Source organism: Cereibacter azotoformans, assembly GCF_021391315.1.
GTDB classification, from domain to species: Bacteria; Pseudomonadota; Alphaproteobacteria; order Rhodobacterales; family Rhodobacteraceae; genus Cereibacter_A; species Cereibacter_A azotoformans.
The window spans coordinates 995,451-1,049,663 of record NZ_CP090021.1 but is presented as its reverse complement, the minus strand read 5'-3'; the positions used below and the strand labels follow the sequence as shown (position 1 = coordinate 1,049,663).

Below are 54,213 nucleotides of genomic sequence, written 5' to 3'. Positions count from 1 at the left end.
GCTCGGCCATCGAGACGTTGTAGTTCGCCGGATAGACCACCTTCAGCAGGTCGCCCACCACCGGGTCCGAGTTGATCACCGCGCCCACGTCGTTGATGAGGTGGATGATCTCCTTGGCCACCGCATAGCCCGGCGCCGACTTGCCGCCGAAGATCTTCACCCGCGGCACCCAGCCGGCGTTCGGATTGGCCCGGATCGCCTGCCAGCGCGCCACGGTTTCGAGGATGTTCAGCAACTGGCGCTTGTATTCGTGGATGCGCTTGACCTGCACGTCAAAGAGCGCGTCCGGGCTGACCTTCACCCCGCACTCGGCCGCCATCCAGTTCGAGAGCGCCACCTTGTTCTGCCGCTTGGCCGCATCGAAGGCCCCGAGGAAGCCCCGATCCTTCACATGCGGCTCGAGCCCCTTCAGCCCGTCGAGATCGTCCTCCCAGCCCTCGCCGATCGTGGCGCCGATCAGCCGGGCGAGCGGCGCATTGGCCATCTTCAGCCAGCGGCGCGGCGTGACCCCGTTCGTCTGGTTCACGATCTTCTCGGGGTGGAGGCGGTTCAACTCCGGGAAGAGGTTGGTCTTGACGAGGTCCGAGTGCAGCGCCGAGACGCCGTTGACCTTGTGCGCCATGATGAAGGCCAGCTCGCCCATCCGCACCTCGTGGTGCTTGACGATACCCACATAATGCGGACGCGCCGGATAGGTGCGCCGGTGCCAGCCGTCGATGCGTTCCACGATCTGCATGTGGCGCGGCAGCACGTTGCCGAAGGTGAAGGTGGCCCAGCGCTCCAGCGCCTCGGGCAGCAGCGTGTGGTTGGTGTAGCCGAGGCAGGCCTGCGCGATCGGCAGCGCCTCGTCAAAGGGGATGCCGTTCTCGTCCACCAGCTGCCGGATCAGCTCGGGCCCGGCGATGGCCGGATGGGTGTCGTTCATCTGGATCGCCACATGCTTCGACAGCGCCCGCAGGTCGCCATGCGCGGTCTTGAACCGGCGGAGGATGTCCTGCAACGCGGCCGAGGTCAGGAAGAACTCCTGCTTCAGCCGCAGTTCCTTGCCCTGGTAGGTCGTGTCGTCGGGATAGAGCACGCGGCTCAGCGTGCGGGCCAGCGTCTCGGGCTCGGCCGCGGCCGTGTAGTCGCCGCGGTTGAAGCGTTCCAGATCGAACAGCGTCGTGGGCGTGGCGCCCCAGAGGCGCAGCGTGTTGGCCCAGCGGCCCTTCCAGCCCACCACCGGCGTGTCATGCGCCGAGGCCTTCACCGTCTCGCCCGGCACCCAGACCTCGCGGCCCTCGCGGGTCTCGACATGGCCCTTGAAGCCCACGATGTAGGTGGCCTCGGGCCGGTCGAACTCCCACGGGTTGCGCTGGGTCAGCCAGTCCTCGGGCGTCTCGACCTGCTGGCCGCCCTCGAACCGCTGGCGGAAGAGCCCGTGCTCGTAGCGGATGCCGTAGCCATAGGCAGGGCAGCCCAGCGTGGCCATCGACTCCATGAAGCAGGCCGCCAGCCGCCCGAGGCCGCCGTTGCCGAGCGCCGCGTCGGGCTCGTCGCCCACGATCGCCTTGAAGTCCTGCCCGAGGTCGGCCATCGCCCGCTCGGCCATGTCGTGCAGGCCGAGGTTGATCGTGGCATCCTCGAGGATGCGGCCGATCAGGAACTCCATCGACAGGTAATAGACGCGCTTGCGATCCTCTTCCCAGGTCCGGCGGGTCGAGGCGAACCAGGGTTCCATGATCCGGTCGCGGATCGCGTAGGAAAGCGCCATGCGCCAGTCGTAAAGGCTGGCATGCGGGGCGTCCTTGCCCAGCGTGAAAGTGAGGTGGCGCAGCACATCGGTCTTCAGGACGTTCGGGGTCAGGCTCTGATCGTTCACGGGCATGGTCCGTAGCAAAGGGTCCGGAATGTCGGACGGCGGCGGTCCGGCGTGGTTTGCCGTGGCCTCCGGCTCGGGTCAAGCGCGGTGGCCCGGCGTCGGAGGATGGGCTCTGGGCCCGGCTCCAACTTGGTACGAAGGTCCGACGGGCCCGGACAGGCAGACCCGCGCAAAATGACCTCCGTTTTACTCAGCACGAGCAACGGTTTCGCTAGGGTTGCACTTGTTCGCGCGACGGGCAAGTGCTCACGTCGTCTGATACACATCGAAATCCTTCGTGACTCGACGCCGCTCACGCCCGACAGGTTCCCATCCGTTTGCGCGGCGTTCTGCCGCCAAATCAGGCAGAAGACGGCTCACGGCCCTCGAAACGGGCAGCGGCCGGAGCGGCTGCGACAAATTGCTTGCGCTGGATATGACATTTCCTCTCCCCTCCGGGGCCAAGGATCGGGATCATGCTGGCGCCGGACAGCCCCGGAGAACGGGGATTCGCCGCAGTCAACCTCGAAAGGCAGCGTCAATGCGATTGACCACACGCACCAATCTGGCCATGCGAACGCTGATGTTCTGCGCGATCAACGAGGGTCGCGTCGTGCGCAAGGCCGAAGTCGCGGCCGCCTGCAATGCCTCCGAGAACCATCTGGCGCAGGTGATCCACGGTCTTGCCCAGAAGGGATTCCTGCGCACGGTGCGCGGCCGCTGCGGGGGCCTCGCCCTTGGGCGGCCGGCCGAGAACATCGTGGTGGGCGACGTCTTCCGCACGTTCGAATCGAATCTCCCCTTCACCGAGTGCTTCTCGAAGAAGGAGAACAAGTGCCCGCTCACGCCCTCGTGCCGGTTGAAATGCGCGCTGAACGACGCCCTGTCGGCCTTCTACGGCTCGCTCGACAAGCTGTCGCTGCGCGACATGGTGCAGGAGAACACCGAGCTCGAGGAACTGCTCAAGGTCGCCTGACCCCGGCCCCGCCGCAGCAGCCGGGACCGGCCGAGAGCCCCTCGAGGATGGGACAGTCCGGCCGGTCATCGCCCGCGCAGGCCGAGACGAGATGCGACAGCGTCGCCTGCATCGCCTGAAGCTCGGCGATCTTGGCCGCGATCTGCTCGAGGTGGCGTTCGGCCAGCCGCTTCACGTCGGCGCTGGCGCGGGCCCGATCCTCCCACAGCGCGAGAAGCGTGCGGCATTCCTCGATCGAGAAGCCGAGCGAGCGGGCCCGGCCGAGGAACCCCAGCTTGTGCAGGTCGCTCTCGCGAAACCGGCGGTAGCCGTTCATGTCGCGCAAGGGCCGGACGAGGCCGATCTCCTCGTAATAGCGGATGGTCTTTGCCGGCAGGCCCGACCGGGCCGCCGCTTCCTTGATGTTCATGCGCGGCTCTCCGTTCCGTCCGTGATGCCTCTCCTCATGGCCGCGCCCCCACCGCCGGCGCCCGGCGCAGGCGCAGGGCGTTGGTCAGCACGAAGACCGACGAGAAGGCCATCGCCCCGGCCGCCAGCATCGGCGAGAGCTGCGGGCCTCCGAAGGGCACCAGCACGCCCGCCGCCACCGGAATGAGCGCCACGTTGTAGCCAAAGGCCCAGACGAGGTTCTGGCGGATGTTGCGCATCGTCCGGCGGCTGAGGGCGACGGCGTTCGCCACGCCCAGCGGATCGCCCGACATCAGCACCACATCCGCCGCCTCGATCGCCACATCCGTCCCGGTGCCGATGGCGATGCCGACATCGGCCGCCGCAAGGGCGGGCGCGTCGTTGATCCCGTCGCCCACGAAAGCCGCGCGGCCCATCTTCGAGACTTCCGCAACCTTGCCGCCCGGCAGGATGCCGGCATGGATGTCGTCGATCCCGATCTCCTGCCCGATGGCGCGCGCGACACCGGGCGCGTCGCCCGTGACCATGGCCGAAGGCAGGCCCATGCGCGCGAGTTCGGCCACCGCGGCGCGCGATGTGGGCTTCACCCGGTCGGCCACACCGATCACGCCCGCGATGCGCCCCTCGACCGCAACCCAGACCGGCGTCCGCCCCTCGGCTTCAAGCCGCGAGGCCGCGCCCGCAAGCGGCCCGGGATCAAGCCCCTCCATCATGCGGGCGCTGCCCACCCGCACGCACTGCCCGCCCACCATCGCCTCGGCCCCATGTCCCGGCGTGGCGGCAAAACCCTGGGCCTCGGGCCGATCGAGCGCCTCGGCGGCGCGCAGGATCGCCCCCGCCAGCGGATGCTCGGAGCGCGCCTCGACGGCGGCGGCAAGGCGCAGCAACTCCTGCGTCTCACGGCCCTCGGCGGGCAGGACATCCGTCACCTGCGGCCGTCCTTCGGTCAGCGTGCCGGTCTTGTCGAAGCCCACGCGCTCGATCTCGGACAGCCGCTGCAGCGCCTCGCCCTTGCGGAAGAGCACGCCCAGCTCGGCCGCGCGCCCCGTGCCCACCATGATCGAGACCGGCGTGGCAAGACCCATCGCGCAGGGGCAGGCGATGATCAGAACCGACACGCCCGCCACCAGCGCCTCGCCCAACCCCGGCCCCAGCACCAGCCAGACCAGCACGGTCAGGGCCGCCACCGCCATGACCACCGGCACGAAGCGCAGGGTGATCCGGTCCACCAGCGCCTGAACCGGCAGCTTGGCGCCCTGCGCCTCCTCGACCATGGCCACGATCCGCGCCAGCACCGTGTCCGCGCCGACGCGCGTCGCCTGCATGGCCATCGCGCCGGTACCATTGACGGTCCCGCCCGTCACCTCGTCCCCTTCGGCCTTGGCCACCGGCAGGGCCTCGCCGGTCAGCATCGCCTCATCCACCGCGCTCTGGCCCGAGACCACCACCCCGTCGAGCGGGATGCGCTCGCCCGGCCGGATTTGGAGGATGGCGCCGGGCGTGATGGTCTCGATCGGCACCTCGGTCTCGATCCCGTCGCGACTCAGGCGGGCGGTGCGGGGCTGCAGCCGGATCAGGCCGGCGATGGCCGCCCCCGCCTGCCCGCGCGCCCGCGCCTCCATCAGGCGCCCGATCAGGATCAGGACCACGATCACCGAGGCCGCCTCGAAATAGACCGCGCGCGAGCCCTCGGGCAGAAGGCCCGGCGCGAAGGTCGCCACGGTCGAGAAGGCCCAGGCCGCAAAGGTGCCCACCGACACGAGGCTGTTCATGTCGGGCGCGCCGCGAACCAGAGCCGGCACGCCCTTGACGAAGAACCGCCGCCCCGGCCCCGCCAGGATGAGGCTCGTGAGCAGGAACTGCGCGATCCACGAGGTCTGCGTGCCGATCGTGTGGGCGACCCAGTGGTGCAGCGCCGGGATCAGGTGCCCGCCCATCTCGACCAGGAACACCGGCAAGGCGAGCAGGCCCGCGATCCACGCGTCGCGGCGCAGGCCCCGCAGATCCTCGGCCCGCCGGTCCGGCGCCTCGGCCCGCATCGGCGCCGCGGCAAAGCCCGCCCGCGTCACCGCCTGCGCCAGCGCCGCGGCCGTCGAGGCGCCCTCCCAGAGCGTGACCTGCGCCCGCCGGTTCGCGAGGTTGGCGCTGGCCTCGATCACGCCCGGCTGGGCCTTCAGCACCCGCTCGACCCGACCGGTGCAGGAGGCGCAGGTCATCCCCTCGACCGACAGCACCAGCTTTTCCCGCCGCGCCGGATAGCCTGCCCGCCCGAGTGCCTCGGCCAGAGCCTCGGCCGTCGCGGGCCCGCCATAGCGGATGTCCGCGCTTTCGTCGGCCAGGCTCACGCGGGCCTCGGCGACGCCGGGCACGGCGGCCAGAACCCGCTCGGCCCGCGCCACGCACGAGGCGCAGCTCATCCCCTCGAGGTGCAGGCGCAGGCTTTTCAGGCCGGTGGCGTGCGGCTGGTGGACGGTCATGGCAATCTCCTTCGGGCCGAAGATGGGCCTTCCCACAGCTGGAAGGTCAAGAGGCCGGGCAAAGTTTCTGCCGCCCGCCATCCGGCGCTTGACCTTCCGGTTCGGGAAGCCCCTTCATCGGCCGCGAAAGGAGACTTCCATGACCCGGCTATCCATCCCCGACATGTCCTGCGGCCATTGCCGCGCCTCGATCGAAGGCGCACTGGCACCGCTTCCCGGCTTCCGGTCGATCCGGTTCGATCAGGAGAACCGCACCGCCGAGGTCGAGGGGCAGGTGCCCGAGGTGACGCTGCTTTCGGCGCTCGACTCGATCGGTTTCCCGGCGCAGATCCTGCGCTGACAGCCGTGCCCCACAACGGGGTCACGACAGGTCCTCGACCCTGATCAGGCGCAATCCGCGCGCCTGATCGCCTCACGATTTCGGCACCGCACCGCGAGCGGGCGTGAGTTCCGCGACGGCCTCGGCCCGGCAAAGTGCACACTGCTGCTGCGCCGCGTCGCGCGTCCCGTCAGCCGGTGCACCTCCGTCATTTTCCCTTTTCTGACTGCACCGTGGCAATGCGTGGCAGAAGTGACGCATCTTTCCGCATTTCCGGTATTCGGTCGCATACAATGCGCTTGTCCGACTCACTCCGCAGGCATAGATGGAGGTGAATGTGTCATGTTGACGCCATCGGCCCCGAGCGCGCGATGAACCGTCGGCCGGGGCACGGCGTTGTAACCTGGTAACCGAAACAGATCGGAGCAGAACGATGAACCAGCAAGCCTCGACCCCTCAGCCGCAGCAGGGAGCCACACCCGCTTCGCCGCAGATGGGCGGCGGCGAGACCGTGCGGCGGCCCGAACCGTCGCGTCCGGTGTTCAATGACTGGGCCTCGATCTGAGGCACTGATCGACCAAGGCGGAAAAGGCCGGCGGATGCGCCGGCCTTTTCCGTTTCGGATACCGAAACCCTGAATGGCACGGGCCGCCCCGCCCCGAACGGTTCCGCGGGGCGGAAACGGGGCCCGGAACCGGATCAGCCGACCAGTTCGAGACCCGAGAAGAAGAAGGCGATCTCTTCCGCCGCGGTTTCCGGCGCGTCCGACCCGTGGACCGAGTTCTCGCCGACCGACAGGGCGAATTCCTTGCGGATCGTGCCCTCATCGGCGTTGGCCGGGTTGGTGGCGCCCATCACTTCGCGGTTCTTCGCGATCGCGCCTTCGCCTTCCAGCACCTGAACCACCACCGGCTCCGAGGCCATGAACTCGGTCAGTTCGCCGAAGAAGGGGCGGTCCTTGTGGACGCCGTAGAACTTCTGCGCCTGCGCCAGCGACAGGTGGATGCGCTTCTGCGCGACGATGCGCAGGCCCGCGTCCTCGAACTTGGCGTTGATCTTGCCGGTCAGGTTGCGGCGGGTGGCGTCGGGCTTGATGATCGACAGGGTGCGTTCGATGGCCATGAAGGCTGCTCCTCGAAAGGGGTGAAACTCTGGGCGCGGGCCTTAGCATGGGCTCCCCCGCGACAAAAGGGGTCACGAGCCCGGCCGCCGCCGTTGACAGCCGCAAGCGCGCGGTCCATCACCCGGCCATGCTGCGCATCTCGGACATCTCCTATTCGGTCGAAGGCCGGCCGCTCTTTCAGGGCGCGTCCGCCACCATTCCCACCGGCCACAAGGTCGGCCTCGTCGGCCGCAACGGCGCCGGCAAGACCACGCTCTTCCGGCTGATCCGGGGCGAACTGGCGCTGGAGGGCGGAGAGATCGCGCTCCCCGCCCGCTCGCGCATCGGGGGCGTCGCTCAGGAGGTGCCGTCGTCCGCGACCTCGCTGCTGGACACGGTTCTCGCCGCCGACACCGAGCGCGCCGAACTGATGGCCGAGGCCGAGCACGCCACCGACCCCCACCGCATCGCCGAGATCCAGCACCGCCTGGCCGACATCGACGCCTGGTCGGCCGAGGGCCGCGCCTCGGCGATCCTCAAGGGTCTGGGCTTCGACGCCGAGGCGCAGCTGCGCCCCTGCTCGGACTTCTCGGGCGGCTGGCGGATGCGGGTGGCGCTGGCGGGCGTGCTCTTTGCCCAGCCCGACCTGCTGCTGCTGGACGAGCCGACGAACTACCTCGACCTCGAGGGTGCGCTCTGGCTCGAAAGCTACCTGCAGAAATATCCGCACACCGTGCTGATCATCTCGCACGACCGGGGGCTTCTGAACCGCGCCGTGCAGGGCATCCTGCATCTCGACCAGAAGAAGCTGACCTACTGGACCGGCCCCTACGACCAGTTCGCCCGCCAGATGGCGGAAAAGCGCGCAGTGCAGGCGTCCGAGGCCAAGAAGCAGGAGGCCCGCCGCGCCCACCTGCAGAGCTTCGTGGACCGGTTCAAGGCCAAGGCGTCCAAGGCCGTGCAGGCGCAGAGCCGGGTCAAGATGCTCGAGAAGATGACGCCGATCACGCCCCCCGAAGAGGCGAAACGGCAGGTCTTCACCTTCCCCAAGCCCGAGGAGCTTTCGCCGCCCATCATCACGATGGAGGGCGTCTCGGTCGGCTACGGCGGCCCGCCGGTGCTTCGCCGCCTGAGCCTCCGCATCGACCAGGACGACCGGATCGCGCTTCTGGGGCGCAACGGCGAGGGGAAATCGACCCTCTCGAAGCTCTTGGCCGGCAAGCTTCAGCCGCAGGAAGGGCGGATGGTCAGCTCGTCGAAGCTGCGCATCGGCTATTTCGCCCAGCATCAGGTCGATGAGCTGCACATCGACGAAACGCCGCTGCAACACGTCATGCGCCTGCGCCCGGACGAGGGCCAGCCGCGGCTGCGCGCCCGCCTCGCCGGCTTCGGGCTGATGGCGGATCAGGCGGAAACCGCGGTCGGCCGGCTTTCGGGCGGGCAGAAGGCGCGGCTGTCGCTGCTGCTGGCGACCATCGACGCGCCGCATCTCCTGATCCTCGATGAGCCCACGAACCACCTCGACATGGAAAGCCGAGAGGCGCTGGTCGAGGCCCTGACGGAATACTCCGGCGCTGTCGTTCTCGTCAGCCACGACATGCACCTTCTGGGTCTGGTGGCCGACCGGCTCTGGCTGGTCAAGGGCGGCGCCGTCGCCCCCTATACCGAGGATCTCGAGGCCTACCGCCGCCAGCTTCTGGCCGGCGACGATCCCCCGCCCGAGAAGAAGGCCGAGAGACCCGCGCCGAAGGCCGCGAGCCGCGAGGAAAAGCTCGCTCTCCGCGCCGAGGTGCGCAAATGCGAGGACCGGCTCGAGAAGCTGAACGAGATGCGCGACCGTCTGGCCACCAAGCTCGCCGACCCCGCGCTCTACGAACCCGAGCGGCTGAGCGAGATGGAGGTCTGGCAGAAGAAATACGCCGAGGTGATGGAAGGACTCGACCGGGCCGAGGCGCTGTGGCTGACGGCGCAGGAGCGGCTCGAGGCGGCGGGCTGATCCATGATCGAGATGGGCTTCCTCGCCACGGCCTTCGCCACGCTCTTCGTGGTGGTGGACCCGCTGGGACTGGTGCCGCTCTTCATCGCGCTGACACCGGGCATGACGCGCGAACAGCGCCGCGCGATCGGATTGCGCGCCTGTTTCGTGGCGGTGGGCATCCTCACCACCTTCGGCCTTCTGGGCGAGGCGGTGCTGGGCTTCATCGGCATCTCGATGCCCGCCTTCCGCATCGCGGGCGGGATCCTTCTGTTCCTGACCGCGCTCGACATGCTCTTCGAGCGCCGGACCCAGCGCCGCGAGGGCCAGACCGCGGCCGAGCCGCACGACCACGACCCGTCCGTCTTCCCGCTCGCGATCCCGCTCATCGCCGGCCCCGGCGCCATCGCCTCGATGATCCTGCTCGTGGGGGCGGCCGACGGCTGGCAGGGCGTTCTGGCCGTCCATCTCGTCATGCTGGTGACCGTGGTCTCGGCCTTTCTGCTGTTCCTCGTGGCGGGCCCGCTGGAACGGCTGCTCGGGCGCACGGGAACGCTCGTGATCACGCGGCTTCTGGGGATGCTGCTGGCCGCGCTCTCCGTCCAGTTCGTGATCGACGGCATCCGCGGCTCGGGCCTGCTGGGATAGGCCGCCCGGCTGCGCCGGAAGGTTTTCCCGCCCCCGGACTGGAGGATCCGCCCACGCCGCCCCATATCCCGAACAGGCGCTGAGGGAGAGGCATGGACGGCGATCTGACGGCACGACTGGTCTATCTGGGCCTTCTTCTCCTTGCGCTTGGCACCTGGGTGCTCGTGGAATATCGCGGCCGGATCGGTGCCGCGATCCGGGCGGGCCTCGCCTGGGCCCTGATCTTCGTGGCGGTTCTGGCCGGCTACGGCCTCTGGCGTGACGTGCGGCACGAGCTGACCCCCACCCAGGCGGTGATGGAGAACAGCCGGATCGAGGTTCCGCGCTCGCGCGACGGACACTATTACGTCACCCTCGACATCGCCGGCACGCCGGTGCGCTTCATGGCCGACACGGGCGCCAGCTCCATCGTGCTCTCGCAGGCCGATGCACGCCGCCTCGGGATCGAGCCGGACAGGCTCGACTATCTGGGCGAGGCCATCACCGCCAACGGCTCGGTCCGCACGGCGCGCGTCCGTGTCGGTCCGGTGGCGCTGGGCCCCTACCGCGAGGAGCGGATCCCGGCCTGGGTCAACGAGGGGCCGATGGACATGTCCCTCCTCGGGATGGACTACCTCCGCCGCTTCCGGATCGAGATCGCCGACGACCGGATGATCCTGTCCCGCTAGCCGCCGTCGCTTCGGCCGAAAGGGCGTCTATCCGGCCTCGGCCTTCATCTCCCAGCGCCCGCTCTCCTCCGACCAGTATTGCGCCTTGAGACCCGCCCCGGTCAGCGCCTTCCACTGGCCGCGCGCATGGACCAGCTGCCCCTCGTCGAGCCCGTCGAAAAGGATCCAGACCCGCTCGAGCGGCCCCGCCTCGGCGGCGTCGGTCTCGGCCCCGTCCAGCAGCATCAGCGCCTGCGCCCCGTTGCCGATCGCGCCCGTCCCGAGCAGCACCGGCTGGGCCGCGTCCTGCGGCCCGCCCTCCATCCCGTGCGGCAGGAATCCGTCCTCCGGCACGCGCCAGAGCGCAAGGTCCAGCGCCTCGAGCCGCCCCCGGTCCGTGCCGCGCAGCATCACGCGCCACCCCTGCGCCAGCGCGCGCGGCAACAGCAGCCGCAGCGTATCCTCGGCCGAGGAGCGCGTCAGGTGGTAGAACATCACGACCCCCACGACCCCGCCTCTCCTTCACTCTGTCCAAATATCCCGGGGTCCGGGGCAGAGCCCCGGCGCGCGGCCACTTGGCCGCCGCCTGCCCTTCGGCGCACCGGGCGGCCGACCCGCCCGGCGCAGGCTCCGTCACTTCTCCAGCATGTCCCGGATCAGCCGGTCGAGCGAGAGCACCCCCCAGCCGGTCGCGCCCTTGGGCGCCAGCGCCGTGTCCCCCTTGAGCAGCGCCGTACCCGCGATGTCGAGATGGATCCACGGCGTCTCGGGCTTCACGAAGCGGCGCAGGAAATGCGCGGCCGTGATCGAGCCCGCCTCGCGCCCGGTCGAGTTGCGCATGTCGGCGATCCGCGACTTCAGCATCTCGTCATAGCGCTCGCCCATCGGCATCCGCCAGGCGCCCTCGCCCTCGCTCTGCGCCGCCTTCAGGAAGGCCGCGCAGAAGGCGTCGTCGTTCGAGAAGACCCCGGTGTTCTCATGGCCCAGCGCCACGATGATCGCGCCCGTCAGCGTGGCCAGATCGATCACGCCCCGCGGGTTGAACCGCTCCTGCGCATACCAGAGCACGTCCGCCAGCACGAGCCGGCCCTCGGCGTCGGTGTTGATGACCTCGATCGTGTCGCCCTTCATCGAGCGCACCACGTCCCCCGGCCGCTGGGCGTTGCCGTCGGGCATGTTCTCGACGATGCCCACCAGCCCCACGACATTGGCGCGGGCCTTGCGCATGGCCAGCGTGCGCATCACGCCCGCCACCACCGCGGCCCCGCCCATGTCCATCGTCATGTCCTCCATGCCGGCGGCGGGCTTGATCGAGATGCCGCCGGTGTCGAACACCACCCCCTTGCCCACGAGGGCGAGCGGCACCTGATCCTCGGGCCCGCCCTTCCACTGCATGACCACGAGCTTCGAGGGGTGCTCGGAGCCCTGCCCCACGCCCAGAAGCGCGCGCATGCCGAGCTTTTCCATGTCCTCTTCCTCGAGGATCTCGACCTCGAGGCCCAGCTCGTGCATCGCCGCAAGGCGCGCGGCGAAGTCGAAGGTCGAGAGCACGTTGGCGGGCTCGTTCACCAGATCGCGGGTGAAGAAGATGCCCTCGGCCAGTGCGGCCATCGGGCCCGCCTCGGCGGCGACCGTCTCGGGATTGGCGACCATCATCGTCACCGGGCCGGGCACGGTCTTCTCGCCGGTCTTGTGCGGCGTGAAGTCATAGGCCCGAAGCGCGATGCCGAACGAGACCTCGGCCGCGCGCTGGATCGTGTCGGCCAGCACCAGCGTCCCCGCCTTCGAGAGCGACCGGCCGATGGCGCCGCCCGCCTTGCGCGCGGTGGCCACATCGCAGCGCCGGTCCAGCTTCACCAGCTGGACCGCATCCGCGGCCATGCCCGCGGGAAAGCCCAGCTCCATCGCCTCGCCCTGCTTGAGCTTGCCGAACGCCTCGGACGCCGCCGCCCGCTCGAGCGCGCCGCGCATCAGCCGGTTCACGCGCTTTGCGGCCGCGCCCATCGCGCCCCCTTCGCCGGCAAAGACGACGATGCGCCCCGCGCTCGAGGCGATGGCCTCGAGATCGGGGCTCTGGAACTGGATGGGAACGGGATGGGTCATGACGAAACTCCGCTGCAACGACTTGGCGCCGGGGCGCCCCTTGTGGCGGGCACCGGAGCACGGGCGGCCGAAGCCGCCCGCGCCCCCGGGCCTCTCTGGCGCGAGGCTAGCCCCTGCCCCGTCCGAGCGCCAGATACCAGTTTTCCCCGGCGGTGTTTTCCGGTAGCGTCCGCCAAACCCCGGGGACAACGGACAGGAAGTGCGAGGCGTGTCTAGATTCGACAGATATCTCCTGTCGCAACTGGTGGCGCTGTTCGGCTTCTTCTCGCTCGTGCTGGTGCTGGTCTACTGGATCAACCGCGCGGTGGGCCTGTTCGACGACCTGATCTCCGACGGCCAGTCGGCGCTTGTCTTTCTCGAATTCTCGCTGCTTGCCCTGCCGAACGTGATCCGGCTCGTTCTGCCGCTCTCGGCCTTTGCCGCCACGATCTACATCGTGAACCGCCTCAGTCAGGAATCCGAGCTGGTGGTGATGCAGGCCACGGGATTTTCCGCCTTCCGCCTCGCGCGTCCGGTGATCTGGTTCGGCCTGATCGTGGCGATGATGATGATCGTCCTGATGAACCTGCTCGTTCCGGCAAGCCGGGCCACCCTCTCCGCCCGCTCGGCCGAGATTTCCGAGAATGCGACCGCCCGTTTCCTGCGCGACGGCGAATTCCTGCACCCCGTCCGGGGCGTGACGCTCTATATCCGCGAGATTTCCGAGACGGGCGAGCTGAACGACCTCCTGCTCGTGGACGACCGCGACCGCGCGCGTTCGACGATCTACACGGCGCGCCGGGCGCTTCTGGTGCGGACCGAGACGACGCCGCGGCTGCTGATGATCGACGGAAGCGCCCAGACGCTCACCCGCGAGGGGCGCCGGCTCGAGCTGACCCGATTTGCCGATGTCACCTATGACCTCGGCGCCTTCATGAAGAGCGACGGCCCCAAGCGGCGCGTGCTCGAGGAGCTTTCGACGCCCGACCTGCTCGCGCCGACCGAGGCGCTTCTGGCCGAGACGCGGTCCACCCGCGCCTCGGCCCTCTACGAGGGGCACAGCCGGATCGCGCAGCCCTTCCTCGGGCTCGCCTCGTCGCTGATCGGCTTTGCGGCGCTGCTTCTGGGCAGCTTCAGCCGATTTGGCCTGTGGTGGCAGATCCTCTTTGCGGTCGTGCTGCTGATCGTGGTCCAGACGATCAATGTGGCGGCCTCGGGCGCCGGCGTGACGGACGAGGCCCTCTGGCCGCTCGCCTATGCGGCCCCGGTGGTCGGGCTGCTGATCGGGATCCTGCTCCTTTGGATCGCCCAGCGGCCGCGCCGGCTGCGGCGTGCCCTCATGGGGGCCTTCGCCTCATGATCCTGTCGCGCTACATCGCCCGGCGCTTCCTGCGCATGGTGTTCATCGTCTTTCTGGTGTTCTTCGGCCTGATGATGCTGATCGACGTGCTCGACCAGATGCGCAGGTTCTCGGACGAGGGGATCACGCTGGTGCAGGCGGGGCTCCTGTCGCTTCTGCGGGTCCCGGCGACGATCTACACCATCCTGCCGCTCATCGTGATCCTTGCGGCGGTGGCGCTTTTCCTCGGGCTTGCCCGGACGAGCGAGCTGGTCGTGGTGCGGGCGGCGGGCCGGTCGGGGCTGCGCTTCCTCGTAGCGCCGATGATCGTGGCGCTGGCGATCGGGGCGGCTGCCGTGACCGTCCTCAATCCGATCGTGGCCGGCACCTCGCGCCAGTATGACGCAGCGGCAAGCCGGCTCGCCCGCGGCGAGGCGAGCATCCTGTCGATCTCGGAAGAGGGCCTCTGGCTCCGGCAGGGCGGCGCGGAGGGACAGACGGTGATCCATGCCGCGCGCTCGAACACCGACGGGACGCGGCTTTATGCGGTGACCTTCCTCACCTTCGACGGCAACGGCCTGCCGCGAAGCCGGGTGGCCGCCGAACAGGCCGCGCTCGAAACCGGCTACTGGCAGCTTTCGGGCGCCAAGAGCTGGGACCTGACACTGGCCAATCCCGAGGCGTCGGCCAACCTCGAGGGCAACATCCGCGTGCCCTCCGACCTCACGCGCGAGGGCATCCAGGACAGCTTCGGCGACCCTTCGGCCATCCCCATCTGGGAGCTTCCGGCCTATGTGGCGGGGCTGGAGCGGGCGGGCTTCTCGGCCCGCAAGCACCGGGTCTGGATGCAGATGGAGCTTGCCCTTCCCTTCATGCTCGCCGCCATGGTGCTCGTGGCCGCGGGCTTCACCATGCGCCACAGCCGCTTCGGCGGCACGGGCCGCATGGTCCTTCTCGCCCTGTTGAGCGGCTTCGGCCTGTTCTTCCTGCGCAACTTCGCGCAAGTGCTGGGAGAGAACGGGCAGATCCCCATCCTGCTGGCCGCCTGGAGCCCGCCGCTGATCGGCGTGATGGGCTCGCTCGGCCTGCTGCTGCATCTCGAGGACGGCTGATGCGCCTTCTGCGGAGTTTCCTTCTCTGTGCCACCATCCTCGCGCCGCTGCCCGCGGCCGCGCAGGAAAAGGCCACGCTCGTGGCCGACAGCCTGTCGATCGTGAACGAGACGACCCTGGTGGCCGAGGGCCATGTCGAGGTGCTGTTCCGGGGCACGCGGCTCAAGGCTTCGCGCGTCCTCTACGACCAGGCGCAGGACAGTCTGACGATCGACGGCCCCATCGTGCTCGACAGCGGCGAGGGCCAGCTCGTCCTTGCCGAACAGGCCGCGCTGTCGGGCGATCTGACGAATGGCGTGCTCACGAGCGCGCGGCTCGTGCTGGACCAGCAGCTCCAGCTTGCCGCCTCCGAGATCGCGCGGGTGGGCGACCGCTACACCGCGCTCGGGCGGACGGTCGCGTCCTCGTGCCGGATCTGCGCGGAAAACCCGGTGCCGCTGTGGGAGGTGCGCGCCCGGCGCGTCGTCCATGACGAGGCCGAGCAGATGATCCACTTCGATCATGCCACGCTCAGGATCGCGGGGGTTCCGGTGGCCTACGTGCCCCGCCTGCGCATTCCCGACCCGACGCGCGACCGCGCCACGGGCTTCCTGCGCCCCGAGCTGCTCACCACGAGCCAGCTCGGCACGGGCCTGCGGGTGCCCTACTTCATCGCTCTGGGCGACAGCCGCGACGTCACGCTCCTGCCGCAGGTCACGACCAAGGGCGGCCGCACGCTGGGCCTGCGCTACCGCGAGGCGCTGTCCTTCGGCTCGATCGAGATCGAGGGCGCCACGTCGCGCGACGAGATCCTGCCCGACGATCGCCGCGGCTACCTGTTCGCGCGCGGGACGTTCGGCCTGCCGCGCGACTTCACCCTCAACTTCCAGTTCGAGGAGGTCAGCGACCGCGCCTATTACCTCGACTATGGCCTCGGCGAGAAGGACAGGCTGGCGTCAGGCTTCGAGATCAGCCGCGCGCGCCGCAACGAGTTCATCTCGGGCCGGTTGCTGAAGTTCCGCACGCTTCGCGAGGATGAGAGCAACGCGACGATCCCGTCGCTGGTCGCCGACGCCACCTTCCATCGGCGCTTCGGCTTCGGCCCCCTGGGGGGCGAGGGCGGGCTCCGGCTCACGACCCACAGCCACCGGCGCGAATCCCGCAACCCGAACGACCTCGACGACGACGGGATTGCCGAAGGGCGCGACATGTCACGCCTGTCGGTTCTGGTGGACTGGCGCCGCAACCTGATGCTCGGCGGCGGCATCCTCGGCTCGGCGCTGGCCGAGTTCGGGGCCGACGCCTACGACATCAGCCAGGACGCCGAGTGGCAGGGCTCGGACACGCGCCTTCACGGCGCGGCCGGGATCGAGCTGCGCTGGCCCTGGGTGCGCAGCATGGCCAGCGGGACCAGCGACGTGATCCAGCCGGTGCTGCAGGTGGTCTGGGCCGACAGGTCCGACGCCCGCGTGCCGAACGAGGATTCGGTTCTGGTCGAGTTCGACGAGGGCAGCCTCTTCGCGCTGGACCGCTTCCCCGGCTGGGACGCGACAGAGGACGGAACCCGCGCCGCGCTCGGGATCAACTGGACGCGCTACACGGCCTCGGGCTGGTCCCTCGGCGCCACGGTGGGTCAGGTGATCTGGCAGGACGCGGATCCGAACTTCTCGGCCGCCTCGGGCTTCGACGGCAGCCAGTCCGACTGGCTGGCCGCGCTGCAACTGAACCTGCAGAACGGCCTGACGCTCACCCAGCGCACCATCATCGACGAGACCTTCGGCGTGACCAAGGCCGAGTGGCAGATCGACCTGTCGCGCGACCGCTACGGGATCTCGTCGCGCTATGTCCGCATCCGCGAGAGCGAGCAGGAGGCGCGCCCCGACCCGATCGAGGAGCTGGCGCTGACCACCCGCTACCGGCTGACCGATGCCTGGTCGGCCAGCGCGGCGGGCCGCTACGACTTCGAGGCCGACCGGACCGCGCGGGCGGGCTTCGGGCTCGAGTTCCGGAACGAGTGCCTGAAGCTGGATCTTTCCCTCTCGCGTCGGTTCACATCCTCGACTAGTGTGACGCCGAGCACGGATTTCGGCCTGTCGGTCGATCTGATCGGCTTCGGCAGCGGAGTGACACCCGGCCCGTCGCGGGTCTGCCGCAGGTGAGGCAGAAGTCGGGACATGTCGCGCATGCGGCCAACGAGGCCGGACCATCGGGGCCAGGAGCCCCGGACCACGGGACCAAGAGCAGAAGACGGCTGACGGACAGATGAAGACCTTCGTTTCCCATTGCCTCGCCTTCGTCATGGCGTCAGGCCTGACCTTCGCCAGCGCCGTTGATGCGCCGGCGCAGAACCTCTTCGCGCCGCGCCTTGTCGTGAACGACCGGGTCATCACCAACTACGAGTTCGAGCAGCGCGTCCGCTTCCTGACCATCCTCGGGGCCACCGGCGACCTCGAGAAGCAGGCGATGGACGCGCTCATCGACGACAAGATCCGCCTCGACGCGGCCGAGCGCGCGGGCCTGAAGGCGACCGAGAGCCAGGTCACCGAGGGGATGGAAGAGTTCGCAGGACGCGCGAACCTCTCGGCCGAGCAGTTCATCGAAGAATTGGGCAAGGCGGGCGTCGCGCCGGAGACCTTCCGCGACTTCGTCCATGCGGGCCTCGTCTGGCGGGAACTGATGCGCGCCCGGTTCGGCGCCGAGGCCCGCCCCTCCGAGACGGCGATCGACCGGGCGATCACCCGGCAGACGCGGCGCACGACGATCCGGCTGCTGCTCTCCGAGATCATCATCCCCACCCCGCCGGGCCAGGAAGCCGACGCGCTGGCGCTCGCCGAGGAGATCCGCCGGACCGCGCAGGGCGAAACCGCCTTTGCGCAGGCGGCGCGCTCCTACTCGGCCTCGTCCTCGGCTGAGCGGGGCGGACGCATCGACTGGGTGCCGCTGCAGAACCTGCCCCCGAGCCTGGGCCCGCTGCTTCTGACCCTGTCGCCCGGACAGGTGAGCGACCCGCTGAAGATCCCCAATGCGGTGGCCCTGTTCCAGGTCCGCGCGATCGACGAGACGAGCGAGCCGGCGCCGGCGGGGATCGAGGTGGACTATGCCGAGCTGTTCCTGCCCGACGACAGCGACTTTGCCGGACAGCTTGGCCGCATCACCGCCCGGACCGACGATTGCGACGATCTCTACACCGTGATGCCGGGTGTCTCCGAGCAGCAGTTGCGCCGCGTGACGCGGCCGCTTGCGCAGGTGCCGCAGGATGTGGGGCTGGAGCTGGCGCGCCTCGACGCGGGCGAGATTTCCACCTCCGCGACTCCGGCGGGCGCACGCCGCGTGCTGATGCTCTGCGCGCGCCGGCCGATCACGGACGAGCCGATCAACCGCAACCGGATCGCGCAGGCGCTGGTGAACCAGACGATCTCGGCGGCCGCCGACGCCTATCTGGCCGATCTGCGCGCCAACGCGCTCATCCGCGAGCCGTGATCGCGCCGATCGCCCTCACCTGCGGCGAGCCTGCGGGCATCGGACCCGAGATTGCGGTCAAGGCGCGCCGGGCGCTTGGCGCGCGCGTGCCCTTCTTCTGGATCGGCGATCCCGCGCACCTGCCCGAGGGCAGCCTCTGGCAGGGGATCTCGGCCCCGTTCGAGGCGGCCGATGTGCCGACCGCGGCCCTGCCGGTGCTGTTCCACCGCTTTCCCGATCCGCAGGCCCCGGGCGTTCCCACGCCGGGCAATGCGGCCGAAGTGGTGGCGGTGATCGCCCGCGCCGTGTCGCTCGTGCAGTCGGGCGCGGCTTCGGCGGTCTGCACGGCGCCGATCCACAAGAAGGCGCTGAAGGACGGGGCGGGCTTCGCCTTCCCCGGCCATACGGAATATCTCGCGTCGCTGGCCGGCGTCGGGCAGGTGGTGATGATGCTGGCCTGTCCGGGCCTGCGGGTGGTGCCGGCGACGATCCACATTCCGCTGTCGGAAGTTCCGAAGCAGCTGACGCAACCCTTGCTCGAGGAGGTGCTGCGGATCACGCACGCCGCGCTCGGCCGCGACTTCGGGCTGGACAGGCCGCGGATCTGGGTGACGGGCCTCAACCCCCATGCCGGAGAGGGAGGCGCCATGGGGCGCGAGGATCTTGACGTGATCGCGCCCGTTCTGGAGCGGCTTCGCGCCGAGGGGCTGGACCTGACCGGACCGCTGCCGGCCGACACGATGTTCCACGCCGGCGCACGGGCCCGCTACGACTGCGCGGTGGCGATGTATCACGACCAGGCGCTGATCCCGATCAAGACCATCGACTTTGCCGGCGGGGTGAACGTGACGCTGGGGCTGCCCTTCATCCGCACCTCGCCCGATCACGGCACGGCCTTCGACATCGCGGGCCGCGGGGTGGCCGACCCGTCGAGCCTGGTGGCGGCGCTGGAGATGGCGGCCACGATGGCGCGGGCGCGGCGCTGAGGACAGCGCGACGGGGGTTTTGCACCCCCGCACCCCCGCAGGATATTTGGACAGAGTGAAAGAGGCGGAGGCAGACATTGGCCGCGATTGACGGGCTGCCGCCCCTGCGCGAGGTGATCCGGGCGCACGGGCTGTCGGCGAAGAAGCAGCTGGGGCAGAACTTCCTGCTCGACCTGAACCTGACGGCCAAGATCGCGCGGCTGGCGGGCGATCTGAAGGGATCGGACGTACTGGAGGTGGGGCCCGGGCCGGGCGGTCTCACGCGCGGGTTGCTGGCCGAGGGCGCGCGGCGCGTGCTGGCCATCGAGAAGGATGCGCGCTGCCTGCCGGCTCTGGCCGAGGTGGCGGCGGCGTGGCCGGGGCGCCTCGAGGTCCTGAACGCCGATGCGCTCGAGGTGGACGTGGCCGCGCGCCTGACGCCGCCGATCCGCATCGTGGCGAACCTGCCCTACAATGTCGGAACCGAGCTGCTGACGCGCTGGCTCTCGTCGGACTGGCCGCCCTTCTGGGAGAGCCTGACGCTGATGTTCCAGAAGGAGGTGGCCGAGCGGATCGTGGCGCGGCCGGGCTCGAAGGCCTACGGGCGTCTGGCGCTCCTGTCGCAGTGGCGGACCGAGCCGAAGATCGTGCTGACGCTGCCGCCCGAAGCCTTCACCCCGCCACCGGCCATTCATTCGGCGGTGGTGCATTTCACCCGGCTTGCGGGGCCGCGCTATCCGGCCGATGCGGCCGTGCTGTCGCGGGTGACGGCCATGGCCTTCAACCAGCGGCGCAAGATGCTCCGGTCGAGCCTGAAGGGGCTGGCGCCCGACATCGAGACGGTGCTGCGCGATGCGGGGATCGAGCCCACGCAGCGCGCGGAAGAGCTGTCACTGGAGGCCTTCTGCGCCCTCGCCCGCCGGGTGGCGGGCTGAGGTTCGGCGGGGCGGCCTGGCGCGCGCCCCGCCTGGTGTCATTCCGCGGCTTCGCGTGGCCCGTCGCCGTCGGGCGAGCCATCGCCATCCTCGCGAGCCTTCGGCTTGCGGGGGCCGCGCGGCCGACGCGGACGGTCGGCCTTGGGCTCGGGGTTCGATGCGTCGGGGGTCTTCTCGGCGGCCGGCTCGGACGGGCTGTCGGCCTGGGGGGCCGGCGGATCGGACGGCTCGGACCGGCGGCGCGGGGCCGGGCGGTGCCGCGGGCGCGCCTCGGGCGTCTCGACGAGGCCGGTCTCTTCCTCGGCATTCTCGGAGAGGTCGATCACCGCATGCGAGCTGGCGGGCGCCTCGGCCGGTTGCGGCTGGGCCTCGGGGCGCGGCTCGCGCTCGGGGCGGGGCTGGTCCTGCCGGTCGTCGCGGCGCTCGTCGCGCGGCCGGTCGTGGCGGTGGTTGCCCTGCTGGGGCTGGCCGCCCTGGCCCTGGTTGGTCTGGTTCTGCTGATGCTCGGACCGGCGGTTCTCCTGCTCGGCGGCCAGCTCGCGCTGCGCCTCGCCCAGGAGGCGGGTGTAATGCTCGGCATGCTGCAGGAAATTCTCGGCCGCCACCCGGTCGTTGGACAGCTGGGCGTCGCGCGCGAGAAACAGATATTTCTCGATGATCTGCGCCGGCGTGCCCCGCACCTTGCCCTCAGGACCGGAGCTGTCAAACACGCGGTTGACGATATTGCCGAGGCTGCGCGGGCGGTTCGATTTCGAACGCGAGCGGGACTTGGAGGATCTCATCTTGTCCTTGTATCCAGATGATCTGGCCCTGCCGGTATGCTGCAGCCCTGAGGTGGCCGCTCCCGGTGGCTCGAAATCCGATCCGGGGCATAACGTGCATTTCAGGCTTGGCCGCGCGGAGAACGATCACGGGTAAGGCGGACCATCCCCTCGGCGCATGTCCGAGTAATCACGCCGCCGGGTGGCTGGCAAGGGAAAAATGGGGCGGACATCCGGATTCGGCAAGGGGCGCGACCAATTGACCAAGGTCGGACGCGGTGGCGGATGGGTCATACGGCGGGACGGCGCGCAGCGACCAGCCGGTCGCGCCCGTCCAGATCCGGCAGGATACGGACCTCCGTCAGCCCCGCCGAGGCGCAGAGACCGGCCACGTCGGCGCCCTGCCCTGCCCCGATCTCGAGGAGGAGGCGGCCGCCCGGCGCCAGATGGGCGGATGCGCCGGCGGTGATGGCGCGGTAGGCGTCGAGGCCGTCGCCCTCGGGGGTCAGCGCCATGCGGGGCTCCCACTCGCGGACCTCGGGCGCGAGCTCGGCCATTTCGTGGGCGGCGATGTAGGGCGGGTTGGACAGGATCAGATCGAACCGCTCGGGCACGGCGGCGAACCAGTCGGAACGGCGGCAGTCCAGCCGGTCCGCGACCCCGAGGGCCAGGGCGTTGCCCTCGGCCACCGCCAGCGCGGCGGGCGAGAGGTCGGTTGCCACGCCGCGCGCGGCCGGACGCTCGGCCAGAAGGGTGATCGCGATGCAGCCGGTGCCGGTGCCGAGGTCGAGGAGCGTGGCAAAGGGGGCGGCCAGCGCCGCCTCGATCAGGCACTCGGTCTCGGGGCGCGGGTCGAGCGTGTCCCGCGTGACGCGGAACGGGCGGCCCCAGAAGAGCCGTTCTCCCACGATCTGCGCGACGGGCTGGCGGGCGATGCGGGCGGCCAGCGCGGCCTCGAAGCGGGCGTCGGCCTCGGGCAGGAGCGGGTCCGGCAGGTGGAGCGTGATCCGGTCCGGCGCGATCCCGAGCGCGTGGGCCATGAGGCGGCGGGCGTCGCGCGGGGCATCCTCCACGCCCGCGGCCTGGAGGCGCGCGATCGCGGCGCGCAGCGCGTCGGCCGCCCTCATGCCTCCATCTCGGCCAGCCGCGCGGCCTGATCATGCGCCGTCAGCGCGGCGATGACCTCGGCCAGATCCCCGGCCATGATCTGCGGCAGCGCGTAGAGCGTGAGGTTGATGCGGTGGTCGGTCATCCGTCCCTGCGGGAAATTGTAGGTGCGGATGCGCTCGGACCGGTCCCCGGAGCCCACCTGCGCCTTGCGGTCGGCGGAGCGGGCCTCGGCCAGCCGCTGCCGTTCGAGATCGTAGAGACGGGCGCGCAGCACCTGCATCGCGATCTCGCGGTTGCGGTGCTGGGACTTTTCCGAGGAGGTCACCACGATGCCCGTCGGCAGGTGGGTGATGCGCACCGCCGAATCGGTGGTGTTGACATGCTGGCCGCCCGCGCCCGAGGAGCGCATCGTGTCGATGCGGATGTCGGCGGCGGGGATGTCGATATCGACCTCCTCGGCCTCGGGAAGGACCGCGACGGTCGCGGCCGAGGTGTGGATGCGGCCCTGCGCCTCGGTCTCGGGCACGCGCTGGACACGGTGCACGCCGGATTCGTACTTGAGGCGGGCAAAGGCGCCCTCGCCCTCGATCCGGGCGGTGGCCTCGCGAATACCGCCGAGCTCGGAGGGGGCGAGGTCGAGAAGCTCGAACCGCCAGCCCTGCGCCTCGGCGTAGCGCTGATACATGCGCAGCAGGTCGCCGGCGAAGAGCGCGGCTTCCTCGCCCCCGGTGCCGGGCCGGATCTCGAGGATGGCGGGGCGGGCATCGGCCGCGTCGCGGGGCAGCAGCGCCAGACGGAGCGCCTGCTCCATCTCGGGGATGCGGGCGCGCAGGCGGGGCAGCTCATCCTCGGCCAGGGCGCGCATCTCGGGATCGGCGAGCATGGCCTCGGCCTCGGCCAGATCCTCGAGCGCGGTGCGGTAGGCGGCGATCTCCGCCACGACCGGCTTCAGCTCGGCATATTCGCGCGAGAGGGAGGGTATCTCGGCGGGGGCGGCGCCGGCCGACAGACGCGCCTCGAGAAACTCGAAGCGGCGGACGATCTGGAGAAGGCGGTCCATCGGCACCATGGGGGCGGTTTGTCCTGCGGATCGGCCGTGGTCAAGGGGTCAGGTGGGGTGGACGGAAGCGGGATGAGACCTGTGGGGGCTGCCGGAGCGGGGGGCTGTCTGCCCCCCGGCCGCCCCGGCGGGGCGGCTCCCCCCGAGGATATTTGAGCCAGAATGAACCTCAGGAGCGGAGACGGGCCAGCCACTCCTGGCCGCGGGCGCGGTTCACGCCGAGGTCGCTCTTGCCGAAGCGCGAGCGGGCGAAGAGCGTGACATCGGTGCCGCCATCCTCGGTCGCCACGAGGCGGACGGAGGTGAAGTCGGGGAAGCCCCACCATTTCGTCCGGGTGATCCAGGTGCGGTGAAAGCCTTCGCCCGCGATGGGTCGTGTGCGGGGCCAGTCGGCGGCGATGGTATCTAGCCGGGCCGCCACCTGATCGGGCGGCAGCGCCAGATGCAGCGGTTCGACATCGCCCCCCGGGGCCGCAAGGAAGCTGTTGTCGGCGCCGCGCGCGGTGACCGCGGTCGGATCGACGTGCCAGGCCGCCGGTTCGTTCGGCGCGAAGCGGACATAGGCCATCAGGCCGCCTGCGAGGACAACGAGGGCGAGAAGCAGGTAGCTCATCCGTTTCATTCCTTGCGCCTTCTCCAACCATAGAGACAGATCAACTCGTAGGCTACATGGGCCCCCGCGACGGCGGTGATGCCGGCGGAATCGTAGGGGGGCGAGACCTCGACCACATCGCCGCCGACAAGCGCGACACCCGCCAGATCGCGCAGGATGGCGGCCGCCTGCCAGGAGGCGAGCCCGCCCCAGACCGGGGTGCCGGTGCCGGGGGCAAAGGCGGGGTCGAGCGCGTCGATGTCGAAGGTCAGATAGACCGGATGCGCGCCCACGATGTCGCGCACGCGGGTCGCGATCGCGGCCGGGCCCTGCTCGTGCACGGTGCGCGCGTCGATCACGTTCATGCCGAGCCAGTCCGGCGTGTCGGTGCGGATGCCCACCTGGACCGAGCGGGCGGGATCGACGAGGCCCTCCTTCACGGCCTTGTACATGAAGGTGCCGTGGTCGATCCGGCCGGGGTCGTCATCGACCCAGAGATCGGAATGGGCGTCGAACTGGACCACCGAGAGCGGGCCGAAGACCGCCGCATGGGCGCGCAGGATCGGCAGCGTGATCGAATGGTCACCGCCGAGCGTGATCGCCCCCGCCCCCGCGGCCAGGATCCCCGCGACATGGGCGGTGAGGCGGCCGGGGAAATCCGCGGTCCGGGCGTAGTCGAAGGCGAGGTCTCCGTAATCGACCACCGTCATCGTCTCGAGCGGGTCGAAGCCCCAGCCGAAGGGCCGGTCGTAGGGCTGAAGGGTCGAGGCCTCGCGGATCGCGCGGGGGCCGAAGCGGGTGCCGGTGCGATTCGTCACCGCCTGGTCGAAGCCCACGCCGGTGATCGCCAGATCGACGCCGGTCAGGTCCTTGGTGTAGCGGCGGCGCAGGAAGCTCGTGGCGCCCGCGAAGGCGTTTTCGCAGGCGTAGCCGCGGGCGTCGGCCCGGGTGAAGGCCACGTCCACTTCGTTCTTCGCATCTTCCAGTGCCATCTCTCTCGCCTCGGTCCGCCGTCGGCGGGCAGTCTAGCCAAGCCCGCGCGGCGCGCCAGCCCCCGCGCGAGCACCGCCCCGCCCTGCGCGGCGGCTGGCGCAGGATAGGGGCGCGGTGCCCCGGGCGCCAGCCACGGGCTCCGGCGGTCTCACGCCTCGAGCGGCTGGGCGCGTTCGACCAGCCGGGCGAAGAAGCTTGCGCCCAGAGGGGCAGCCTCGTCGTTGAAATCATAGGCCGGATGGTGCAGGCCCGCCCCCGGCCCGATCCCGAGGAAGAGATATGCGCCGGGGCGCGCCTCGAGCATGTAGGCGAAATCCTCCGATCCCATCTCGCGGTTGGCGTTGGCCTCGACGCCGGCCTCGCCCGCGATCTCGGCGGCGACTTCGGCGGCGAAGGCGGCCTTGGCCGGATCGTTCACCGTGGGCGGGTAGCCCAGCTCGTAGTCGATCTCGACCCGCACGCCGTAGGCCGTCGCATGGCCCTCGACGATCTCATGGAAGCGCCGGCGCACGAGGTCGCGCACCTCGGGGGTGAAGGTGCGGATCGTGGCGCAGAACCAGCCGTCCTCGGGGATGATGTTCGAGGCCGAGCCGGTGTGGATCTGGGTTACCGACAGCACGAGATCGTCCAGCGTGTAGATGTTGCGCGAGATGATGGTCTGCAGCGCCGAGACCATGCCGACGATGGCCACCACCGGATCGACCGTATCGTGGGGCGTGGCGCCGTGGCCCCCCTTGCCGATCACCCGGACCGTCGCCGTATCGACCGCCGCCATCAGCGGCCCCGGCCCGGTGACGAACCGTCCGAGCGGCACGTTCGGGGCATTGTGGATGCCATAGACCTCGCGGATGCCGAAGCGGTCCATCACGCCCTCGCGCACCATGACCTCGCCGCCGCCGCCGTCCTCTTCGGCGGGCTGGAACATCAGCGCGACGCGCCCCGCGAACCGCCGCGTCTCGGCCAGGTAGCGGGCGGCGCCGAGCAGCATCGTCACATGGCCGTCATGGCCGCAGGCGTGCATCCGCCCCGGCACGGTCGAGGCATGATCGGCCCCCGTCAGCTCCTCGATCGGCAGCGCGTCCATGTCGGCGCGCAGGCCGATGGTCGGACCCTCGCCCTGCCCCTCGATGATGGCGACGAGGCCCGAGGTGGCCACGCCCTCGTGGATCTCGTCCACGCCGAACTCGCGCAGACGCTCGGCGATGAAGGCGGCCGTGGCGTGGCAGTCGAACCGCAGCTCGGGGTGGCGGTGGAGATGGCGGCGCCAGACCCTCATCTCCTCCGCGTAGTCGGCGATGCGGTTGATGACGGGCATGAGTGGTCTCCTCGGACTCGGATCAGCGCGCAAGGAAGCCCAATTCCCGCCCGTCCGCAAGGCGCATGGCGCAAGGCCTGCGGCAGGAGCGGTTTACCGCGCCGATCGGGGCCGTTATCCCGGACGCCGTCCCACCAGCGCGAGACCGACCATGTCCGACCCTTTCACCACCGGCCCCGGCCTCCCCCGCCTTCTCGCCATCATGGAGCGCCTGCGCGATCCCGAGCGCGGCTGCCCCTGGGACGTGGAGCAGACCTTCGCCAGCATCGCGCCCTACACGCTGGAAGAGGCGCATGAGGTGGCCGACGCCATCGAGCGCGAGGACTGGGACGACCTGCGGGGCGAGCTGGGCGATCTGCTGCTGCAGACCGTCTTTCACGCCCGCATGGCCGAGGAGCGCGGCCTCTTCGACTTCGAGGCGGTGGCCTCGGGCATCGCCGACAAGATGATCGCCCGGCACCCGCATGTCTTCGGCGACGAATCGCGCGACAAGTCGGCCGAGCAGCAGACCGCCGACTGGGAGCGGATCAAGGCCGCCGAACGGGCGGGGCGGGCGCAGGGAGGCGTGCTCGAAGGTGTCGCGCTGGGGCTTCCGGCGCTGACCCGGGCGGTCAAGCTGCAGAAGCGGGCGGCGCGCGTGGGCTTCGACTGGCCCTCGACGGACGAGGTGGTGGACAAGATCGTCGAGGAGGCGCGCGAGCTGGTCGAGGCGCGCGACACGCTGACCGAGGAAGAGACCTTCGAGGAGTTCGGCGATCTCCTCTTCGTGATCGCCAATCTCGGCCGGCACCTGAAGGTCGATCCCGAGGCTGCGCTCCGCGCCGCCAATGCCAAGTTCACCCGCCGCTTCGAGCGGATCGAGGCGCTGCTGGCGGCCGAGGGCCGCCGACCCGAGGACAGCGATCTGGCCGAGATGGACGCCCTCTGGAACCGCGCCAAGGCGGAGGAACGGGAAGGGCAATCCTGATAACTATGCTCAACTATTGACGCGGTGCGACGGTTCGGGGTTAATGCCGCTCGTATCCGACAAAAGAGGTCAACATGCGTCCCGCCATTGCATCTTCCATCGCCCTCGCGCTTTGCACGACCGCGCTGCCTGCCCTGGCCGAGGAGGTGAACATCTACTCGCACCGCCAACCCGAGCTGATTCAGCCGCTGGTGGACGCGTTCAGCGCCGAAACCGGCATCGATGTGAATGTGGCCTTCGTGGACAAGGGGATGGCCGAACGGCTGGTGGCCGAGGGCGACCGCTCGCCCGCCGACCTGGTTCTGACCGTGGACATCGCGCGGCTGATGCAGGTGGTGGATGCGGGCGTCACGCAACCCGTCGAGTCCGAGGTGCTGGACGCCAACATCCCCGAGTCGTTCCGCGATCCCGAGGGCCACTGGTTCGGCCTGACCAGCCGGGCGCGCATCGTCTATGCCTCGAAGGAGCGCGTGGCCGATGGCGAAGTCACCACCTACGAGGATCTCGCCTCGGAGAAGTGGAAGGGCCGGATCTGCACGCGCTCGTTCACCAACGATTACAACGTGGCGCTCACGGGGGCGGTGCTCGCCCACCACGGCGCCGAGGCCGCGCGGAGCTGGCTCGAGGGCGTGAAGGCCAACCTCGCCAAGAAGCCCGAGGGCGGCGACCGCGATCAGGTGAAGTCGATCTGGGCGGGCGAGTGCGACATCAGCCTCGGAAACACCTACTACATGGGCCAGATGGCCAATGATCCCGAACAGAAGGAATGGGCCGACTCGGTCCGTATCACCTTCCCGACCTTCGAGGGTGGCGGCACGCACATGAACATCTCGGGCGTGGCCATGACCAGGGCCGCTCCGAACCGCGAGGCGGCGCTGAAGCTGATGGAATGGCTGACCTCGGACGAGGCGCAGCGGATCTACGCCGAGACCAACCACGAATTCCCGGTCAAGGAAGGCGTCGCCCGCTCGGAGCTGGTGCAGAGCTGGGGCGAGTTCACGCCGGACGAGATCGGCCTCGCCGAAGTGGCGGCGCAGCGGGCCGAGGCGCTCAAGCTGATCGAATCGGTGAACTTCGACGGCTGAGGCTGCACCCACCAGATGAACCGGATGGCGGCCGACGGATCGGCCGCCATTTTCACGTTTCCCCAAAGGGGACAGACCGCAAGGAGAGCCCATGACCACGCCCCGCCGGATCATCATCGACACCGACCCCGGACAGGACGACGCCGTGGCTATCCTGCTGGCGCTGGCAAGCCCCGAGCTTGAGGTTCTGGGCATTACGGCGGTTGCGGGGAACGTGCCGCTGCCGCTCACGCAGAAGAACGCCCGGATCATCTGCGAGATCGCCGGGCGGACCGACATTCCGGTCTTTGCCGGCTGCGACGCGCCGCTCGTGCGCAAGCTGGTCACGGCCGAGCATGTGCATGGCAAGACCGGCCTCGACGGCCCCGCCCTGCCCGATCCGACCATGCCGCTTCAGGACCGGCACGCCGTCGATTTCCTGATCGAGACGCTGCGCACCGAGCCTGAGGGCAGCGTCACCCTCTGCCCGCTGGGCCCGCTCACCAACATCGCCACCGCCCTGCGGCGCGCGCCCGACATCGCGCCGCGCATCCGCGAGATCGTCCTGATGGGAGGCGCCTATTTCGAGGTCGGCAACATCACCCCCTCGGCCGAGTTCAACATCTATGTCGATCCCGAGGCCGCCGCGATCGTCTTCGGGGCGGGGGTGCCTCTGGTCGTCATGCCGCTCGACGTCACCCACAAGGCCCTGACCAGCCCCGCGCGCGTGCGCCGCTTCCGCGAGATGGGCACCCGGCCGGGGCGGATGGTAGCCGAGTGGACCGACTTCTTCGAGCGGTTCGACCGCGAGAAATACGGGGCGGAGGGCGCGCCGCTGCACGATCCCTGCGTGATCGCATGGCTGCTGAACCCCGACCTCTTCCTCGGGCGGCACATCAATGTCGAGATCGAGACCGAGGGCCGCTTCACGACCGGCATGACGGTGGCCGACTGGTGGCGGGTCAGCGACCGGGCGCCGAATGCGCTCTTCATGCGCGACCTCGACGCCGACGGGTTCTTCGACCTCCTTGCCGAGCGGATCGCGCGGCTCTGACCCTGCCCGGTGGATAGCCGGCCGCGCCCCTCGACTTCAGGAGGCGGGCAGCGTCACGATGAACCGGCTGCCCTTGCCCAGTTCGCTCTCGATCCGAAAGCGGCCGCGGTGGCGGTTCACGATATGCTTGACGATGGCGAGGCCGAGCCCCGTCCCGCCCTTCTCGCGCGAGCGGTGGTTGTCCACGCGGTAGAACCGTTCGGTGAGACGCGGAAGGTGGATCGCGTCGATCCCCTCGCCGCGGTCCACCACCTCGATCCGCACGGCCGGCCCCAACCGCGCGAGCCCGTCGGGGTCGCGGGCCACCTCGACGGTCACGAGCTTGCCCGAGGCGCCGTATTTCACCGCGTTCTCGATCAGGTTGTGGAAGACCTGCGTCAGCTGGTCGGCGTCGCCCGGCAGGGGGAGGTGCCCGGTCTCGCCGGTGCGCTCGATCGCGACGCCCGCCGCCTCGGCCATCGGCCGCAGCGCGGCCACCGCCTGACCGATCACGGCCGAGACATCGACCTGCGTGACCGGCCGCACCCGCTCTTCGGCCTCCACCCGACTGAGCGAGAGAAGATCCTGCACCAGACGGTTCATGCGGCCCGCCTCGCGCGCCATGATCGCAAGGAACCGCGCGCGGGCCGCCGGATCCTCGCGCGCGGCGCCCTGCAGCGTCTCGATGAAGCCGAGCAGCGCGGTCAGCGGCGTGCGCAACTCGTGGCTCACGTTCGCCACGAAGTCGCGGCGGATCGCGCCCATCTGTTCCTGCTCGGTGATGTCCTCGAAGGCGCAGAGCGCGCACCGTTCGCCCGCCACCGGCACCGGCGTCACCGTCACACGGTAGGTCACCTCGCGCGAGGGGCCGGTGATGATGTGGCGCGCCCGTCCCGGCCGATCGAGCCGGAGCGCCCCCTCGATCGCGTCCAGCAACGCTGGCTGGCGCATCGCCATGACATAATGCCGGGCCACGCTCGTCGCCCCGAAGAGACGCTGGGCGGGCGCGTTGGCCGACCTGATCCGCTCGTCGGGCCCGATCAGGACGAGCGGCAGCGGCACTCCCTCAAGAAGCTGGGCTGCGTCCTGCTCCTGCATCCTCGTCTCCCGCATGGCTGCGCGCCCTTCCTGCCATGCGATGCGGCCCGGCGCCAGACGGACCCGCCCCATGCTGCAACGCGCGGGGCGAGGTGTTGCCTCGCACCCGCAGCAGGCGTCCCCGGCGGCTGCGAGCCGGGGCCCCTGTGGGTCGGATCAGAGGGCGGTCAGTTCCGCACGAAAGCGGCGGGCATTGGCGGCATAGCCCTCGGCCGAGGCCATGAGACGGGCGCGCTCCTCCTCGGTCAGTTCGCGCACCACCTTGCCCGGAGCCCCCTTGACCAGCGAGAAGTCGGGGATCTCCTTGCCTTCGGTGATCAGAGCGCAGGCGCCGATCAGGCAGAAGCGGCCGATCTTCGCCCCGTTCAGCACCGTGGCGCCCATGCCGATCAGCGAGCCCTCGCCGATGGTGCAGCCGTGCAGCATCGCCTTGTGGCCGATGGTGCAGTTCGGCCCCACCGTCAGCGGAAAGCCCCAGTCGGTGTGCAGCACCGAGTTTTCCTGCACGTTCGAGCCGGCACCGATCACGATCTCTTCGTTGTCGCCGCGCAGGGTCGAGCCGAACCAGACCGAGCTGCCGGCCTCGAGCACCACCTTGCCGATCACGTTGGCATCGGGTGCGACCCAGGCTTCGGCGTCGATGCGCGGCGCCACGCCGTTCAGTGCATAGATCATCGGGCGTCAAACTCCTTGTTCAGTTCGCGGACGTGATCCACCAGCGTCGGCTGCGTCTCGCGGCGAAGGCGCGTGGCGGACACGATCCGCTTCAGCTTTTCCTCGGTCTCCTGAAGGTCCTCGTTGACTAGCACATAATCGTATTCGGCCCAGTGGCTGATCTCGTCCCGGCTCTTGCGCATCCGGTCGCGGATCACCTCGTCGCTGTCCTGCCCGCGGAAGCGCAGCCGTCGCTCGAGTTCCTCGATCGAGGGCGGGAGGATGAAGATCGACAGCACGTCCCGTCCGAGCGACGAGTTGCGGATCTGCTGCGCGCCCTGCCAGTCCACGTCGAAGAGCACGTCGCGCCCGGCCTCGAGCGCCTCGATCACCGGAGCCTTGGGCGAGCCGTAGCCGTTGCCGAAGACCTCGGCATATTCCAGCATCTCGCCGCGCTGGACATGGTTGGCGAAGGCCTCCCTCGACAGGAAGTAGTAGTCCCGTCCGTCCACCTCACCGGGCCGCGGCGGGCGGGTCGTGGCCGAGACCGAAAATCGGATCGTCGGGTCCCAGGCCATCAGCCGCTTGGACAGGGTCGATTTTCCGGCGCCCGAGGGCGAGGAAAGGATGAGGAGAAGTCCGCGCCGCGCCATGGTCACTCCACGTTCTGGATCTGCTCGCGCATCTGGTCAATGACGGTCTTGAGGTCGAGGCCGACCTGCGTCAGCGCCAGCGACTGGGCCTTGGAGCAGAGCGTGTTCGCCTCGCGCATGAATTCCTGCACGAGGAAATCGAGGCGGCGGCCGACCGGGCCGCTCTCGCCCAGAAGGCTCCGGGCCGCGGTCACATGCGCGGCGAGCCGGTCGAGTTCCTCGGTCACGTCCTGCTTGACGGCCAGAAGCGCCAGTTCCTGCGCGACACGGGTCTCGTCGAGGCCGTCGCCCGCGGCGAGCAGGCGCGCCATGTTCTCACGAAGCGCGACGGGCGCGGCCGCGCGACGGGCCTCGGCCTCGGTGGCGGCGGCGGCGGTCAGCGCCTCGATCCGGTCGAGCTGGGCCGCGATCAGCCGCGCCAGCGCCTCGCCCTCGGTGCGCCGCATGGACGCGAAATCCGCCAGCAGCTCAGGCAGTTCGGCCAGGAGCGCCGCCCGCAGCGGGCCCGTATCCTCGACCCCTGACGCCTGTTCCAGCACGCCCCGCAGCCCAAGAACCTCGGTCGCGCTGGCCGGGCGGAGGTCAATCCCCGTCCCGCGCGCGGCGGCCTCCACGTCGCCCATCGCCCGCAGCACCGCGTCGAGCGTCGCCGGATTGACCCGCAGCCCCTCGGAGCCACCCTCGGCCGCCACCTTGAGCGACAGGCTCACGCTGCCCCGGTTGAGCGCCCGGCCCAGCTCGGCCCGGATCGCAGGTTCGAGACCCTCGATCCAGTCCGGCACCCTGAGCCGCAGATCCAGCCCCTTTCCGTTCACCGCGCGCACTTCCCACAGCCACGAATGGCCGTGCCCCTGGCCCTTCCGCGTCGCGAAGCCGGTCATCGAGCTGATCATGCAGTCCTCCCCGACCCCCGCCGTTCGTTTACCATCGTCTCAGAATTTTCACCCGGAGATACGAAAGGAGGGGTAGATTAACATTTGGATAACCATTGCGGCCGGAGCCCGGCTTCGCCCGCAGCGGCGCATAACAGAGCGGCGGATGCGCGGCAACCCGCGCGCAGCCACGGGAAACGGGAGAGAAGTCATGGGCATGAGGTTCGGCGGCACCGGCATCGGTCACCCGGGCGGAGGGGGACGCGCGGGCGTCGATCCCGCCGCGCTGCTGGTCGTGCGGAGCCACTGGCACGAGTTGCGCTGCCGCGCGGGCGGCGAGCTGCCCGGCCGCGCCGACATCGACCCCCGGCGCATCGAGGGCGCATTGGGGTGCGCCTTCCTCGCCGAGCGGATCGCGCCGGGCATGGCGCGCTTCCGCCTTGCCGGCATGCATCTGGCCGATCTTCTGGGCATCGACGTGCGGGGCATCCCGATCTCGACCATGTTCGGCTTCGATTCGCGTGACCGTCTCGCCGAGGTTCTGGGACGGGTCTTCACCGGCCCCGGCGTTGGCGAGGTCTGGATCGAATCGCCCGCCTCGCTCGGGCGGCAGGCTCTCACGGGGCGGCTGCTGCTGTTGCCCCTGCGCTCGGAGGGCGAGCCGCCGCTGGTCTTCGGCTGCCTCGTGACCGAAGGGGAGATCGGCCGGGCGCCGCGCAAGCTGACGATCACGCGCTCGGCCGTGGAGATGATCGAGGCGATGCCGCCCGAGCGGCCCCTGCCGCGCCTTCGACTGCCCGAGTTCTCCGAGGCCGGGTTCGAGGCCGCTCCGCCGCCGCCCCGCGCCAAGCCGGGCCGCGCGCACCTGCGGCTGGTCAAGTCGGACTGAGCCGGATGAAAAAGCCGCCCCTATGGGCGGCTTTCGGGGTGCGGACGTCGTGCGAGGCTACAGCGCCACGCGCCGGCCCGCTTCGCGCATCGTGGTCAGTTCCTCGGCCACGAGGAAGGCCAGCTCCAGCGACTGCGAGGCGTTGAGACGGGGATCGCAGGCCGTGTGGTAGCGGTTCGAGAGATCCTCGTCCGTCACCGCACGCAGGCCGCCGGTGCATTCGGTCACGTCCTGCCCGGTCATCTCGAAATGCACGCCGCCGGGGATCGTGCCCTCGGCCTTGTGGATCGCGAAGAACTCGCGCACCTCGCGCAGCACCGAGTCGAACGGGCGGGTCTTGTAGCCCGAGGCCGCCTTGATCGTGTTGCCGTGCATCGGATCGCAGCACCAGGTGACCTTGGCGCCCTCCTCGCGCACGGCCTTGATCAGCCGCGGCAGATGCTCGCCCACCTTGCCCGCGCCGAAGCGCGCGATCAGCGTGAGCCGCCCCGCCTCGTTCTGCGGGTTGAGCTTGGCCATCAGCACCTTGAGATCCTCGACCGTGGTCGAGGGGCCGCATTTCAGCCCGATCGGGTTCAGCACGCCGCGGCAGAACTCGACATGCGCGCCATCGATCTGGCGCGTGCGGTCGCCGATCCAGATCATGTGGCCCGAGCCCGCGATCGGCTGGCCGGTGATCGAATCGATCCGGCAGAGCGCCTCTTCATATTCCAGCAGCAGCGCCTCGTGCGAGGTGTAGAAGTCCACCGTCGCCAGATCGTGCGAGGTCGAACCGTTCACGCCCGCGGCCGACATGAAGTCGAGCGCGTCCGAGATCCGGTTCGAGATGTCGCGATACCGCTCGGCCTTGTCCTGCTCGCAGAAGCCCAGCGTCCAGGAATGGACGCGGTGGATGTCGGCGAAGCCGCCCGTCGAGAAGGCGCGCAGCAGATTGAGCGAGGCCGCGGCCTGTGTGTAGGCCTGCAGCATCCGCCGGGGATCGGGGATGCGCCACTCGGGGCTCGGGTCGAAGCCGTTGATGATGTCGCCCCGGTAGGACGGCAGCTCCATCCCGTTGATGACCTCGGTCGGGGCCGAGCGCGGCTTGGCGAACTGCCCCGCCATGCGGCCGATCTTCACGACCGGCACCTTGGCCCCGTAGGTGAGCACGACCGCCATCTGCAGGAGCACGCGGAACGTGTCGCGGATGTTGTCGGCCGAGAATTCCGCAAAGCTCTCGGCGCAGTCGCCGCCCTGCAGCAGGAAGGCGCGGCCCTCGGCCGCCTCGGCCAGCGCCGCCTTCAGCTTGCGGGCCTCGCCCGCGAAGACGAGGGGCGGATATTTCGCAAGCTGCGCCTCGACCGCCTCGACGGCGGCGGCCTCCGGATAGTCGGGCATCTGGATGCGCGGCTTGGCGCGCCAGTCGGTCTTGGTCCAGCCCCTGCTCATGACGGGTCCTCCGGCAGCTTTGATCTGCGGGGCATATACGGAAAGGGCGGGGTCTTGGGAAGCGGAATTGGCTCAAGGAGGACCTTGAAGGGTGCGCCGTTTCCTGTTTCACAGGGCTGTAAACGACGCACAAGGTCGCAACATGACCGTTTCCCCCGCAAGGTCCGCCAGATCCGACAAGCCGCGCCGGTTCGTCTTCCTGCTGCTCGACCGCTTCACCATGATCTCCTTTGCCGGAGCGATCGAGCCGCTGAGGCTCGCCAACCGGATTTCGGGCCGGACCATCTATGCATGGGCACTTGCGGGCGAGAACGGGGCCGAGGCCGTCTGCTCGAACGGCGCGGCCTTCCGGCTCGACATGGGCCTCGACGAGATCGAGCGCGAGGATGTGCTGCTGGTCTGCGGCGGCATCGACGTGCAGAAGGCCACGACACGGGCCGTCGTCAACTGGCTCCGGCGCGAGGCGCGCCGCGGGGTGACGATCGGCGGGCTCTGCACCGGGGCCTATGCCCTCGCCCGCGCCGGGCTTCTCGACGGGCGCAAGGCCACGATCCACTGGGAGAATCAGGACGGCTTCACCGAGGAGTTCCCCGAGGTGCGGCTGACCAAGTCGGTCTTCGTGATGGACGGGAACCGGCTGACCACGGCGGGCGGCACGGCCTCGATCGACATGATGCTGAAGATCATCGCCCGCGATCAGGGCGACGACATCGCCAATACGGTGGCCGACCAGCTGATCTATTCCTCGATCCGCACCGATCAGGACACGCAGCGCCTGTCGATCCCGAGCCGGATCGGCGTGCGGCATCCCAAGCTGTCCGAAGTGATCCGCAAGATGGAGGCCAACACCGAAGACCCGATCAGCCCGGCCGATCTGGCCGAGGAGGTGGGCATGTCCACCCGCCAGCTCGAGCGGCTGTTCCGTCGCTACCTCAACCGCTCGCCCAAACGCTACTACATGGAGTTGAGGCTGCAGAAGGCGCGCAACCTGCTGATGCAGACCGACATGAGCGTGATCAACGTGGCGCTGGCCTGCGGCTTTGCGAGCCCCTCGCATTTCTCGAAATGCTACCGGGCGCATTACGCGACCACACCCTACCGCGAGCGCGGCACGCACGGCGCAACCGCGGGGCCGCGCGCGTCCTGAGGCGGCACACTGCGAAAGGGCGGGAGGCCGAGCCCCCCGCCCCGCAGCGCCTACTCGGCCACCGAGACCTTCGTCATCACGTCGGGCGTGCGCGGAGGCTCGCCGCGGGTGATCGCGTCCACCACATCCATGCCCTGAACGACCCGCCCCACGACCGTGTATTGACCGTTCAGGAAGTCGCCGGGGGCGAACATGATGAAGAACTGCGAGTTCGCCGAGTTCGGATTGGCCGAGCGGGCCATCCCCACCACGCCGCGCGCAAAGGGCACGTCCGAGAACTCGGCCGGCAGGTCGGGATAGCTCGACCCGCCCGTTCCCGCGCGGCGCAGCGAGTCACCCTTGCCGAACTCGACATCGCCCGTCTGCGCCATGAAGCCCTCGATCACGCGATGAAAGACCACGCCGTCATAGGCGCCCTCCTTCGCCAGCGTGACCATGCGCTCGACATGCTGCGGCGCCACCTCGGGCAGGAGGTCGATGACCACCTCGCCCTGCGCCTGCCCCGAGACCTCGATCACGAGGTTCGGGCCAGGGCCATCCTCGGCGTCCTGCGCGAAGACGGCCGACTGCGACAGCCCGTAGCCGCCGAGCACCGCAAGGCCCGCCGACATCAGCCCCGCAAAGAGGAACCGCTCAGACGACATCGGCGGCCACCCGCACCGTCAGCATCTTGTCCGGGTTCGCCGGCGGCTCGCCGCGGACGATCTTGTCCACATGCTCCATCCCCGAGATCACGCGGCCATAGACGGTGTATTGGCCGTTCAGGAAATCGTTGTCGCGGAAGTTGATGAAGAACTGCGAGTTGGCCGAGTTCGGGTTCTGCGACCGCGCGGCGCCGAGCGTGCCGCGCGCATGGGGCAGTTTCGAGAATTCCGCCGGAAGGTCGGGCATGTCCGACCCGCCGGTCCCGGCGCGGCGGATGCTGAAGTTGTTTTCGGTGTTGCCGTTGGCCACATCGCCGGTCTGGGCCATGAAGCCTTCGATCACGCGATGGAACACGACATTGTCGTAGGCCTTGGCGCGGGCCAGCGCCTTCATCCGCTCGCTGTGCTTCGGCGCGACGTCCGGGAGAAGCTCGATCACCACCTCGCCGTCCTTCAGCGTCATGATGATGGTGTTCTCGGGGTCCTTGATCTCGGCCATGGGGCCCTCCTCTTTCAATCGGGGCCAACCTAGTGGCGGGGCGCCGTCAGGAAAAGGTCTGATTTGGCCGGCCTGCGGCCGAACGCCGGTTGACGGGCGGGCATCGATCGGCTTGGAAGCGGGAAACGTCGCCTCAGGAGGAACCGGAATGGGCTGGAAGACACTCGACGACATGGATCTTGCGGGCAAGGTCGTGCTGGTGCGCGTGGATGTGAACGTGCCGATGGAAAACGGCGAGGTCACCGACGCCACCCGGATCGAGAAGATCGTGCCCACCGTCGAGGACATCCTGAAGAAGGGCGGCAAGCCGGTGCTGCTGGCCCATTTCGGCCGCCCCAAAGGCAAGGTCGTGGATGAGATGAGCCTGCGCCTCGTGCTGCCGGCGCTGCAGAAGGCGCTGCCCGGCACCAAGGTCAGCTTTGCGCCGGATTGTGTGGGCGAAGAGGCCGAGAAGGCCGTGGCCGCCATGCTCGAGGGCGAGGTGCTGCTGCTCGAGAACACCCGCTTCCACGCCGGCGAGGAGAAGAACGACCCCGAACTGGCCGCCGCAATGGCGAAGCTCGGCGATGTCTATGTCAACGATGCCTTCTCGGCCGCGCACCGGGCGCATTCCTCGACCGAAGGCATCGCGCGGTTGCTGCCCTCGGCCGCCGGCCGGCTGATGGAGGCGGAACTCAAGGCGCTTGACGCGGCACTGGGTCAGCCCGAGCGGCCGGTGGTGGCCGTGGTGGGCGGGGCCAAGGTCTCGACCAAGCTCGACCTGCTGGGCAACCTCGTGGGCCGCGTCGATCATCTGGTGATCGGCGGCGGCATGGCCAACACCTTCCTCGTGGCGCAGGGGACCGAGGTCGGCAAGTCGCTGGCCGAGCGTGACATGGCCGAGACCGCCCGCGAGATCGTCGCCAAGGCCAGGGCTGCGGGCTGCACGATCCACCTGCCGCTCGACGTGGTGGTGGCGCGCGAGTTCAAGGCTGGGGCCGCGAACGAGACCGTGGACGCTTCGGCCTGCCCGGCCGACGCGATGATCCTCGACGCAGGCCCCCGGACGGTGGCCGCGCTGTCCGAGGTCTTTGCCTCGGCCAGGACGCTGATCTGGAACGGGCCGCTCGGCGCCTTCGAGATCGAGCCCTTCGATGCCGCCACCAATGCCGCGGCGCTGCAGGTGGCGCAGCTCACCAAGGCGGGCCAGCTGATCTCGGTGGCGGGCGGCGGCGATACGGTCGCGGCGCTGAACAAGGCCGGCGCGGCCGAGGGCTTCTCCTACATCTCGACGGCGGGTGGCGCCTTCCTCGAATGGATGGAGGGCAAGGAGCTGCCGGGCGTCGCCGCGCTGAACGTCTGAGGCGATTTTCCGCGCCGCGGCGCCACGTTAGCGCCAACAAGATTGATATGCGCATTCCGCCGGACTAAGTCCGTCTCGACGCAACTGAAAGGACCAGCGGAATGCGCGCTAGCAGAGCAGTTCAGAAGATCCTCGCCAATTATGAGGGCGAAACGCCCGGCGTGAAGGCCAACCTGTGCCGGATGCTGATGGAGGGGAAGCTGGGCGGCACGGGCAAGATGATCATTCTGCCGGTGGACCAGGGCTTCGAACATGGCCCGGCGCGCACCTTCGCGCCGAACCCGGCGGGCTATGACCCCCATTACCACTACCAGCTCGCGATCGACGCGGGGCTGAGCGCCTATGCGGCCCCGCTGGGCATGCTCGAGGCCGGTGCGGATACGTTCGCCGGCCAGATCCCCACGATCCTCAAGGCGAACTCGGCCAACTCGCTGATGAGCGACACGGCGGGCAAGAACCAGGCGGTGACGGCGTCGGTCGATGATGCGCTGCGGCTCGGCTGCGCGGCGATCGGCTTCACGATCTATCCGGGCTCGGACTCGCAGCTCGACATGTATGAAGAGATCGTCGAGATGCGGAAGGAGGCCGCCGCCAAGGGCGTCGCCACCGTGATCTGGTCCTATCCGCGCGGCGAGGCGATCACCAAGGACGGCGAGACGGCGATCGACGTGGCGGCCTATGCCGCGCAGATCGCGGCGCTGATCGGCGCGCATGTCATCAAGATCAAGCTCTCGACCGACCATCTGATGCTGCCCGAGGCGAAGAAGGTCTATGAAGAGCAGAAGATCGACGTGGCCAGCCAGGCAGCGCGGGTGAAGCACTGCATGGATGCGGCCTTCGCCGGCCGTCGCGTCGTGGTCTTCTCGGGCGGCGCCAAGAAGGGCGAGGACTCGGTCTATGACGACGCCCGCGCGATCCGCGACGGCGGCGGCAACGGCTCGATCATCGGCCGCAACAGCTTCCAGCGGAGCCGCGAGGATGCGCTGGCGATGCTGGGCAAGCTCGTGGACATCTACAAGGGCCGGGCCTGATCCCGCAGGCCCTTCCCTCGCGGGAAGGGCCACCTCCTGCCGCGGCCAGGGCCGGGGGCCTCGTCCCTCCTGCCCCTGCGCCGCAGGTTCTTTTCGGTTCCCAACCCGCCTGCGCTCTGGCATGATGCCAGCCACCGCCCCCGCCGAACGAGGGGCGCGACCAGAGGCAGAGCATGAACATCCCGACCTCCCGCCCCGCCATCGGCGCCAGCCTCTATTTCGCGCTGGCCTTCTCGCTCTCGGCCTATTTCACCTTCGCGGCCGTGCAGGGGGACTATGGCGTCTTCCGGCAGGTGCAGATCAAGGCCGAGGCCGAAGCCCTCCGGGCCGAGCGCGACCAGATCGCGGCCGAACTCGCCGAGATGCGCAACAAGACGCGCCGCCTGTCGGACAGCTATCTGGACGTCGACCTTCTCGACGAACAGGCCCGCGCGACGCTGGGCTATGTCCGGGCGGACGAGATCGTCATCCGCTGACCTGAGACCAACCGCTCCACAGCCACCGGCGCCAGCATCCGCCTGGGCGCCGTCCGGTGCCGTTTGCCCGCGGCAGCGGCGCGCGATGACGGCCCCGGAGGGGCCCGAAGAGCGCGCCACCGCCGTCCTCAATATTGCTCTCGCTCCCGCCCGACCTATGGGTTAAAGGTAGTTTAGCCTTGAACTACTTGTCGCGACGGGAGGCGCCGCCATGGCCACCAGAAAATCGCCGGAACAATCCAACGCATCCAGGGAGGAGCTTCTCCACTATTACCGCGAGATGCTGCTCATCCGCCGCTTCGAGGAGAAGGCCGGCCAGCTTTACGGCATGGGCCTGATCGGCGGCTTCTGCCACCTCTACATCGGGCAGGAGGCCGTCGTGGTCGGTCTCGAAGCCGCCGCCAAGGAAGGTGACAAGCGCATCACCAGCTACCGCGATCACGGCCACATGCTGGCCTGCGGGATGGATGCCAAGGGCGTCATGGCCGAACTGACCGGGCGCGAGGGCGGCTATTCCAAGGGCAAGGGCGGCTCGATGCACATGTTCTCGAAAGAGAAGCATTTCTACGGCGGCCACGGCATCGTGGGCGCGCAGGTGCCGCTCGGCGCGGGGCTGGCCTTCGCCGACCGCTACCTCGGCAATGACAACGTGACCTTCGCCTATTTCGGCGACGGCGCGGCGAACCAGGGCCAGGTCTACGAGGCCTACAACATGGCCAAGCTCTGGAGCCTGCCGGTCATCTTCGTGATCGAGAACAACCAGTATGCGATGGGAACCAGCGTGAAGCGTTCGACCAAGTCGCCCTCGCTGTGGGAGCGGGGCGCGGCCTACGGCATCAAGGGCGAGGCGGTGGACGGGATGGATGTGCTGGCCGTGAAGGCCGCCGGCGAAAAGGCGGTCGCCGCCTGCCGCGCGGGCCAGGGGCCCTATATCCTCGAGATGATGACCTACCGCTACCGCGGCCATTCCATGTCCGACCCCGCGAAATACCGCACCCGCGAGGAGGTGCAGCGCATGCGCGACGAGAAGGACGCGATCGAACATGTCCGCGACCTGCTGATCCAGGGCAATCTTGCCACCGACGACGACCTGAAGGCGATCGACAAGGACATCAAGGCCGTCGTGAACGAGGCCGCCGACTTCGCCAAGGAGAGCCCCGAGCCCGCGCTCGAGGAACTCTGGACCGACATCTACGCCTGAGGGGACAAGACCATGGCAACCGAAGTTCTGATGCCCGCCCTGTCGCCCACGATGGAGGAAGGCACGCTGGCGAAGTGGCTGGTGAAGGAGGGCGATGCGGTCAAGTCCGGCCAGATCATCGCCGAGATCGAGACCGACAAGGCCACGATGGAGTTCGAGGCCGTCGATGAAGGCACGATCGGCAAGCTGCTGATCGCCGAGGGCACCGCCGGCGTAAAGGTAAATACGCCCATCGCCGTGCTGGTCGAAGAGGGCGAAAGCGCCGACGCAACCCCCGCTCCCGCCGCCCAGCCGCAGGGCGAGAAGCAGCCGCAACCCGCCGAGGGCAGCGAGGGCAAGGCCGTGGACGAACCGCTCGTCTCCTCGCCCGGCGCGCCGGTTCCGGGCAAGCGCGACCGCTCGCCCGACTGGCCCGAGGGCACCCAGATGAAGACCATGACGGTGCGCGAGGCGCTGCGCGAGGCGATGGCCGAGGAGATGCGCGCCGACAAGACCGTCTTCCTGATGGGCGAGGAAGTGGGCGAATATCAGGGCGCCTACAAGATCAGCCAGGGGCTGCTGGACGAGTTCGGCGCAAAGCGCGTGGTCGACACGCCGATCACCGAACACGGCTTTGCCGGCATGGCGGTCGGCGCGGCCTTCGCAGGCCTCCGGCCCATCGTCGAGTTCATGACCTTCAACTTCGCCATGCAGGCGATCGACCAGATCATCAACTCGGCCGCCAAGACGCTCTACATGTCCGGCGGGCAGATGGGCTGTCCGATCGTCTTCCGCGGCCCGAACGGCGCGGCCGCCCGCGTGGGTGCCCAGCACAGCCAGGATTACGCCGCCTGGTATGCCCAGATCCCCGGCCTGAAGGTGGTGATGCCCTATTCGGCGGCCGACGCGAAGGGCCTGCTCAAGACCGCGATCCGTGACCCGAACCCGGTGATCTTCCTGGAGAACGAGATCCTCTATGGCCGCTCGTTCGAGGTGCCGGTGCTGGAGGATTTCGCGATCCCCTTCGGCAAGGCGCGGATCTGGCGCGAAGGGAGCGACCTCACCATCGTCTCCTTCGGCATCGGCATGACCTATGCGCTGGAGGCCGCCGACAAGCTCGCCGCCGAGGGCATCTCGGCCGAGGTGATCGACCTGCGCACCCTGCGCCCCATTGACTACGACACGGTGATCGCCTCGGTGAAGAAGACCAACCGCTGCATCACGGTCGAGGAAGGCTGGCCCGTGGGCTCGATCGGCAACCATATCGCTGCCACGATCATGCAGCAGGCCTTCGATTGGCTCGACGCGCCGGTACTGAACCTGACGGGCAAGGACGTGCCGATGCCCTATGCGGCCAATCTCGAGAAGCACGCGCTCGTGACCACGGCCGAGGTGGTCGAGGCCGCGAAATCCGTCTGCTACCGCTGAGGAGACCCAGATGGCAACCGAGATCCTTATGCCCGCGCTGTCTCCGACGATGGAGGAGGGGACGCTTGCGAAATGGCTGAAGAAGGAGGGGGATGAGGTCCGCTCGGGCGACATCCTCGCCGAGATCGAGACCGACAAGGCGACGATGGAGTTCGAGGCGGTGGACGAGGGGATCCTCGGCAAGATCCTGATCGCCGAGGGCACCGCGGGCGTGAAGGTGAACACGCCCATCGCCGTGCTGGTGGAAGAGGGCGAGAGCGCGGACGCGGTCTCGTCGGGCAAGACGCCCGCGCCCGAAGAGCCCAAGGACGAGGCCGCGCCCGCGCAGGAGGCGCCGAAGGCCAGCCCCGCCGCATCGCCGGCGCCGGCTGCGAAGCCCGAGGGCGATCGCATCTTCGCCTCGCCGCTGGCTCGGCGGATCGCGACGGAGAAGGGGCTCGACCTTGCCACGGTCAAGGGATCGGGCCCGCGCGGCCGGATCGTGAAGGCCGATGTCGAGGGGGCGCAGAAACCCGCCGCCCCGGCCGCGAAGGCCGAAGCCGCGGCGCCCCAGGCGGATGCTCCGGCTGCCGCTGCGGCCCCCGTGACCTCGCCGGCCGCCTCGGCGGCGTCGGTCGCAAAGCTCTTGGCCGACCGCGAGTTCGAGGAGATCACCCTCGACGGCATGCGCAAGACCATTGCCGCGCGCCTGTCCGAGGCCAAGCAGACCATCCCGCACTTCTACCTCCGCCGCGAGGTGGCGCTGGATGCGCTGATGGCCTTCCGGGCGGACCTCAACGCGAAGCTCGAGAGCCGGGGCGTGAAGCTCTCGGTCAACGACTTCATCATCAAGGCCTGTGCGGTGGCTCTCCAGCAGGTGCCGAACGCGAACGCCGTCTGGGCTGGAGACCGCATCCTGCGGCTCAAGCCTTCGGACGTGGCGGTGGCCGTGGCCATCGAGGGCGGGCTCTTCACGCCGGTCCTGCGCGATGCGCACCAGAAGAGCCTGTCGGCCCTCTCGGCCGAGATGAAGGATCTGGCCGCCCGTGCCCGCACGAAGAAGCTCGCTCCACACGAATATCAGGGTGGCAGCTTCGCGATCTCGAACCTCGGCATGTTCGGGATCGAGAATTTCGACGCGGTCATCAACCCGCCTCATGGCTCGATCCTTGCGGTCGGCGCAGGCATCCGCAAGCCCGTTGTGGCCAAGGACGGCGCGATCACGACCGCCACGATGATGTCGATGACGCTCTCGGTGGATCACCGGGTGATCGACGGCGCGCTGGGGGCCGAGTTCCTCAAGGCGATCGTCGAGAACCTCGAGAATCCGATCGCGATGCTCGCCTGATCGCGGCGCAGCGGGGCTGACGCCGAACATGAGAAAGGGGCCGATCCTTGCGGATCGGCCCCTTTCCCGTAGGTCTGACGCTTCAGCCGTCGTTGAGCAGATGGTCCATCGTGACCGCCGGCTGTGCACATCCGGCCTCGCCCACCACGCGGGCCGGCACGCCCGCCACAGTGGTGCAGGGCGGCACGTCATGCAGCACGACCGAGCCTGCGGCGATCCGGCTGCAATGGCCGACGTGGATGTTGCCCAGCACCTTGGCCCCTGCCCCGATCAGCACGCCATTGCCGATCTTCGGATGGCGGTCCCCATCCTCCTTGCCGGTCCCGCCCAGGGTCACGGAATGGAGCATGGAAACGTTGTCGCCCACCACGGCCGTCTCGCCAATCACGATGGAATGGGCGTGATCGATCATGATCCCGCGCCCCACCCGCGCGGCCGGATGGATATCGACGCCGAAGGCCTCGGACACACGCATCTGGACGAAGTATGCCAGATCCTGCCGTCCGGTCGTCCAGAGCCAGTGTCCCACCCGATAGGCCTGCACGGCCTGATAGCCCTTGAAGAACAGGATCGGCTGGATGAAGCGATGGCAGGCGGGGTCACGCTCATAGACGGCGACCATGTCGGCCCGCGCCATCTGCCCGAGTTCGGGGTCCGACGCATAGGCCTCGTCGGCGATCTCGCGCAGGATCTGCTCGCTCATCTCGCCCGAGGCCAGCTTCAGAGAAAAGCGGTAGGCCAGCGCCCGCTCCATCGAGGGGTGGTGCAACAGGCTCGAATGCACGAGCCCGCCAAGCAGAGGCTCGGCCAGGATGGCGGCATGGCCTTCCTCGACTATGCGCTGCCAGACCGGATCCACGGTTGTCACACGGGGTCTTGCCTCAGCCATCGCAGCGTCCTTTCCTCGTCACGGGCAAGTCTAGCACATAGTCATTCCGGCCAACAGTGGAAGGTAGCGGTGGTTCTTCCCGCACCAAAGGAACAGGCGGCCGCACGGCCGACGATGGCGCGCCCGTCCGTCGCTGGTGCCGCCCCTGCCGGATGCGCCACGCGACGACCTCAGCCACAAGAGCCAGCGCCTCGAGCCGATCCGGGTCCGGCCCGGCCCCATCTGCCCCGTGCGGCAACCGGGCCGCGGCCGAGGCAAGGCAGCCATTGCCCCACAGCGGATGCGGAAGACCCAGCCGCCTCGAGATCTTGTGCGCGCTGTGCGCCTGCTCGATCAGGCGCGCAAGCACCCCAGGGCGATCCTCACGGGGCAAGAGGGCGAGCCGGCTCGCCACCGCCACCAGATCCGCCAGCAGCACACGCCGCATGGATCAGACCATCAGGCGCCGGAACGGGCCGGGTCCGAAGCTGTCCGAGACTTGTGCCACTTCGACAGTAAAGGTGCCTGCCGCACCATCCTCCGCCTGCGCCTCCGCCGTGTAGGTCCAGCACGGTGCCGTTACTTCCTCCTGCCGTCCCACCAGCCCGTTCATGCGGACCCGCACCAGATAGAGTTCGCTCCCCTCCCCCAGAGGCACTTCGCGCCCTTCCCAGCTGTCCCCGTCAATCCGCGTGCGCCGCACCCAGCGCACGAGCAGATCGCCGTCGCGCCGCTCGGCCGCGAGATGCACAGGAGCGAGCGGGCGCAGGCCCACGCCGGCACAGGCATCAACGCGGTGGATCACATCCGCATCATCATATCCACGCGCCGCAGCGCCAATCCGGTAGTGCCGGGCGAGGTTGCGCTCGGCGAGCGGCACCCCGAGTTGCACGAGGGCCGGGGTGATCAGCACCACCGTGCTTCCCGAGGGCCAGATCTCCGGCATCGTCGCATCCGTCCCGGCCTGCCCCCGCAGCCTTCGCGTGAGATCCCACGTCCTGGGACCGACGAGACGCGCCTCGGCGAACTGGAACAGTTCCCAGCCATCCACCGAGCCGTCCCCGATGGCCATCACATTGGCGCCATTCAGCACCTCGAGATCCGAGGCCGACGCAAGCGGCGGACCCTGCAGCTTCACCCGCAAGGCCGCCCCCATGTCCCATCGACCGACCGGCGCGGCCCGAAGCGGCGTCTGCGTCACGCCAAGCGTCGCCGCTCCGGTGACGAGACCGTTAAGCCGGTATCCGGCGTCCTGCATCGCGCTCCAGACGGCAACGCGCCCCGGCCAGGGCGCGGCCGCGACGGCCAGATGCGGCTCATGCGCGACCTCGGCCCCCGTCATCAGCGGCAGATCGAGGATGACGGCGTGCACTGGCATCTGCGCCGCAACCTTGCGCGCGGGCGGCCGCTGCTCTGCGATGTCGGCGGGTATGTAGATCCCCGGCTCCACCCGGACCGCTTCGGCAAGCTGGGCCTCGGCCTGCTCCAGCCGGTCGATGCGATAGCGCCGCCCCTCCAGTTCGAGCACATCCCCGGCCCCGAGCGCCAGTGCAGACCGCGGCAGCGCAAGGCGCAGACTGTCCCGCGCCACCCGGGACTCGGCCAGCCACCGCTCGACCGTCCCCCGCGCCTCGGCCGACGTCAGGACCAGCGGAACCTCGGACTGCGAGACCGCAAAGGTCGCCTCGTCCGGGAAGGCGGCCTCGACCTGCCGCGCCTCATAGTCGCCTTCGGCCTCGAGGAAACCCAGACGGACCCGCCCGGCCGTCTCCACCTCGGCGGCGCGGATCAGTTCCACCGCCCCGTCCAGTTCGTCCGACTGTACGAGCCCCTCACGCCTGACCTCGACGCTCCTGCGTCCGTCCCGCATGCGGAAGACCAGCATCCCGTCCCGCTCCAGCGCCTCGAATCCGTAGGCCAGCATCAGCGGCTGGAGGGCTGCACGCGCCGTATCCACCTCAGCCAGCCCATAGCCCCGCACGACACCATGAAGGCGGGAAACGTCGATGGCGGTCACACCCGACCGCTCGCAGATCTCGGCCACCACCGCCGCGAGGGGTTGCGAGGCGGCGCGCCCGTTCAACCAGTGACCGCGGGCGTAATTGTCCCCATCGCTCCAGACATCGGCACGGGCCGGAAAGGCGGGAAACGGGCGCGCGTCCCAGGCCCAGACATGGGCACGGTCCATGTCCACCATCCGCCCGCCATAAAGCGGTGAGACCGGGTTGTTCGCCTCGTCGGCCCAGTATTCGGCCATGGCCCTTAGGTAATACATCCCGATGACGTCATCGCGCCGCCCGGAAGACCCCCGGGGAAGCGACGACTCCGAGCTTTTTGGGTCAAGGAACAGGTTGGGCTGGTTCGTGCCCAGATCGAGCGCGGGGCAGCCATATTCCGTGAACCAGATCGGCTTCGAGCGCGGCACCCAGGCCGTGGGCTGCGCATTCCGGGCGCCTGCGATCCTGTCGTGATGCGGAAGCGACCACCAGCTCTTCAGATCCTTGCAGCGATAGACCCAGGGCTCTCCGAAGGCGCCGTCCGTGATGGGCACTCGATCCTGCGCAGCCGCTCCGGCTTCATCGCGGTAATACCAGTCATGGCCCTCGCCTCCGGCGACATTGGCCTTCAGATAGTCGAGCTCATGGACCGAGCCCCAATGTGCATCCGCATGATCCTCGCCCGCCCGCCAGTCCGACAGCGGCATGTAGTTGTCGATGCCGATGAAATCGATGTTCTCGTCCGCCCAGAGCGGGTCGAGATGAAAATGAACGTCGCCCTCCGGGTGGTAGCCGAACCATTCCGACCAGTCGGCGGCATAGCCGACCTTCACCGACGGGCCCAGGATCGAGCGCACGTCCGCGGCGAGCCTGCGCAGTTCGGCCACGGCCGGAAAGCTGTCGCCGCTTGCGCGGATCTGGGTCAGTCCGCGCATCTCCGACCCGATGCAGAAGGCACTGACGCCCCCCGCCAGCCGGCAGAGCCAGGCCGCATGCAGGATGAACCGCCGATAGCGCCACTCGTCCGGCCCGTCGTAGAGGATGCGGTCGCCTTCGATGCGGAACTGATCCGGCTCGGCAGTGCCGAAGAAGGCCGCCACCTCGGCCACGGCGGCCGCGGTGCGGTCCGGGCTTCCGGCACGGCCAGGGGCCGCCGACAAGGTAATGCGACCGCGCCAGGGAAGCACCGGCTGCCCCGTCTCACCAGTCCAGGGGTTCGGCAGCGCATTGCCGGGCAACTGCTCCATCAGGATGAAGGGATAATAGACCACCGACCGGCCCGCCACGTGAAGGGCGCGGATGGCCTCGATCACCGCCGCATCCGCAGGCGTACCGCCATAGACCGGGCGGTCCTCCAGCCGGCCCACCAGTTGCGCGCCGCCCCGATCAATCCCACCCGCGCGCCACGCCATCTTCGAGGCGTCAAAGCTGCCCTGCTCCACCTTCGGCCGGATCTCGCACTCGCCACAGCGCAGGTCGCTTCCGAACCACGAGACCACCAGCGAGACCGAGCGACAGGCGGGCAGTTCGCCCCTCAGTTGATCGAGCGAGGTGAGAAAGTCGCTCTGCCCGGAGGCCGTGTGCACATTGGCGGTTTCGCTTTCGCCCGGTCCGTAATTGTAGGCGAGACGGCTCGTGGCCAGCGCATATTCGCCAGAGCCGGGGATCATCGCCACGCCTCTCACCGCGCGCTGCAGATTCGTCACCCGGTCCGCCAGGGGGCCCTGCGCGGCACGCATGACCTCGAAGGAGAACTGTGGCACCCGGTTCCCGAAGGGTTCGAGTTGCAGATCCTCAATGACCACATAGGCGATGCCGCGGTAGGCAGGGGCCAGACCGGCCCCCTCCACCGCTTCGATCTTCGGATCGGGAAGCTGATCCTCCGTCCCTCGATAGAGGCGAAGATTGAGCGTGTCCGGCGCGATCTCGGCCCCGTCCGCCCAGATCCGCCCCACGCGCAGGATCTCGCCCTCGCACAGCGCGACGGCGAGGCTCACCGAGTAGGAGTAGCTGACCACGGTGGTCCGGGGACCGCCGCCTTTCCCACCGCTCGAACTCTCGGACTGGCTCTCGAGAAAGCGCGAGGCCCAGATCACCTGCCCCGCAACCCGGTTCCGGCCGAAGATCTGCGCCACCGCGGCGCCCTCGCCCGCACCCATCAGGCGGAAACGCTCGATCCGCACGGTGCGCACGGTCTGCGATCCGGCGCCCATCAGGCGCTGATCGATCATCTGCCCGACCGTCGCCCCGATCGCGCGGCCGATCACCGCGCCGGTCAGCCCCAGCACCGTGCCGCCAAAGCCTGCCCCGATCGCCGATCCCGCCGCCGCAAGCAAAAGCGTTGCCATCAGTCATTCCTTTCCGGGAAGGCATAGCGCGCCGCAAGCCGCCGCGCCCAAGGCTCAGAGAGCGGGCTCTCCACCACTCCGTGCCCGCAATAGGCATGAACGAAGGACGCCTCCGGGCCGCTGCACACCAGGATGCCGAGGTGCTTGGCCACAGCCTCGGGACGCATTCGGAACAGAAGAACGTCTCCCTCCGACGCCGCGTCCAGCGGCTGTCTCAGCAGCCACCGATCGCAGGCGGCCATCAGCCGCTCGTCGCCCGACGGCTCGGACCAGTCCGGGGTATAGGGCGGCACCAGCACCGGCTCCGGCCCGACAAGCGTCCGCCAGATCCCTCGCAGAAGGCCGAGGCAATCCGTGCCTGCTCCCCGTGTCGAGGCCTGATGCACATAGGGCGTGCCGATCCAGTGCCGTGCCTCCGCCACCACGTCCGCGCCGCTCATTCCCACAGGCTCCCGCCGTCATTGGCCTTGGTCGTGGCCGGGTAGGCGCTCAGCCAATCCTCTCCCGGAAGATGCGGAAAGCCGCGAAAGTTGCGCAGATTGCCGAACTTGAGCCGGCAGGTTTCGGCGCGCCGATCGCAGCCGGCCTCGAGCCGCACAAGGTCTCCTGCGGCGATCTCCGGCCCAAGCGCCTCCCACAGCTCGACCGTCCGTGCACCTGCTGCAAGCCGGTCGTTCTTCACCACGCCGATCGACCCCCTGGCCGTCCCGCTGAGGACGACAAGGCGCCCCTGCTCGAACCAGCGGTCGGCATAGGCCGCGAGCCCCGTAAACCCGAAGGCCTGCCGGTCCGTAACCGACCCCACGGGCCGCTCGACCGAGAATGAGCCGTCGCTCAGATCAAGACCGCACTTGCCGTCCCCCAGGACCGCCTGGCAGTCGCGCTGATAGACCCTTCCCTGCGGCTGGTTCAACGCCTCGGTCAGACCGCGCAACTCGGCGCGGAAACGCCCACCCGCATGGGTGATCTCGCCCAGTGTGCCCCGAAACTGCAACAGCCGCTCGCCCGGATCCATCCAGTTCACCAGCCAGGCAAGAACCCCCGCCCCGTCGAAGCGCCCGGCCAGCAGGTCCGCCTCGGTCACCGAGCCGTGCGACAGCGCGCCCACCGTCTCGGCATTGTCCACCGAAAGGCCGGTCGTCTGCTGCAACGCCGACGACGTCAGGCCGGTCTCGGCCCGGCACAGGATCCCGTCAAAGCCGAGATCCCGATCGTGATCGGTAAAGCCGAACACCTGCCCGTCGCGCCGCGTAACGGCCCAGCAGCGGCATACCGTCGTCGCACCGCTCTTCAGATGCGCATGAAGCTCCCTCGCGCCCATCAGACCCGCACCTCCATCACGGGAACGCTCGGCACCTCGCCCGCCTGAAACGAAGCCATCGAGATCTGGATCCGGTCCGTGTCGAACCGGACGGGGACGTCGAACTCGAAGCCCGCCGTGACCTCCGCCCCCGCGGCGGGGGCGACGGCGAGTGTCACCAGCCCCGTCGTCGCATCGAGCGAGAAGCCCGCACCCGGTGCCAGCGCCGTGCCGGACACGGCCACGGTCACTGTCCCGGCCACGGGCTTGGTCACAGGCCGGACATAGCTTTCCGCACCCGAACTGTAGGTCTTCTGCAGTGCAAAGGTGCGCGCCGTGCCGTCGCCCGTGCCGATGATCTGATCATGGGCTTGCGGCACCTCATCCGGCGCGCAGGAGCGGAAGTCGGCCCAGTCCTTCCAGCGAAACCCGAAAAGCTGCCCGCGGCGCGCCTCGAAAAAGGCCAGCACCGCCTCCACGTCGCGCAGCGAGCGCAACGCCACCCCCGCATCATATCGGCGGCGTGAATGCGCCCAGAGGCTGTTGCGCTCCTCGAACCCATTGACCAGCGTGACGATCTCGGTCCGCCGCTCGGGGCCGCCGACCGAGCCGAAGCTGAGGTTCGTGGGAAAGCGGACCTCGTGAAAGCTCATGCCGTTCCCCTATCCATTGCGTTGCCCGCGCGAGAGCATGCGGCTCACCTGCGCGGCGATCTGGCCCCGGCTGCGCTCAAAGCCCTGCACGTCGGGCGTGGCCACGTTCATCACCACCTGAACGGCCCTGCCGCCGCCGGCTTGCACGCCGAGGCGCCCGTCCGTCCCGCGCGCCAGCGGCAGGATCGCCTCGGGTCCCGCCTCACCCATGATCCCGGTTCCGCCGCGCATCGCGAAGGGCGTGGCGCCGGCCACCACCCCGCCCCGCGCGAAGGCCATTACCCGCCCCTGCGCAAAGGCCGCCCCCTTGGCAAAGGGCAAGAGCCCGCCCAGCACCGAGTTCAGCCCGTTCGCCACGAAGCCCGAGACGGCATCCTGCACCGGCTTCATCGCGATCGAATAGACCGTGCGCGAGATCGACTGCGCGAGACCCTCCATCGCGTCCGAGAGCTTCATCCCGTCGAAGAGCACGCCATCGAAGGCGCGGCGAAGGCCCGTTCCCACGCCGCTCGACAGCCGGTCCACCTCGCGGCCCGTGAACACCATCGAATCCCGCATCCGTGCAAGCTCCGCCTCGAAGGTGGCCGTCATGCCGGCCGCATTGCCCAGCGTCGCCTCGAGTGCCGCCACCTGCTCCTCAAGAGTCTCGATGTCAGCCATCATCCTCATCCTTTCGCATGTCCGGATAGGCGCGCAGCAACTCGTCCAGCCGCGCGCGCGACAGGGGCGACACCGCGGACGCCCCCAGCATGATCCTCAACTCGGCGGGGGTGAGCCGCCAGAAGGCGTCCGGCGACAGCCGAAGTCCCTCAAGGCCCACCCGAAGCAGCCCGGCCCAGTCCAGCCCGGCCATGTCACTCCTCCGGCAGGGCGAAGGCGCGGGCCAGCAGTTCGGCCGCGGCGCGCGCGGCCCCCACGGGTCCACCAGCCAGATCCGCGCGCCGCAGATCCTCCGCCGAGCCCTGCCAGCCCCCGCCACGCAATCCCGCCACCAGCACCGCCAGCACGTCGCGCGCCGAGAACCGCCGCTCCTCGAACCTCTCCGCAAGCGCGATCAGACTGTCGGCCCCGAGTTCCACCTCCAGCTCCGCCAACACGCCCAGGGTAAGCTTGCCCGTGTGGCGCCGGCCATCGAGCCAGATCGCCACCTCTCCTGCCCAGGGATTGGCCATCACAGCGCCGCAAAGCCGAGCTTGCCCGCCGAGGCGAGCGTCATCTCGTAGGTCGCCTCGCCATCATGGCTCCCGGCATATTCGATGGCGGAGATCAGGAACGGCCCCTCGACCACGCCAAAGCTCGGGATCACCACCTGAAAGCGCGGCGCCTCGCCGGCAAAGAACAGCGCCCGGGCCCGTTCGTCCGTTGCTTCGTCCCGGAACACGCCCGAGCCCGAGATGGACGCCGATTTCACGCCCGCCCCCGCCAGCAGTTCCCTCCAACCGCCCTGGCTTTCAAGTGAGGTCACGTCCACCGTCTCCGCGTTGAAGCTGATCCTCGTGGCGCGAAGCCCGGCCATCGTCTGAAAGACGCCGCTCCCCGTCAGATCCACCTTGACCAGCAGGTCCCTGCCGTTCTGCACGCCCATGACTTTTCTCCATGATGTCCGGCCAGGCCGGTGTCAGTCCTCGATCCGCGCGCGGAAGATGAGGTCGATGCGCCGTGCCCCGCCCGAGGCAAGCCGGCGCGCCGTGCCCTTCAGGAAACGCAGACCCACCAGCCGCCCCCGGCCCAGCGCAAGCGACGCATCCTCGAGCGCGTCCGAGACGGACGCAGCGACCCGCTTGGCCTCGAGAAAACCCGCCGCATCCGAGATCACGCTGATCGTGAAGCGGTGCTCGGCACCTCCGCCCGTGCTGTCCGAGACATCGCGCACCTCCTCGGGTCCGATCAGGACCCAGGTGCCCCGTCCCCCGCCCTTCGGCAGGGCGTCATGCACCGGCACGTCCGCAAGGTCCGGCCACGCGGCCAGCCGCTGGAAGAGCGCCGCCTGCAATGCGGCCGCAGCCCCGTAGCTCATGCCGGCACCTCCTCGCGGGCAAAGCAGGTGAGGTAACGCCCGCCCGCATCCTTCTCGCTCACCGCCAGGATGGGATAGATCCGCCCGCCTTCGCGGAAACGCTGCCCCGGCTCGGGCCGCGCCATCGAGCCCATCGGCGACGCGCGTACCGTGATCTTCAGCGGCACCGAGCCCAGTGGCACCTCCGCAATCGCCACCTCGCGCCCGGTTCCCGGCTCGATCTTCGCCCAGTGCGTTCCAAGCCCCGCCCAACTCAGCACGCGGCCCCCGGCCCCATCCTCCTCCGACAGCGGCGCCTCGAGCACGAGCCGCCGGTTGAGCATCTCGCGCATCACGCCACTCCCCCGCCCAGCAGCCGGACCGTTCGCCAGCGTTCGATCAGGCCAGCGACCTGCCGGGGCAGCCCCGCGGCACTCAGGCCAGGCTCGTATCGGTTCTCGTAGTAATCCGCCGCAAGCAGCATCACCGCCTGCGCCAGATCCGGAGGAACCTCGGCCCAGCTCTCGCCGAAACCCGCGTCGAACAGGACCTCGACCCGCCCGCCCTCCGGCACGGCCGGCAGCAGCCCCACCCTCGGCATCAGCTTCGGCCGGTGCAGATCGCGCACCAGCCGCCAGAGGCTCGGGGAAACAGGCGCCGCCCGGTCCTGCCCGTCCACCCGCACGACCGAGACCACCTCGGCCACCGGCGCGACCGGCAGGGCCTGCGCCTCATCCGTGCGCCAGTCATCGAGCACCAGCAGATACCGACGGGCGAGCAGCACCTTGCCGGTGCGGCCTTCGATCGTCGTCATGGCCGCGCGGAGGAACGAAGCCAGCAGCCCGTCCTGCAGCCCCTCCTCGCCAAAACCCGAACCGAGGCGCAGATGCTCCTTCAGCCGGGCCACCGGCAACACGCCGTCCGGCACCGCCGTCTGCTCGATCAACATCATGGGAAGAACTCCGATCTCCGGGGAAGCGCGCGCCGGAGCCCCGGCGCGCGCCCGCCGCCCGTCGCGGGGGCGGCCTCGCGCAGCATCCGTCAGGACACCGCGATCTTCAGCAGCTTGATCGCCGCATAATCGGTCACGTCACCGCCGACCCGCTTCGTGGCGTAGAACAGGACGTGCGGCTTGGCCGAGAACGGATCGCGCAGCACCCGAACCTCCGGCCGCTCGGCGATCGTGTAACCCGCTGCAAAATCCCCGAAGGCGATGGCGAAGGCA

56 protein-coding genes (2 of these 56 running past the window's edge) are annotated in these 54,213 nt (G+C 69.3%); 23 read left to right on the top strand and 33 right to left on the bottom strand.

Annotated features, from left to right (window positions below):
• Window positions 1-1,867: the 5' portion of a glycogen/starch/alpha-glucan phosphorylase gene (locus LV780_RS05300; protein WP_108220804.1), read on the bottom strand. Its footprint begins 539 nt before the window's first position; 1,867 of the gene's 2,406 nt are visible here — the first part of the coding sequence; its start codon is at window positions 1,865-1,867; its stop codon lies off the left edge, out of view.
• A 514-nt stretch (window positions 1,868-2,381) separates the two neighbouring features.
• On the opposite strand from LV780_RS05300, the gene LV780_RS05295 reads away from it, so the two are divergent.
• A complete protein-coding gene (locus LV780_RS05295) occupies window positions 2,382-2,816 on the top strand; it encodes an Rrf2 family transcriptional regulator (protein WP_011908169.1) in 435 nt (144 codons plus the stop codon).
• Here LV780_RS05295 and cueR read toward each other — a convergent pair.
• Window positions 2,803-3,225, bottom strand: coding sequence for a Cu(I)-responsive transcriptional regulator (gene cueR / locus LV780_RS05290; RefSeq protein WP_117344945.1), 423 nt, complete (start codon window positions 3,223-3,225; stop codon window positions 2,803-2,805). The genes LV780_RS05295 and cueR overlap by 14 nt on opposite strands.
• A gap of 34 nt (window positions 3,226-3,259) precedes the next feature.
• Window positions 3,260-5,701: a heavy metal translocating P-type ATPase gene (locus tag LV780_RS05285; protein ID WP_117344944.1), complete on the bottom strand. Its 2,442-nt coding sequence runs from the start codon at window positions 5,699-5,701 to the stop codon at window positions 3,260-3,262.
• Between the two features lie 139 nt (window positions 5,702-5,840).
• On the opposite strand from LV780_RS05285, the gene LV780_RS05280 reads away from it, so the two are divergent.
• Window positions 5,841-6,041, top strand: a complete 201-nt coding sequence (locus LV780_RS05280) for a heavy-metal-associated domain-containing protein (RefSeq protein WP_044247943.1) — start codon at window positions 5,841-5,843, stop codon at window positions 6,039-6,041.
• A gap of 412 nt (window positions 6,042-6,453) precedes the next feature.
• Window positions 6,454-6,585 (top strand): hypothetical protein, encoded by a 132-nt coding sequence (locus LV780_RS21920; RefSeq protein ID WP_085996555.1) that lies wholly within the window; start codon window positions 6,454-6,456, stop codon window positions 6,583-6,585.
• Window positions 6,586-6,719: 134 nt separating this feature from the next.
• On the opposite strand, the gene ndk is transcribed toward LV780_RS21920, so the two are convergent.
• Entirely contained in the window at window positions 6,720-7,142 is a 423-nt protein-coding gene (ndk, locus tag LV780_RS05275; RefSeq protein ID WP_011908165.1) for a nucleoside-diphosphate kinase, read from the bottom strand.
• Between the two features lie 128 nt (window positions 7,143-7,270).
• Between ndk and LV780_RS05270 the strand changes: the two genes are divergently transcribed.
• From LV780_RS05270 to LV780_RS05260, 3 genes are all read left to right on the top strand, one after another.
• Entirely contained in the window at window positions 7,271-9,118 is a 1,848-nt protein-coding gene (locus tag LV780_RS05270; RefSeq protein WP_108220807.1) for an ABC-F family ATP-binding cassette domain-containing protein, read from the top strand.
• Window positions 9,119-9,121: 3 nt separating this feature from the next.
• A complete protein-coding gene (locus tag LV780_RS05265; RefSeq protein WP_108220808.1) occupies window positions 9,122-9,745 on the top strand; it encodes a MarC family protein in 624 nt (207 codons plus the stop codon).
• A gap of 92 nt (window positions 9,746-9,837) precedes the next feature.
• Complete coding sequence (locus LV780_RS05260) at window positions 9,838-10,413, top strand: retropepsin-like aspartic protease family protein (RefSeq protein ID WP_011908162.1); 576 nt, start codon at window positions 9,838-9,840, stop codon at window positions 10,411-10,413.
• Window positions 10,414-10,440: 27 nt separating this feature from the next.
• Here the strand turns inward: LV780_RS05260 and LV780_RS05255 are convergent, their stop codons facing one another.
• Both LV780_RS05255 and LV780_RS05250 read right to left on the bottom strand, forming a co-directional pair.
• Window positions 10,441-10,887, bottom strand: a complete 447-nt coding sequence (locus tag LV780_RS05255) for a DNA polymerase III subunit chi (RefSeq protein ID WP_181318487.1) — start codon at window positions 10,885-10,887, stop codon at window positions 10,441-10,443.
• Window positions 10,888-11,025: 138 nt separating this feature from the next.
• Window positions 11,026-12,495: a leucyl aminopeptidase gene (locus tag LV780_RS05250; protein WP_108220810.1), complete on the bottom strand. Its 1,470-nt coding sequence runs from the start codon at window positions 12,493-12,495 to the stop codon at window positions 11,026-11,028.
• A 208-nt stretch (window positions 12,496-12,703) separates the two neighbouring features.
• Here LV780_RS05250 and lptF point away from each other — a divergent pair, with 208 nt between their 5' ends.
• From lptF to rsmA, 6 genes are all read left to right on the top strand, one after another.
• A complete protein-coding gene (gene lptF / locus LV780_RS05245) occupies window positions 12,704-13,834 on the top strand; it encodes an LPS export ABC transporter permease LptF (protein WP_101340398.1) in 1,131 nt (376 codons plus the stop codon).
• The gene (lptG, locus tag LV780_RS05240) at window positions 13,831-14,925 is read left to right on the top strand and encodes an LPS export ABC transporter permease LptG (protein ID WP_011908158.1); all 1,095 of its coding nucleotides are present in this window, start codon (window positions 13,831-13,833) and stop codon (window positions 14,923-14,925) included. Before lptF ends, lptG begins: the two co-directional genes overlap by 4 nt.
• A complete protein-coding gene (locus tag LV780_RS05235; RefSeq protein ID WP_108220811.1) occupies window positions 14,925-17,063 on the top strand; it encodes an LPS-assembly protein LptD in 2,139 nt (712 codons plus the stop codon). Before lptG ends, LV780_RS05235 begins: the two co-directional genes overlap by 1 nt.
• Before the next feature lie 103 nt (window positions 17,064-17,166).
• Window positions 17,167-18,384, top strand: coding sequence for a peptidylprolyl isomerase (locus tag LV780_RS05230; RefSeq protein WP_108220812.1), 1,218 nt, complete (start codon window positions 17,167-17,169; stop codon window positions 18,382-18,384).
• The gene (pdxA, locus tag LV780_RS05225; RefSeq protein WP_108220813.1) at window positions 18,381-19,349 is read left to right on the top strand and encodes a 4-hydroxythreonine-4-phosphate dehydrogenase PdxA; all 969 of its coding nucleotides are present in this window, start codon (window positions 18,381-18,383) and stop codon (window positions 19,347-19,349) included. Before LV780_RS05230 ends, pdxA begins: the two co-directional genes overlap by 4 nt.
• 77 nt (window positions 19,350-19,426) lie before the next feature.
• A complete protein-coding gene (rsmA, locus tag LV780_RS05220; protein ID WP_101340394.1) occupies window positions 19,427-20,263 on the top strand; it encodes a 16S rRNA (adenine(1518)-N(6)/adenine(1519)-N(6))-dimethyltransferase RsmA in 837 nt (278 codons plus the stop codon).
• A gap of 38 nt (window positions 20,264-20,301) precedes the next feature.
• On the opposite strand, the gene LV780_RS05215 is transcribed toward rsmA, so the two are convergent.
• From LV780_RS05215 to LV780_RS05190, 6 genes are all read right to left on the bottom strand, one after another.
• On the bottom strand, window positions 20,302-21,045 hold the full coding sequence (locus LV780_RS05215; RefSeq protein ID WP_108220814.1) for a DUF4167 domain-containing protein: 744 nt from the start codon (window positions 21,043-21,045) through the stop codon (window positions 20,302-20,304).
• 269 nt (window positions 21,046-21,314) lie between these two features.
• On the bottom strand, window positions 21,315-22,151 hold the full coding sequence (prmC, locus tag LV780_RS05210; protein ID WP_108220815.1) for a peptide chain release factor N(5)-glutamine methyltransferase: 837 nt from the start codon (window positions 22,149-22,151) through the stop codon (window positions 21,315-21,317).
• Window positions 22,148-23,203 (bottom strand): peptide chain release factor 1, encoded by a 1,056-nt coding sequence (prfA, locus tag LV780_RS05205; protein ID WP_101340391.1) that lies wholly within the window; start codon window positions 23,201-23,203, stop codon window positions 22,148-22,150. The genes prmC and prfA overlap by 4 nt, the downstream gene beginning before the upstream one ends.
• Before the next feature lie 160 nt (window positions 23,204-23,363).
• Window positions 23,364-23,807 carry a DUF1499 domain-containing protein gene (locus tag LV780_RS05200; RefSeq protein WP_085996554.1) on the bottom strand — a complete coding sequence of 148 codons (444 nt, stop codon included), beginning with the start codon at window positions 23,805-23,807 and terminating at the stop codon, window positions 23,364-23,366.
• Window positions 23,808-23,812: 5 nt separating this feature from the next.
• Window positions 23,813-24,778: an agmatinase gene (gene speB / locus LV780_RS05195; RefSeq protein WP_101340389.1), complete on the bottom strand. Its 966-nt coding sequence runs from the start codon at window positions 24,776-24,778 to the stop codon at window positions 23,813-23,815.
• A gap of 149 nt (window positions 24,779-24,927) precedes the next feature.
• On the bottom strand, window positions 24,928-26,094 hold the full coding sequence (locus LV780_RS05190; RefSeq protein WP_011908148.1) for a M20 aminoacylase family protein: 1,167 nt from the start codon (window positions 26,092-26,094) through the stop codon (window positions 24,928-24,930).
• A gap of 151 nt (window positions 26,095-26,245) precedes the next feature.
• On the opposite strand from LV780_RS05190, the gene mazG reads away from it, so the two are divergent.
• The 3 genes from mazG (at window position 26,246) to LV780_RS05175 (ending at window position 29,179) form a co-directional block, all read left to right on the top strand.
• Window positions 26,246-27,061, top strand: coding sequence for a nucleoside triphosphate pyrophosphohydrolase (gene mazG, locus LV780_RS05185; RefSeq protein ID WP_101340388.1), 816 nt, complete (start codon window positions 26,246-26,248; stop codon window positions 27,059-27,061).
• A gap of 74 nt (window positions 27,062-27,135) precedes the next feature.
• Window positions 27,136-28,146: a Fe(3+) ABC transporter substrate-binding protein gene (locus tag LV780_RS05180; RefSeq protein WP_011908146.1), complete on the top strand. Its 1,011-nt coding sequence runs from the start codon at window positions 27,136-27,138 to the stop codon at window positions 28,144-28,146.
• 91 nt (window positions 28,147-28,237) lie between these two features.
• Window positions 28,238-29,179 (top strand): nucleoside hydrolase, encoded by a 942-nt coding sequence (locus LV780_RS05175; protein ID WP_108220816.1) that lies wholly within the window; start codon window positions 28,238-28,240, stop codon window positions 29,177-29,179.
• A gap of 36 nt (window positions 29,180-29,215) precedes the next feature.
• Here the strand turns inward: LV780_RS05175 and LV780_RS05170 are convergent, their stop codons facing one another.
• The 4 genes from LV780_RS05170 to LV780_RS05155 all read right to left on the bottom strand — a co-directional run bounded on the left by LV780_RS05170 (window position 29,216) and on the right by LV780_RS05155 (window position 32,456).
• On the bottom strand, window positions 29,216-30,256 hold the full coding sequence (locus LV780_RS05170) for a sensor histidine kinase (protein WP_101340432.1): 1,041 nt from the start codon (window positions 30,254-30,256) through the stop codon (window positions 29,216-29,218).
• A 156-nt stretch (window positions 30,257-30,412) separates the two neighbouring features.
• On the bottom strand, window positions 30,413-30,931 hold the full coding sequence (locus LV780_RS05165; RefSeq protein WP_108220817.1) for a gamma carbonic anhydrase family protein: 519 nt from the start codon (window positions 30,929-30,931) through the stop codon (window positions 30,413-30,415).
• The gene (gmk, locus tag LV780_RS05160) at window positions 30,928-31,563 is read right to left on the bottom strand and encodes a guanylate kinase (RefSeq protein ID WP_101340386.1); all 636 of its coding nucleotides are present in this window, start codon (window positions 31,561-31,563) and stop codon (window positions 30,928-30,930) included. Before gmk ends, LV780_RS05165 begins: the two co-directional genes overlap by 4 nt.
• A gap of 2 nt (window positions 31,564-31,565) precedes the next feature.
• Window positions 31,566-32,456 carry a YicC/YloC family endoribonuclease gene (locus LV780_RS05155; RefSeq protein ID WP_101340385.1) on the bottom strand — a complete coding sequence of 297 codons (891 nt, stop codon included), beginning with the start codon at window positions 32,454-32,456 and terminating at the stop codon, window positions 31,566-31,568.
• A 190-nt stretch (window positions 32,457-32,646) separates the two neighbouring features.
• On the opposite strand from LV780_RS05155, the gene LV780_RS05150 reads away from it, so the two are divergent.
• Window positions 32,647-33,324, top strand: a complete 678-nt coding sequence (locus tag LV780_RS05150) for a PAS domain-containing protein (RefSeq protein ID WP_108220818.1) — start codon at window positions 32,647-32,649, stop codon at window positions 33,322-33,324.
• 57 nt (window positions 33,325-33,381) lie between these two features.
• On the opposite strand, the gene LV780_RS05145 is transcribed toward LV780_RS05150, so the two are convergent.
• Window positions 33,382-34,752, bottom strand: coding sequence for a class II 3-deoxy-7-phosphoheptulonate synthase (locus LV780_RS05145; protein WP_117344943.1), 1,371 nt, complete (start codon window positions 34,750-34,752; stop codon window positions 33,382-33,384).
• Between the two features lie 142 nt (window positions 34,753-34,894).
• Between LV780_RS05145 and LV780_RS05140 the strand changes: the two genes are divergently transcribed.
• Complete coding sequence (locus LV780_RS05140) at window positions 34,895-35,899, top strand: GlxA family transcriptional regulator (RefSeq protein ID WP_011908138.1); 1,005 nt, start codon at window positions 34,895-34,897, stop codon at window positions 35,897-35,899.
• Window positions 35,900-35,949: 50 nt separating this feature from the next.
• Here LV780_RS05140 and LV780_RS05135 read toward each other — a convergent pair whose 3' ends face one another.
• Together LV780_RS05135 and LV780_RS05130 are read right to left on the bottom strand one after the other, a co-directional pair.
• Window positions 35,950-36,543 carry a peptidylprolyl isomerase gene (locus tag LV780_RS05135; RefSeq protein ID WP_101340383.1) on the bottom strand — a complete coding sequence of 198 codons (594 nt, stop codon included), beginning with the start codon at window positions 36,541-36,543 and terminating at the stop codon, window positions 35,950-35,952.
• Window positions 36,533-37,042, bottom strand: a complete 510-nt coding sequence (locus tag LV780_RS05130) for a peptidylprolyl isomerase (RefSeq protein ID WP_011908136.1) — start codon at window positions 37,040-37,042, stop codon at window positions 36,533-36,535. Before LV780_RS05130 ends, LV780_RS05135 begins: the two co-directional genes overlap by 11 nt.
• 148 nt (window positions 37,043-37,190) lie before the next feature.
• On the opposite strand from LV780_RS05130, the gene LV780_RS05125 reads away from it, so the two are divergent.
• From LV780_RS05125 to LV780_RS05100, 6 genes are all read left to right on the top strand, one after another.
• On the top strand, window positions 37,191-38,384 hold the full coding sequence (locus LV780_RS05125) for a phosphoglycerate kinase (RefSeq protein WP_101340382.1): 1,194 nt from the start codon (window positions 37,191-37,193) through the stop codon (window positions 38,382-38,384).
• Window positions 38,385-38,485: 101 nt separating this feature from the next.
• A complete protein-coding gene (locus LV780_RS05120; protein ID WP_011908134.1) occupies window positions 38,486-39,415 on the top strand; it encodes a class I fructose-bisphosphate aldolase in 930 nt (309 codons plus the stop codon).
• A gap of 173 nt (window positions 39,416-39,588) precedes the next feature.
• Window positions 39,589-39,891, top strand: a complete 303-nt coding sequence (locus LV780_RS05115; RefSeq protein ID WP_101340381.1) for an FtsB family cell division protein — start codon at window positions 39,589-39,591, stop codon at window positions 39,889-39,891.
• A gap of 211 nt (window positions 39,892-40,102) precedes the next feature.
• The gene (pdhA, locus tag LV780_RS05110; RefSeq protein ID WP_011908132.1) at window positions 40,103-41,092 is read left to right on the top strand and encodes a pyruvate dehydrogenase (acetyl-transferring) E1 component subunit alpha; all 990 of its coding nucleotides are present in this window, start codon (window positions 40,103-40,105) and stop codon (window positions 41,090-41,092) included.
• Between the two features lie 12 nt (window positions 41,093-41,104).
• Window positions 41,105-42,499 carry a pyruvate dehydrogenase complex E1 component subunit beta gene (locus LV780_RS05105; protein WP_108220819.1) on the top strand — a complete coding sequence of 465 codons (1,395 nt, stop codon included), beginning with the start codon at window positions 41,105-41,107 and terminating at the stop codon, window positions 42,497-42,499.
• Between the two features lie 10 nt (window positions 42,500-42,509).
• On the top strand, window positions 42,510-43,826 hold the full coding sequence (locus LV780_RS05100; RefSeq protein ID WP_101340379.1) for a pyruvate dehydrogenase complex dihydrolipoamide acetyltransferase: 1,317 nt from the start codon (window positions 42,510-42,512) through the stop codon (window positions 43,824-43,826).
• A gap of 82 nt (window positions 43,827-43,908) precedes the next feature.
• On the opposite strand, the gene cysE is transcribed toward LV780_RS05100, so the two are convergent.
• From cysE to LV780_RS05035, 14 genes are all read right to left on the bottom strand, one after another.
• The gene (cysE, locus tag LV780_RS05095; RefSeq protein WP_011908129.1) at window positions 43,909-44,715 is read right to left on the bottom strand and encodes a serine O-acetyltransferase; all 807 of its coding nucleotides are present in this window, start codon (window positions 44,713-44,715) and stop codon (window positions 43,909-43,911) included.
• Window positions 44,708-45,142, bottom strand: a complete 435-nt coding sequence (locus LV780_RS22160) for a DUF7742 family protein (RefSeq protein WP_101340378.1) — start codon at window positions 45,140-45,142, stop codon at window positions 44,708-44,710. Before LV780_RS22160 ends, cysE begins: the two co-directional genes overlap by 8 nt.
• 3 nt (window positions 45,143-45,145) lie before the next feature.
• Window positions 45,146-49,039 carry a baseplate multidomain protein megatron gene (locus LV780_RS05090; RefSeq protein WP_117344942.1) on the bottom strand — a complete coding sequence of 1,298 codons (3,894 nt, stop codon included), beginning with the start codon at window positions 49,037-49,039 and terminating at the stop codon, window positions 45,146-45,148.
• A complete protein-coding gene (locus LV780_RS05085) occupies window positions 49,039-49,479 on the bottom strand; it encodes an NlpC/P60 family protein (protein WP_011908126.1) in 441 nt (146 codons plus the stop codon). The genes LV780_RS05090 and LV780_RS05085 overlap by 1 nt, the downstream gene beginning before the upstream one ends.
• Window positions 49,476-50,360 carry a DUF2163 domain-containing protein gene (locus LV780_RS05080; protein WP_108220821.1) on the bottom strand — a complete coding sequence of 295 codons (885 nt, stop codon included), beginning with the start codon at window positions 50,358-50,360 and terminating at the stop codon, window positions 49,476-49,478. Before LV780_RS05080 ends, LV780_RS05085 begins: the two co-directional genes overlap by 4 nt.
• Window positions 50,360-50,992, bottom strand: a complete 633-nt coding sequence (locus LV780_RS05075; protein ID WP_011908124.1) for a DUF2460 domain-containing protein — start codon at window positions 50,990-50,992, stop codon at window positions 50,360-50,362. Before LV780_RS05075 ends, LV780_RS05080 begins: the two co-directional genes overlap by 1 nt.
• 9 nt (window positions 50,993-51,001) lie before the next feature.
• Window positions 51,002-51,652 carry a phage tail tape measure protein gene (locus tag LV780_RS05070; protein ID WP_044247936.1) on the bottom strand — a complete coding sequence of 217 codons (651 nt, stop codon included), beginning with the start codon at window positions 51,650-51,652 and terminating at the stop codon, window positions 51,002-51,004.
• A complete protein-coding gene (locus LV780_RS05065) occupies window positions 51,645-51,845 on the bottom strand; it encodes a rcc01693 family protein (RefSeq protein ID WP_011908122.1) in 201 nt (66 codons plus the stop codon). Before LV780_RS05065 ends, LV780_RS05070 begins: the two co-directional genes overlap by 8 nt.
• 1 nt (window position 51,846) lies before the next feature.
• Window positions 51,847-52,164 (bottom strand): gene transfer agent family protein, encoded by a 318-nt coding sequence (locus tag LV780_RS05060; protein ID WP_011908121.1) that lies wholly within the window; start codon window positions 52,162-52,164, stop codon window positions 51,847-51,849.
• Entirely contained in the window at window positions 52,164-52,577 is a 414-nt protein-coding gene (locus LV780_RS05055) for a phage major tail protein, TP901-1 family (RefSeq protein ID WP_011908120.1), read from the bottom strand. Before LV780_RS05055 ends, LV780_RS05060 begins: the two co-directional genes overlap by 1 nt.
• Before the next feature lie 33 nt (window positions 52,578-52,610).
• Window positions 52,611-53,009: a DUF3168 domain-containing protein gene (locus tag LV780_RS05050; RefSeq protein ID WP_108220822.1), complete on the bottom strand. Its 399-nt coding sequence runs from the start codon at window positions 53,007-53,009 to the stop codon at window positions 52,611-52,613.
• Window positions 53,006-53,341: a head-tail adaptor protein gene (locus tag LV780_RS05045; protein ID WP_011908118.1), complete on the bottom strand. Its 336-nt coding sequence runs from the start codon at window positions 53,339-53,341 to the stop codon at window positions 53,006-53,008. The genes LV780_RS05050 and LV780_RS05045 overlap by 4 nt, the downstream gene beginning before the upstream one ends.
• The gene (locus LV780_RS05040; protein WP_108220823.1) at window positions 53,341-53,940 is read right to left on the bottom strand and encodes a head-tail connector protein; all 600 of its coding nucleotides are present in this window, start codon (window positions 53,938-53,940) and stop codon (window positions 53,341-53,343) included. The genes LV780_RS05045 and LV780_RS05040 overlap by 1 nt, the downstream gene beginning before the upstream one ends.
• 89 nt (window positions 53,941-54,029) lie before the next feature.
• Window positions 54,030-54,213 carry the final stretch of a phage major capsid protein gene (locus LV780_RS05035; RefSeq protein ID WP_044247934.1) on the bottom strand. 1,013 nt of this gene lie beyond the right edge of the window, so the window shows 184 of its 1,197 coding nt (coding positions 1,014-1,197); the start codon falls outside the window, past its right edge — the gene reads right to left on this strand; its stop codon occupies window positions 54,030-54,032.

Excerpts from the sequence above, each read along its gene's own strand:
- cysE (WP_011908129.1), bottom strand. The coding sequence starts at position 44,715 with ATGGCTGAGGCAAGACCCCGTGTGACAACCGTGGATCCGGTCTGGCAG.
- LV780_RS05145 (WP_117344943.1), bottom strand. The coding sequence starts at position 34,752 with ATGAGCAGGGGCTGGACCAAGACCGACTGGCGCGCCAAGCCGCGCATC.
- LV780_RS22160 (WP_101340378.1), bottom strand. The coding sequence starts at position 45,142 with ATGCGGCGTGTGCTGCTGGCGGATCTGGTGGCGGTGGCGAGCCGGCTC.
- LV780_RS05260 (WP_011908162.1), top strand. The coding sequence starts at position 9,838 with ATGGACGGCGATCTGACGGCACGACTGGTCTATCTGGGCCTTCTTCTC.
- LV780_RS05045 (WP_011908118.1), bottom strand. The coding sequence starts at position 53,341 with ATGCGCGAGATGCTCAACCGGCGGCTCGTGCTCGAGGCGCCGCTGTCG.
- cueR (WP_117344945.1), bottom strand. The coding sequence starts at position 3,225 with ATGAACATCAAGGAAGCGGCGGCCCGGTCGGGCCTGCCGGCAAAGACC.
- LV780_RS05120 (WP_011908134.1), top strand. The coding sequence starts at position 38,486 with ATGCGCGCTAGCAGAGCAGTTCAGAAGATCCTCGCCAATTATGAGGGC.
- LV780_RS05250 (WP_108220810.1), bottom strand. The coding sequence starts at position 12,495 with ATGACCCATCCCGTTCCCATCCAGTTCCAGAGCCCCGATCTCGAGGCC.
- LV780_RS05070 (WP_044247936.1), bottom strand. The coding sequence starts at position 51,652 with ATGGCTGACATCGAGACTCTTGAGGAGCAGGTGGCGGCACTCGAGGCG.
- pdhA (WP_011908132.1), top strand. The coding sequence starts at position 40,103 with ATGGCCACCAGAAAATCGCCGGAACAATCCAACGCATCCAGGGAGGAG.
- LV780_RS05280 (WP_044247943.1), top strand. The coding sequence starts at position 5,841 with ATGACCCGGCTATCCATCCCCGACATGTCCTGCGGCCATTGCCGCGCC.
- LV780_RS05155 (WP_101340385.1), bottom strand. The coding sequence starts at position 32,456 with ATGATCAGCTCGATGACCGGCTTCGCGACGCGGAAGGGCCAGGGGCAC.
- LV780_RS05135 (WP_101340383.1), bottom strand. The coding sequence starts at position 36,543 with ATGTCGTCTGAGCGGTTCCTCTTTGCGGGGCTGATGTCGGCGGGCCTT.
- LV780_RS05085 (WP_011908126.1), bottom strand. The coding sequence starts at position 49,479 with ATGAGCGGCGCGGACGTGGTGGCGGAGGCACGGCACTGGATCGGCACG.
- LV780_RS05060 (WP_011908121.1), bottom strand. The coding sequence starts at position 52,164 with ATGGCCAATCCCTGGGCAGGAGAGGTGGCGATCTGGCTCGATGGCCGG.
- mazG (WP_101340388.1), top strand. The coding sequence starts at position 26,246 with ATGTCCGACCCTTTCACCACCGGCCCCGGCCTCCCCCGCCTTCTCGCC.
- LV780_RS05125 (WP_101340382.1), top strand. The coding sequence starts at position 37,191 with ATGGGCTGGAAGACACTCGACGACATGGATCTTGCGGGCAAGGTCGTG.
- LV780_RS05265 (WP_108220808.1), top strand. The coding sequence starts at position 9,122 with ATGATCGAGATGGGCTTCCTCGCCACGGCCTTCGCCACGCTCTTCGTG.
- LV780_RS05100 (WP_101340379.1), top strand. The coding sequence starts at position 42,510 with ATGGCAACCGAGATCCTTATGCCCGCGCTGTCTCCGACGATGGAGGAG.
- LV780_RS05295 (WP_011908169.1), top strand. The coding sequence starts at position 2,382 with ATGCGATTGACCACACGCACCAATCTGGCCATGCGAACGCTGATGTTC.
- LV780_RS05285 (WP_117344944.1), bottom strand. The coding sequence starts at position 5,701 with ATGACCGTCCACCAGCCGCACGCCACCGGCCTGAAAAGCCTGCGCCTG.
- LV780_RS05170 (WP_101340432.1), bottom strand. The coding sequence starts at position 30,256 with ATGCAGGAGCAGGACGCAGCCCAGCTTCTTGAGGGAGTGCCGCTGCCG.
- prmC (WP_108220815.1), bottom strand. The coding sequence starts at position 22,151 with ATGAGGGCGGCCGACGCGCTGCGCGCCGCGATCGCGCGCCTCCAGGCC.
- LV780_RS05200 (WP_085996554.1), bottom strand. The coding sequence starts at position 23,807 with ATGAGCTACCTGCTTCTCGCCCTCGTTGTCCTCGCAGGCGGCCTGATG.
- LV780_RS05130 (WP_011908136.1), bottom strand. The coding sequence starts at position 37,042 with ATGGCCGAGATCAAGGACCCCGAGAACACCATCATCATGACGCTGAAG.
- LV780_RS05255 (WP_181318487.1), bottom strand. The coding sequence starts at position 10,887 with ATGTTCTACCACCTGACGCGCTCCTCGGCCGAGGATACGCTGCGGCTG.
- lptG (WP_011908158.1), top strand. The coding sequence starts at position 13,831 with ATGATCCTGTCGCGCTACATCGCCCGGCGCTTCCTGCGCATGGTGTTC.
- LV780_RS05150 (WP_108220818.1), top strand. The coding sequence starts at position 32,647 with ATGGGCATGAGGTTCGGCGGCACCGGCATCGGTCACCCGGGCGGAGGG.
- LV780_RS05140 (WP_011908138.1), top strand. The coding sequence starts at position 34,895 with ATGACCGTTTCCCCCGCAAGGTCCGCCAGATCCGACAAGCCGCGCCGG.
- ndk (WP_011908165.1), bottom strand. The coding sequence starts at position 7,142 with ATGGCCATCGAACGCACCCTGTCGATCATCAAGCCCGACGCCACCCGC.
- LV780_RS05230 (WP_108220812.1), top strand. The coding sequence starts at position 17,167 with ATGAAGACCTTCGTTTCCCATTGCCTCGCCTTCGTCATGGCGTCAGGC.
- LV780_RS05215 (WP_108220814.1), bottom strand. The coding sequence starts at position 21,045 with ATGAGATCCTCCAAGTCCCGCTCGCGTTCGAAATCGAACCGCCCGCGC.
- LV780_RS05065 (WP_011908122.1), bottom strand. The coding sequence starts at position 51,845 with ATGGCCGGGCTGGACTGGGCCGGGCTGCTTCGGGTGGGCCTTGAGGGA.
- LV780_RS05180 (WP_011908146.1), top strand. The coding sequence starts at position 27,136 with ATGCGTCCCGCCATTGCATCTTCCATCGCCCTCGCGCTTTGCACGACC.
- LV780_RS05235 (WP_108220811.1), top strand. The coding sequence starts at position 14,925 with ATGCGCCTTCTGCGGAGTTTCCTTCTCTGTGCCACCATCCTCGCGCCG.
- LV780_RS05165 (WP_108220817.1), bottom strand. The coding sequence starts at position 30,931 with ATGATCTATGCACTGAACGGCGTGGCGCCGCGCATCGACGCCGAAGCC.
- LV780_RS21920 (WP_085996555.1), top strand. The coding sequence starts at position 6,454 with ATGAACCAGCAAGCCTCGACCCCTCAGCCGCAGCAGGGAGCCACACCC.
- LV780_RS05050 (WP_108220822.1), bottom strand. The coding sequence starts at position 53,009 with ATGAGCTACGGGGCTGCGGCCGCATTGCAGGCGGCGCTCTTCCAGCGG.
- LV780_RS05105 (WP_108220819.1), top strand. The coding sequence starts at position 41,105 with ATGGCAACCGAAGTTCTGATGCCCGCCCTGTCGCCCACGATGGAGGAA.
- LV780_RS05080 (WP_108220821.1), bottom strand. The coding sequence starts at position 50,360 with ATGGGCGCGAGGGAGCTTCATGCGCATCTGAAGAGCGGTGCGACGACG.
- LV780_RS05055 (WP_011908120.1), bottom strand. The coding sequence starts at position 52,577 with ATGGGCGTGCAGAACGGCAGGGACCTGCTGGTCAAGGTGGATCTGACG.
- speB (WP_101340389.1), bottom strand. The coding sequence starts at position 24,778 with ATGGCACTGGAAGATGCGAAGAACGAAGTGGACGTGGCCTTCACCCGG.
- prfA (WP_101340391.1), bottom strand. The coding sequence starts at position 23,203 with ATGGTGCCGATGGACCGCCTTCTCCAGATCGTCCGCCGCTTCGAGTTT.
- LV780_RS05270 (WP_108220807.1), top strand. The coding sequence starts at position 7,271 with ATGCTGCGCATCTCGGACATCTCCTATTCGGTCGAAGGCCGGCCGCTC.
- LV780_RS05075 (WP_011908124.1), bottom strand. The coding sequence starts at position 50,992 with ATGAGCTTTCACGAGGTCCGCTTTCCCACGAACCTCAGCTTCGGCTCG.
- gmk (WP_101340386.1), bottom strand. The coding sequence starts at position 31,563 with ATGGCGCGGCGCGGACTTCTCCTCATCCTTTCCTCGCCCTCGGGCGCC.
- LV780_RS05090 (WP_117344942.1), bottom strand. The coding sequence starts at position 49,039 with ATGGCAACGCTTTTGCTTGCGGCGGCGGGATCGGCGATCGGGGCAGGC.
- LV780_RS05190 (WP_011908148.1), bottom strand. The coding sequence starts at position 26,094 with ATGCCCGTCATCAACCGCATCGCCGACTACGCGGAGGAGATGAGGGTC.
- LV780_RS05040 (WP_108220823.1), bottom strand. The coding sequence starts at position 53,940 with ATGATGTTGATCGAGCAGACGGCGGTGCCGGACGGCGTGTTGCCGGTG.
- LV780_RS05175 (WP_108220816.1), top strand. The coding sequence starts at position 28,238 with ATGACCACGCCCCGCCGGATCATCATCGACACCGACCCCGGACAGGAC.
- LV780_RS05115 (WP_101340381.1), top strand. The coding sequence starts at position 39,589 with ATGAACATCCCGACCTCCCGCCCCGCCATCGGCGCCAGCCTCTATTTC.